At 58.4% G+C, this 57,197-nt stretch carries 51 protein-coding genes and 1 pseudogene (1 of these 52 cut by a window edge); 29 read left to right on the top strand and 23 right to left on the bottom strand.

What is annotated here, in order from left to right:
* Both ACR0ID_RS01130 and ACR0ID_RS01135 read right to left on the bottom strand, forming a co-directional pair.
* On the bottom strand, positions 1 to 47 hold the 5' end (the start) of the coding sequence (locus tag ACR0ID_RS01130) for a ferritin-like domain-containing protein (RefSeq protein WP_480476777.1). The gene continues 772 nt to the left of window position 1, outside the view; 47 of the gene's 819 nt are visible here — the first part of the coding sequence; the start codon lies at positions 45 to 47; its stop codon lies beyond the left edge, outside the window.
* Positions 48 to 136: 89 nt separating this feature from the next.
* Positions 137 to 598 (bottom strand): peroxiredoxin, encoded by a 462-nt coding sequence (locus ACR0ID_RS01135; RefSeq protein WP_480473352.1) that lies wholly within the window; start codon positions 596 to 598, stop codon positions 137 to 139.
* Between the two features lie 80 nt (positions 599 to 678).
* On the opposite strand from ACR0ID_RS01135, the gene ACR0ID_RS01140 reads away from it, so the two are divergent.
* The 4 genes from ACR0ID_RS01140 (at position 679) to ACR0ID_RS01155 (ending at position 7,213) form a co-directional block, all read left to right on the top strand.
* Positions 679 to 4,050, top strand: coding sequence for a YhdP family protein (locus ACR0ID_RS01140; protein ID WP_480603277.1), 3,372 nt, complete (start codon positions 679 to 681; stop codon positions 4,048 to 4,050).
* Between the two features lie 42 nt (positions 4,051 to 4,092).
* The gene (gene queA, locus ACR0ID_RS01145; protein WP_480603279.1) at positions 4,093 to 5,142 is read left to right on the top strand and encodes a tRNA preQ1(34) S-adenosylmethionine ribosyltransferase-isomerase QueA; all 1,050 of its coding nucleotides are present in this window, start codon (positions 4,093 to 4,095) and stop codon (positions 5,140 to 5,142) included.
* A gap of 108 nt (positions 5,143 to 5,250) precedes the next feature.
* On the top strand, positions 5,251 to 6,528 hold the full coding sequence (locus ACR0ID_RS01150; RefSeq protein ID WP_480485322.1) for an MFS transporter: 1,278 nt from the start codon (positions 5,251 to 5,253) through the stop codon (positions 6,526 to 6,528).
* 109 nt (positions 6,529 to 6,637) lie between these two features.
* Positions 6,638 to 7,213 carry a DUF924 family protein gene (locus ACR0ID_RS01155; RefSeq protein WP_480476775.1) on the top strand — a complete coding sequence of 192 codons (576 nt, stop codon included), beginning with the start codon at positions 6,638 to 6,640 and terminating at the stop codon, positions 7,211 to 7,213.
* A 38-nt stretch (positions 7,214 to 7,251) separates the two neighbouring features.
* Here the strand turns inward: ACR0ID_RS01155 and ACR0ID_RS01160 are convergent, their stop codons facing one another.
* A complete protein-coding gene (locus tag ACR0ID_RS01160; protein WP_480603281.1) occupies positions 7,252 to 7,686 on the bottom strand; it encodes a hypothetical protein in 435 nt (144 codons plus the stop codon).
* Positions 7,687 to 7,901: 215 nt separating this feature from the next.
* On the opposite strand from ACR0ID_RS01160, the gene lpdA reads away from it, so the two are divergent.
* Complete coding sequence (gene lpdA / locus ACR0ID_RS01165) at positions 7,902 to 9,296, top strand: dihydrolipoyl dehydrogenase (protein ID WP_480603282.1); 1,395 nt, start codon at positions 7,902 to 7,904, stop codon at positions 9,294 to 9,296.
* 153 nt (positions 9,297 to 9,449) lie between these two features.
* On the opposite strand, the gene ACR0ID_RS01170 is transcribed toward lpdA, so the two are convergent.
* A complete protein-coding gene (locus ACR0ID_RS01170) occupies positions 9,450 to 10,835 on the bottom strand; it encodes a M20/M25/M40 family metallo-hydrolase (RefSeq protein WP_480473343.1) in 1,386 nt (461 codons plus the stop codon).
* 327 nt (positions 10,836 to 11,162) lie between these two features.
* Here ACR0ID_RS01170 and hemA point away from each other — a divergent pair, with 327 nt between their 5' ends.
* The 4 genes from hemA to ACR0ID_RS01190 all read left to right on the top strand — a co-directional run bounded on the left by hemA (position 11,163) and on the right by ACR0ID_RS01190 (position 15,899).
* Complete coding sequence (hemA, locus tag ACR0ID_RS01175) at positions 11,163 to 12,386, top strand: 5-aminolevulinate synthase (protein WP_480603284.1); 1,224 nt, start codon at positions 11,163 to 11,165, stop codon at positions 12,384 to 12,386.
* Between the two features lie 129 nt (positions 12,387 to 12,515).
* Entirely contained in the window at positions 12,516 to 13,721 is a 1,206-nt protein-coding gene (locus ACR0ID_RS01180; RefSeq protein ID WP_480603286.1) for a helix-turn-helix domain-containing protein, read from the top strand.
* Positions 13,722 to 13,792: 71 nt separating this feature from the next.
* Complete coding sequence (ispG, locus tag ACR0ID_RS01185) at positions 13,793 to 14,914, top strand: flavodoxin-dependent (E)-4-hydroxy-3-methylbut-2-enyl-diphosphate synthase (RefSeq protein ID WP_480473338.1); 1,122 nt, start codon at positions 13,793 to 13,795, stop codon at positions 14,912 to 14,914.
* 166 nt (positions 14,915 to 15,080) lie between these two features.
* Positions 15,081 to 15,899, top strand: coding sequence for a DUF2189 domain-containing protein (locus ACR0ID_RS01190; protein WP_480603288.1), 819 nt, complete (start codon positions 15,081 to 15,083; stop codon positions 15,897 to 15,899).
* 57 nt (positions 15,900 to 15,956) lie between these two features.
* On the opposite strand, the gene ACR0ID_RS01195 is transcribed toward ACR0ID_RS01190, so the two are convergent.
* Together ACR0ID_RS01195 and ACR0ID_RS01200 are read right to left on the bottom strand one after the other, a co-directional pair.
* Complete coding sequence (locus ACR0ID_RS01195) at positions 15,957 to 16,715, bottom strand: DsbA family protein (RefSeq protein ID WP_480517414.1); 759 nt, start codon at positions 16,713 to 16,715, stop codon at positions 15,957 to 15,959.
* Positions 16,712 to 18,094 (bottom strand): M48 family metalloprotease, encoded by a 1,383-nt coding sequence (locus ACR0ID_RS01200; protein WP_480553758.1) that lies wholly within the window; start codon positions 18,092 to 18,094, stop codon positions 16,712 to 16,714. The genes ACR0ID_RS01195 and ACR0ID_RS01200 overlap by 4 nt, the downstream gene beginning before the upstream one ends.
* On the opposite strand from ACR0ID_RS01200, the gene ACR0ID_RS01205 reads away from it, so the two are divergent.
* The 8 genes and pseudogenes from ACR0ID_RS01205 to ACR0ID_RS01240 all read left to right on the top strand — a co-directional run bounded on the left by ACR0ID_RS01205 (position 18,093) and on the right by ACR0ID_RS01240 (position 27,773).
* The gene (locus tag ACR0ID_RS01205; protein WP_480603290.1) at positions 18,093 to 19,256 is read left to right on the top strand and encodes a pyridoxal phosphate-dependent aminotransferase; all 1,164 of its coding nucleotides are present in this window, start codon (positions 18,093 to 18,095) and stop codon (positions 19,254 to 19,256) included. The genes ACR0ID_RS01200 and ACR0ID_RS01205 overlap by 2 nt on opposite strands.
* A gap of 66 nt (positions 19,257 to 19,322) precedes the next feature.
* Positions 19,323 to 20,543: an N-acetylmuramoyl-L-alanine amidase gene (locus ACR0ID_RS01210; protein ID WP_480517408.1), complete on the top strand. Its 1,221-nt coding sequence runs from the start codon at positions 19,323 to 19,325 to the stop codon at positions 20,541 to 20,543.
* A 94-nt stretch (positions 20,544 to 20,637) separates the two neighbouring features.
* Positions 20,638 to 23,127: a penicillin-binding protein 1A gene (locus ACR0ID_RS01215; RefSeq protein ID WP_480603292.1), complete on the top strand. Its 2,490-nt coding sequence runs from the start codon at positions 20,638 to 20,640 to the stop codon at positions 23,125 to 23,127.
* A gap of 15 nt (positions 23,128 to 23,142) precedes the next feature.
* Positions 23,143 to 23,535 (top strand): RidA family protein, encoded by a 393-nt coding sequence (locus ACR0ID_RS01220; RefSeq protein WP_480603294.1) that lies wholly within the window; start codon positions 23,143 to 23,145, stop codon positions 23,533 to 23,535.
* 94 nt (positions 23,536 to 23,629) lie between these two features.
* Positions 23,630 to 24,757 (top strand): peptide chain release factor 2, encoded by a 1,128-nt coding sequence (gene prfB / locus ACR0ID_RS01225; protein WP_480517404.1) that lies wholly within the window; start codon positions 23,630 to 23,632, stop codon positions 24,755 to 24,757.
* A gap of 1 nt (position 24,758) precedes the next feature.
* Positions 24,759 to 25,463: pseudogene (locus ACR0ID_RS01230) on the top strand (M50 family metallopeptidase).
* Positions 25,464 to 25,564: 101 nt separating this feature from the next.
* The gene (locus tag ACR0ID_RS01235; protein ID WP_480603296.1) at positions 25,565 to 26,965 is read left to right on the top strand and encodes an amidase; all 1,401 of its coding nucleotides are present in this window, start codon (positions 25,565 to 25,567) and stop codon (positions 26,963 to 26,965) included.
* Positions 26,966 to 26,987: 22 nt separating this feature from the next.
* Positions 26,988 to 27,773, top strand: a complete 786-nt coding sequence (locus ACR0ID_RS01240) for a DUF2189 domain-containing protein (protein ID WP_480603298.1) — start codon at positions 26,988 to 26,990, stop codon at positions 27,771 to 27,773.
* Positions 27,774 to 27,782: 9 nt separating this feature from the next.
* On the opposite strand, the gene ACR0ID_RS01245 is transcribed toward ACR0ID_RS01240, so the two are convergent.
* The 3 genes from ACR0ID_RS01245 to ACR0ID_RS01255 form a co-directional block, all read right to left on the bottom strand.
* Positions 27,783 to 28,502, bottom strand: coding sequence for a helix-turn-helix domain-containing protein (locus ACR0ID_RS01245; protein WP_480603300.1), 720 nt, complete (start codon positions 28,500 to 28,502; stop codon positions 27,783 to 27,785).
* A gap of 313 nt (positions 28,503 to 28,815) precedes the next feature.
* The gene (gene ilvN / locus ACR0ID_RS01250) at positions 28,816 to 29,376 is read right to left on the bottom strand and encodes an acetolactate synthase small subunit (protein WP_209503637.1); all 561 of its coding nucleotides are present in this window, start codon (positions 29,374 to 29,376) and stop codon (positions 28,816 to 28,818) included.
* Positions 29,377 to 29,444: 68 nt separating this feature from the next.
* A complete protein-coding gene (locus ACR0ID_RS01255; RefSeq protein ID WP_480473311.1) occupies positions 29,445 to 31,196 on the bottom strand; it encodes an acetolactate synthase 3 large subunit in 1,752 nt (583 codons plus the stop codon).
* 69 nt (positions 31,197 to 31,265) lie between these two features.
* Here ACR0ID_RS01255 and ACR0ID_RS01260 point away from each other — a divergent pair, with 69 nt between their 5' ends.
* Together ACR0ID_RS01260 and ACR0ID_RS01265 are read left to right on the top strand one after the other, a co-directional pair.
* Complete coding sequence (locus tag ACR0ID_RS01260; RefSeq protein ID WP_480473309.1) at positions 31,266 to 31,502, top strand: hypothetical protein; 237 nt, start codon at positions 31,266 to 31,268, stop codon at positions 31,500 to 31,502.
* A gap of 114 nt (positions 31,503 to 31,616) precedes the next feature.
* A complete protein-coding gene (locus tag ACR0ID_RS01265; protein ID WP_480493005.1) occupies positions 31,617 to 32,462 on the top strand; it encodes a HalD/BesD family halogenase in 846 nt (281 codons plus the stop codon).
* Between the two features lie 104 nt (positions 32,463 to 32,566).
* On the opposite strand, the gene ACR0ID_RS01270 is transcribed toward ACR0ID_RS01265, so the two are convergent.
* Together ACR0ID_RS01270 and ACR0ID_RS01275 are read right to left on the bottom strand one after the other, a co-directional pair.
* The gene (locus ACR0ID_RS01270; protein ID WP_267363844.1) at positions 32,567 to 33,214 is read right to left on the bottom strand and encodes a response regulator transcription factor; all 648 of its coding nucleotides are present in this window, start codon (positions 33,212 to 33,214) and stop codon (positions 32,567 to 32,569) included.
* On the bottom strand, positions 33,211 to 34,644 hold the full coding sequence (locus ACR0ID_RS01275) for a cache domain-containing protein (RefSeq protein WP_480473303.1): 1,434 nt from the start codon (positions 34,642 to 34,644) through the stop codon (positions 33,211 to 33,213). Before ACR0ID_RS01275 ends, ACR0ID_RS01270 begins: the two co-directional genes overlap by 4 nt.
* Positions 34,645 to 34,889: 245 nt before the next feature.
* Between ACR0ID_RS01275 and ACR0ID_RS01280 the strand changes: the two genes are divergently transcribed.
* The 3 genes from ACR0ID_RS01280 (at position 34,890) to ACR0ID_RS01290 (ending at position 39,393) form a co-directional block, all read left to right on the top strand.
* Positions 34,890 to 35,972, top strand: coding sequence for a TRAP transporter substrate-binding protein (locus ACR0ID_RS01280; protein ID WP_480473301.1), 1,083 nt, complete (start codon positions 34,890 to 34,892; stop codon positions 35,970 to 35,972).
* 122 nt (positions 35,973 to 36,094) lie between these two features.
* The gene (locus tag ACR0ID_RS01285) at positions 36,095 to 37,021 is read left to right on the top strand and encodes a TRAP transporter small permease subunit (RefSeq protein WP_480553749.1); all 927 of its coding nucleotides are present in this window, start codon (positions 36,095 to 36,097) and stop codon (positions 37,019 to 37,021) included.
* Positions 37,022 to 37,038: 17 nt separating this feature from the next.
* Positions 37,039 to 39,393, top strand: a complete 2,355-nt coding sequence (locus ACR0ID_RS01290; RefSeq protein ID WP_480493007.1) for a TRAP transporter large permease — start codon at positions 37,039 to 37,041, stop codon at positions 39,391 to 39,393.
* A 134-nt stretch (positions 39,394 to 39,527) separates the two neighbouring features.
* Here the strand turns inward: ACR0ID_RS01290 and ACR0ID_RS01295 are convergent, their stop codons facing one another.
* From ACR0ID_RS01295 to ACR0ID_RS01310, 4 genes are all read right to left on the bottom strand, one after another.
* On the bottom strand, positions 39,528 to 39,917 hold the full coding sequence (locus tag ACR0ID_RS01295; RefSeq protein ID WP_480603303.1) for a VOC family protein: 390 nt from the start codon (positions 39,915 to 39,917) through the stop codon (positions 39,528 to 39,530).
* A 7-nt stretch (positions 39,918 to 39,924) separates the two neighbouring features.
* On the bottom strand, positions 39,925 to 40,749 hold the full coding sequence (locus ACR0ID_RS01300; RefSeq protein WP_480603305.1) for an arginyltransferase: 825 nt from the start codon (positions 40,747 to 40,749) through the stop codon (positions 39,925 to 39,927).
* A gap of 75 nt (positions 40,750 to 40,824) precedes the next feature.
* Complete coding sequence (locus ACR0ID_RS01305) at positions 40,825 to 41,256, bottom strand: RDD family protein (protein ID WP_480603308.1); 432 nt, start codon at positions 41,254 to 41,256, stop codon at positions 40,825 to 40,827.
* Positions 41,257 to 41,322: 66 nt separating this feature from the next.
* Positions 41,323 to 41,745 carry a DUF2852 domain-containing protein gene (locus ACR0ID_RS01310; protein ID WP_480603311.1) on the bottom strand — a complete coding sequence of 141 codons (423 nt, stop codon included), beginning with the start codon at positions 41,743 to 41,745 and terminating at the stop codon, positions 41,323 to 41,325.
* A gap of 148 nt (positions 41,746 to 41,893) precedes the next feature.
* Here ACR0ID_RS01310 and ACR0ID_RS01315 point away from each other — a divergent pair, with 148 nt between their 5' ends.
* From ACR0ID_RS01315 to ACR0ID_RS01335, 5 genes are read left to right on the top strand one after another with little or no spacing between them, the layout of a single operon-like run.
* The gene (locus ACR0ID_RS01315; protein WP_480517391.1) at positions 41,894 to 42,277 is read left to right on the top strand and encodes a DUF4440 domain-containing protein; all 384 of its coding nucleotides are present in this window, start codon (positions 41,894 to 41,896) and stop codon (positions 42,275 to 42,277) included.
* Positions 42,278 to 42,326: 49 nt separating this feature from the next.
* On the top strand, positions 42,327 to 45,122 hold the full coding sequence (locus ACR0ID_RS01320; protein ID WP_480517389.1) for a [protein-PII] uridylyltransferase family protein: 2,796 nt from the start codon (positions 42,327 to 42,329) through the stop codon (positions 45,120 to 45,122).
* Positions 45,106 to 45,378: a hypothetical protein gene (locus ACR0ID_RS01325; RefSeq protein ID WP_480517387.1), complete on the top strand. Its 273-nt coding sequence runs from the start codon at positions 45,106 to 45,108 to the stop codon at positions 45,376 to 45,378. The genes ACR0ID_RS01320 and ACR0ID_RS01325 overlap by 17 nt, the downstream gene beginning before the upstream one ends.
* A 38-nt stretch (positions 45,379 to 45,416) precedes the next feature.
* Positions 45,417 to 46,619, top strand: coding sequence for an RSP_2647 family RNA methyltransferase (locus ACR0ID_RS01330; RefSeq protein WP_480603313.1), 1,203 nt, complete (start codon positions 45,417 to 45,419; stop codon positions 46,617 to 46,619).
* Entirely contained in the window at positions 46,616 to 47,158 is a 543-nt protein-coding gene (locus tag ACR0ID_RS01335) for an RSP_2648 family PIN domain-containing protein (protein WP_480473279.1), read from the top strand. Before ACR0ID_RS01330 ends, ACR0ID_RS01335 begins: the two co-directional genes overlap by 4 nt.
* A 71-nt stretch (positions 47,159 to 47,229) precedes the next feature.
* Here the strand turns inward: ACR0ID_RS01335 and ACR0ID_RS01340 are convergent, their stop codons facing one another.
* The 7 genes from ACR0ID_RS01340 to ACR0ID_RS01370 form a co-directional block, all read right to left on the bottom strand.
* Positions 47,230 to 47,916 (bottom strand): M48 family metallopeptidase, encoded by a 687-nt coding sequence (locus ACR0ID_RS01340; protein ID WP_480473277.1) that lies wholly within the window; start codon positions 47,914 to 47,916, stop codon positions 47,230 to 47,232.
* A gap of 199 nt (positions 47,917 to 48,115) precedes the next feature.
* Positions 48,116 to 49,933 carry a caspase family protein gene (locus tag ACR0ID_RS01345; RefSeq protein WP_480603316.1) on the bottom strand — a complete coding sequence of 606 codons (1,818 nt, stop codon included), beginning with the start codon at positions 49,931 to 49,933 and terminating at the stop codon, positions 48,116 to 48,118.
* Between the two features lie 85 nt (positions 49,934 to 50,018).
* The gene (locus ACR0ID_RS01350; protein ID WP_480517381.1) at positions 50,019 to 51,203 is read right to left on the bottom strand and encodes a vWA domain-containing protein; all 1,185 of its coding nucleotides are present in this window, start codon (positions 51,201 to 51,203) and stop codon (positions 50,019 to 50,021) included.
* Between the two features lie 4 nt (positions 51,204 to 51,207).
* The gene (locus tag ACR0ID_RS01355; RefSeq protein WP_209503658.1) at positions 51,208 to 51,378 is read right to left on the bottom strand and encodes a hypothetical protein; all 171 of its coding nucleotides are present in this window, start codon (positions 51,376 to 51,378) and stop codon (positions 51,208 to 51,210) included.
* Positions 51,379 to 51,385: 7 nt separating this feature from the next.
* Entirely contained in the window at positions 51,386 to 52,753 is a 1,368-nt protein-coding gene (locus ACR0ID_RS01360; RefSeq protein ID WP_480603319.1) for a DUF2927 domain-containing protein, read from the bottom strand.
* On the bottom strand, positions 52,750 to 53,199 hold the full coding sequence (locus ACR0ID_RS01365) for an N-acetyltransferase family protein (RefSeq protein ID WP_480603321.1): 450 nt from the start codon (positions 53,197 to 53,199) through the stop codon (positions 52,750 to 52,752). The genes ACR0ID_RS01360 and ACR0ID_RS01365 overlap by 4 nt, the downstream gene beginning before the upstream one ends.
* 109 nt (positions 53,200 to 53,308) lie before the next feature.
* The gene (locus ACR0ID_RS01370) at positions 53,309 to 54,154 is read right to left on the bottom strand and encodes an AAA family ATPase (protein ID WP_480473265.1); all 846 of its coding nucleotides are present in this window, start codon (positions 54,152 to 54,154) and stop codon (positions 53,309 to 53,311) included.
* Between the two features lie 381 nt (positions 54,155 to 54,535).
* On the opposite strand from ACR0ID_RS01370, the gene dksA reads away from it, so the two are divergent.
* Positions 54,536 to 54,958: an RNA polymerase-binding protein DksA gene (gene dksA, locus ACR0ID_RS01375; RefSeq protein ID WP_209504868.1), complete on the top strand. Its 423-nt coding sequence runs from the start codon at positions 54,536 to 54,538 to the stop codon at positions 54,956 to 54,958.
* Between the two features lie 71 nt (positions 54,959 to 55,029).
* Positions 55,030 to 56,178 (top strand): FAD-dependent monooxygenase, encoded by a 1,149-nt coding sequence (locus tag ACR0ID_RS01380; protein ID WP_480603324.1) that lies wholly within the window; start codon positions 55,030 to 55,032, stop codon positions 56,176 to 56,178.
* Positions 56,179 to 56,182: 4 nt separating this feature from the next.
* On the opposite strand, the gene xth is transcribed toward ACR0ID_RS01380, so the two are convergent.
* Complete coding sequence (gene xth, locus ACR0ID_RS01385) at positions 56,183 to 56,962, bottom strand: exodeoxyribonuclease III (protein WP_480603326.1); 780 nt, start codon at positions 56,960 to 56,962, stop codon at positions 56,183 to 56,185.
* Between the last annotated feature and the right edge of the window lie 235 nt (positions 56,963 to 57,197).

A 57,197-nucleotide genomic window follows, 5' to 3' on the forward strand; every position in this document is an offset into this window, starting at 1 on the left:
GCGGTTTTGGCCCGCCCGTCCGCTGTTGTCAGAACCTCTGTCGCCATCTGTGTCAGTGTTTTGGGCACCGGGTTGCTCCGCCTTTGGCATGTCAGCGCGGGTGATAGACCGGATGGCGCGGCAGGTCGAGGGGGGCTTAGAGCGCCTTCACCGCTTCCAGCACCTCATCCACGTGGCCGGGCACCTTGACCTTGCGCCAGACCTTGGCAATGCGGCCCTCGCTATCAATGACAAAGGTCGATCGCTCAATCCCCATTGATTTCCGGCCATACATGTTCTTTTCAACCCATACGCCATAGTCCTCGCAGACGGTCGAGCCTTCGTCCGACAAGAGCGGAGTGGTCAGCCCGTGTTTGGCGACAAACTTGTCATGCTTAGCGACGCTGTCCCGCGAAATGCCGAAAACGTGAGCCCCTGCCTCGGTAAACGCCTGAAGCTGCTCTGAGAAACCGATGGATTCCTTGGTGCAGCCCGGCGTATCATCACGGGGATAGAAGAACAAAACCACGGTGCCACCGCGCAACGCCGAAAGCGTCACCTCGCCACCGCCGTCGCGCGGCAAAGTGAAGTCGGGGGCGATGTCTGAAACGTCGGGCATTGGAAACTCCGCTAAAGGTTTTTAAAGGCTGCCCGTCATCATAGGGCAACGCGTGCGGGTTGGAAGGCGTGGATAGCAAATTGAAGCAGCACGAAGACGACGAAGCAAAGCCGGGCAAGCCTGTGCGCCGTCGGTCGCGCCGCCGCACCGCTGGTCTGTGGGCCATGCGTGGGGCCATCGTGCTGGTGCTTCTGGCGATGTTCACTGGTTTCATGGTCGTGGGGCAGAGGATGCACGCGCCGGTCTGGCTGCGCGACAGGGTCGAAGCCCGGCTGGAACGGGCGCTGGGCGGGCTGCAAATCCGGTTTGGAGACGTCAGTTTCATCATCCACGAAGGCTGGCGCCCCCGTCTGCGGCTGACCGATGTTGCCATCAGTGATGCCGCAGGCCAGCAGATTGCGCAGGTATCCGACATGCGCGCCAGCCTGGCCATGCGCCCCTTGCTGCGCGGTCAGGTCCGGCCCAAGCGCATCATTCTGAGTGGCGCGCAGATCGCCATGACCCGCGATCAGGACGGGGCGCTGACCCTGACCGTGGGATCGGGCAGCGCGCCGGTGCAGGAAGCGCCGGACCTTGCACAGCTGATCGAGGGATCGGACGAGGTCTTTCAATCTCCGATCCTGTCGGCGCTGACTTCGGTCGAACTTGATGCGATTACGCTGGATTACCGCGACCTGCGGCAGGGGCGGTCGTGGGTTCTGGACGGTGGGCATATTCAGGCGAACCGCAGTGATAACGAAGTGCGGCTTGCAACCGGGTTTTCGGTTCTGTCGGGGCGTGACTATGTCAGCAGTATCGAGGCCAACTATACCAGCGTACTGGGCACGCCTGCCGCCAGCTTTGGCATCTCGGTCACCGATCTTCCGGCCGAGGATATAGCAGGTCAAAGCCCGGCCCTTGCCTGGTTGCAGGTTCTGCGCGCACCGATTTCAGGGGCTTTGCGGGGCAGTGTCGATGAAAACGGGGCAACAGGAACCGTGTTCGCAACCCTCAATCTGGGGGCCGGGGCGGTGCAGCCCAACCCGGAAACACGCCCTGTCCCGTTCGAATCTGCCCGTACATATTTCACCTATGACCCGAACGCCCAGATGCTGGACTTCAATGAGGTGTCGGTGGTGTCGGCCTGGGGCACAGTTCAGGCCGATGGAAAGGCGTTTCTGCAAGGGGCTGAAGATGGTGTGCTGGACAGTCTGGAGACACAGTTGCGCTTGTCCGGGATCAATGTGAACCCGGCGAACCTGTTCCCGGAGCCGATTCAGCTGTCGCGCGCCAGCCTGGATTTCAAGATGGCGTTCAACCCGTTCCAGTTGCGCCTTGGCCAGATGACCATCGAGGATCCGGGCCACACCGTGCGCGCCTTTGGTGTTTTGCACGGACGTGCAGATGGCTGGGCTGTGGCGCTGGATGCCCATCTGGATCAGATGAGCTCGGACAATGTTCTGAGCTACTGGCCGGAGCGTCTGGCACCCAAGCCACGGGAATGGGTGACGGAAAACCTCTATCAGGGGGTTTTGTCGGACATGGATTTTGCCCTGCGTCTGGAACCCGGTTCCAAACCGGATCTGTATCTTGATTTTGGGTTCGAGCAGGCCAAAGTTCGCTTTGCCAAGACGCTGCCGCCGATCGAAGATGCACAGGGTCAGGCCAGTCTGATCGACAGCCGGTTTACGGTCACCGCGCAGCAGGGGCTGGTGTTCGCCGATGACGGGGGGAGTGTGGATGCCGCGGGGACGTCCTTCATCATACCTGACACGGATATCAAGAAATCCGCACCCGGCATCGCCCGTATTCAGGCAAAGGGCAGCGTGACTTCTGCGTTGTCGCTGCTGGACCGGCCGCCGCTGGAATTGCTGAGCAAGGCCGGTTTGCCCGTTGACGTTGCCAAAGGCACGGTTGCGTTGACCGGAACGCTGTCCTTGCCGTTGATAAAAGAGCTGAAGTTTCAGGATACCGAATTTCACTTCAACGGAACGCTGGCCAATCTTTCCAGTGACCGTCTGGTGCCGGGATTTTCCATAAGTGCCCCGATGCTGGATATTTCCGGCAATCAGTCGGGTGTTCAGATTCAGGGACTGGGTCAGTTCGGCGATGTTCCGCTTGAGGCGCTTTGGCAGCAGCCCATTGACGGCGAAACCGAACAGCGCAGCACCTTCACCGGCCAGATCGAATTGTCCCCGCGTCTGATGGATGAGATCAAGGCTGGCCTGCCGCCGGGGATGCTGACGGGCAAAGGGGTTGCTGATATTACGCTGGGTCTGGGCGCTGGGGCGCCTCCGAAACTGTCTGTTGTTTCGGACCTTCAGGGCGTGGCGCTAGCCATCCCTGAACTCGGTTGGCGCAAAGAGGTAAACACCACAGGATCACTGACTGCGGACGCGACGTTGGGCGCGCAGCTGAAAGTGGACGACCTGCGGATCAATGCAGCGGGACTGCGCACAACCGCATCCATTTCCTTTCACGAAAACGGTGAATATGACCGTGTCCAGTTCAGCTCGTTCGATCTGGGGGACTGGCTTGCGGTTCCGGCGGAACTGATCGGGCGGGGAGCCGCTGTCCCGGATATCCGCGTCCTTGGCGGTGTGCTGAACATGGGGTCTGCAAACTTCGGGGAAAGCGGCGGATCGGGCGGCGGCGGTGCCCCGGGGCCGAAACTGGACGTGGCACTGGACCGTCTTCAGGTTACCGAAACTGTTGCACTGACAGGTTTCCGGGGGGCGTTCCAGACAACCGGCGGCGTAAATGGCACCTTCACAGCGCGGGTGAACGGCGGTGCGGCTGTTGCCGGTCAAGTGACCCCACGGGGAAATCGAAGCGCCGTTGACCTGACGTCGAAAGACGCGGGGGCCGTTTTGCGATCGGCCGGGGTTCTGACACAGGCGCGTGGCGGTGATCTGGACCTCAAGCTTGAACCGGTGGCTGAGCCCGGCAGTTACGACGTCATCCTGAAAATCGTTAATACCCGGATCACCGATGCCCCGGCCATGGCCGCGATCCTGAACGCGATCAGCCTTGTTGGTCTGCTGGACGAGATGGCCGGGCAGGGGATCTTCTTTTCGGCGATTGACAGCCGCATGAGGATATCGCCCACCGACATCAAAGTGCTGAGTGGCAGCGCTGTTGGCCCGTCAATGGGGCTTTCGTTTGATGGAACAATCGACACCGTGAACAGCCTGCTGAACCTGCGGGGGGCGATTTCACCGATTTACCTTCTCAATGCCGTTGGCAGCGTGTTTACCCGCAAGGGCGAAGGTGTCATCGGATTCAACTACACGCTGACCGGGCCGATATCCTCGCCCAAAGTCGCGGTGAACCCTCTGTCCGGTCTGGCGCCCTTGTTTTTGCGTGATCTGTTGCGTCAGCCTGCGCCAAAGGTCTCGGACGGCCCCAATGCTGCGCCGGTGGAACCTGACGAGCCGAAACCGACATTTGGCTCTCCTCCCAGTGACCGCTGACGGGATATGGCCGAATCTTTTGCGGGGTTGTAAGGCGCGGTCATGAAGCTCAGCGATTTTGATTTCGACCTGCCCGACGACCTGATTGCCACGCGGCCTGCCAGCCCGCGATCCTCTGCGCGCCTTCTTGTGGTGCGGGGGGGTGCCACAGTGGACAGCCACGTGTTCGACCTGCCCGATTTCCTGCGGCCGGGCGACCGGCTGGTGCTGAACGACACGCGCGTTATCCCGGCGCGCCTGAACGGGCGGCGCCACAGAGACAGCGCGCAAGGCCCGGTTTCCGCCGGGGTCGAGGCCACTCTGCTGGACCCGCAGGCCGATGGCACCTGGTCTGCGCTGATCAAGCCATTGAAGAAAGTGAAGCCGGGGGAAGAGATCGTGTTTTCGGCCGATCTGAGCGCGACGCTGGATCGGGTGGAAGACGGGCAGGCCTACTTGCGCTTCAATCTCAGTGGTCAGGATTTCGACAAGGCGCTGGATCAGGCCGGTGCGATGCCGCTGCCGCCCTATATCGCCGCCAAACGTCCGGCGGACGAGCAGGACAAGACGGATTATCAGACCATCTGGGCCCGCAGGTCCGGTGCGGTGGCAGCCCCGACCGCCTCGTTGCATTTTGACGATGCCCTGATGCAGGCTTTGTCGAAACGGGGTGTCGCCGTCACACATGTGACCCTGCATGTTGGCGCCGGAACCTTCCTGCCGGTCAAGGTCGAGGATGTGACAACCCACAAGATGCACGCCGAATGGGGGCAGGTCAGCGCCGAGGCTGTTGCCGAGATACAGGCGACAAAAGCTGCGGGCGGGCGTGTCATCCCGGTGGGCACCACCGCCTTGCGCCTGATCGAAAGTGCTGCGCGTTCGGGCACGATCGAACCGTGGGAAGGTGACACCGATATCTTCATCTATCCCGGTTTCCGGTTTCACGTGACCGATGCGCTGATGACAAATTTTCATCTGCCGAAATCCACGTTGTTGATGCTGGTTTCGGCGTTGATGGGTCAGGACCGGATGCGCGAGGTTTACGCCCATGCCATCGCGCAGAAATACCGTTTCTTTTCTTATGGCGATGCGTCGCTTTTGATCCCCGGATAGGCGCGCATACGGCATCACCGACAGGGAATGTCGTAGACAAGCGCGATGGAAGCGGTCTTTGATCGCAGAACAAAACTCAAACCAGCTTGGCACCTATCGGAGGCCCAAATGATTCAGGTTCTGTCCAGCGCATGGGCATTGTTGCTCGGCATGGGGTTGCTGATGGTCGGAAACGGCCTTCAGGGCACGATCCTGGGTGTTCGCGGACAACTCGAGGGGTTTTCGACCCTTGAGATGTCTTTTGTAATGTCAGCATATTTTGTTGGTTTTCTGGGTGGTTCACGGCTTGCGCCCGAGATGATCCGGCGTGTTGGTCATGTGCGGGTCTTTGCGGCGCTGGCGTCTTTCATTTCTGCCGTGATGATCATGTACCCGATGCTGGCAGACCCGATCGCCTGGGTTCTGGGACGCGTAGTGATCGGGTTCTGTTTTTCGGGCGTTTACGTCACTGCGGAAAGCTGGCTCAACAACGCAGCCAATAATGAAAACCGCGGTCAGGCCCTGTCGCTTTACATGATCGTTCAGATGTTGGGTATCATCGGCGCGCAGGGCCTTTTCCTGTTGGGCGACCCTGCCGGATACGAAACATTCGTGATCGCCTCGATCCTTGTTTCGGTATCTTTCGCACCGATTTTGCTGTCAATTTCGCCAACGCCTGCATTCGATACTACCAAGCCGATGACGTTGCGGGAATTGATGAAAAGCTCTCCGCTGGGGTGTGTCGGCATGTTCCTGCTAGGCGGCGTGTTCTCGGCGCAATTCGGGATGTCTGCGGTTTACGGGGCCCAGGCCGGTCTGTCCTTGGTTGAGATCTCGGCATTTGTGGCGGCGTTCTATGTTGGGGCAATTGTCCTGCAATACCCGCTGGGCTGGTTTTCCGACCGGATGGACAGGCGTTTCCTGATCCTGTTGGTCGCGGCAACCGGGGCAGTTGGCGCCGTCAGTGGTATGCTTTATGGCTTTTCCTTCGAAATCCTCCTGGCGTCTGCTTTTGTGATCGGCGGAATGACCAACCCTTTGTATTCATTGCTGATTGCGCACACCAACGATTTTCTGGAATACGAGGATATGGCCGCGGCATCCGGTGGTCTGATCTTCATCAACGGCCTTGGGGCAATTACCGGACCCGTTATCACAGGCTGGCTGATGGGTGACGCAGTCTTTGGCCCGCCGGGCTTTTTCCTGATCATTGCCGTGTTGCTTGTCGCATTGGCCGCCTATTCGGTTTACCGGATGACCCAGCGTGCAGCAGTTCCTGTTGATGAAACCGGCACCATGTCGACGCTTTATCCCACTGCATCGCCCGTTGCATTCGAGGTTGCACAGGAAGTTGCCATTGAGGCGGCAGAAGCAGAGTTCGAAGAAGGTGCGCGCGAAACCGCTTGAGACACGAAATTATGTCGGTTGTGTTGCAATATGTTACTGTAACAGTTCTGTAAAAGGGACTTAAATGACGTTACGTCTGGGGCGCGGGCAATTGACGGAGTTTGAGGCAATGGTAACGCCTGAAGAAGTATTGAGTTTTTGGTTAGATGAAGTTGGCCCTAAGGGCTGGTATATTGAAAATGAGGCGCTGGACGCAGACATTCGGGCGCGGTTTCAGTCAACTTGGGAAGCAGCGGCAGCGGGTCGGTTTTCGCTCTGGCTGACTTATCCCAGCGGGGCGCTGGCCTATATCATCCTGACAGATCAGTTCCCGCGTAACATGTTCCGAGGTGAGGCGCGTGCCTTCTCGACCGATCGTGCGGCATTGGCGGCGGCGAAATGCGCAGTCGACAAAGGCTGGGACAAGAAGATCGACGAACCAGCCAGACAGTTCTTTTACCTGCCGATGATGCACTCGGAAAACCTGTGCGATCAGGAACGCTGTGTGCGTCTGATCTGCCAAAACATGAGCAGCGACGCAAGCAACCTGCTGCACGCCAGAGCGCATCGCGAGGTGATCCGCAAGTTCGGTCGTTTCCCGTATCGGAACGCGGCGCTGTCCCGCAGCTCGACTCCGCATGAAACTGCCTATGTCGATATGGGCGGGTACGGCACGACCGTGCGCGAACTACAAGCTACGGGCTGAACGCGAAGCCGCAACCGCTCTTTGGTCACGGCTGCGCTTTATGACTCAGGTGTGCATCCCCGCAATGCCAAAACGCGTTCCGCTGCGATATCGGCGCCGGTTTGGATCGCCTGCGCAATCAGCATTTCTGGCGTGTCAGCCAGTTCCGAAATCCGCTCCTGAACCGTTTGCAGCTTCTGTTCTGCTGCATTCAGGCGCCCCAGCGTTGCCCGGAGGTTTTGCGCGGCTTGGCTGTCTGCAAACGTGTCTTGCTGTGCAAGCGCCGCCAAATCAGTCCGCAACGCCGCAAGCTCGTCCCGAATGCCCTTCGCCTCATCCCGGATGGGGGCCAAGGCCTGAACCGTTTGCGAGACTTCAGCAGTGATGTTTTCGGCTTTGGACGCCAGTTTCCAGCCCAGAAACAGGCACAGCGCAACAAGTATCAATGTGGCATTGAGCAGGGCAAGCAGCAGATCTTTCAGAGTTTTGGCCATGGTCAGCCCCTTGAATGGGTTGAGAAAAGAATAGGTCCGACCGGTGTCGGCGTTTCTTTTCTAGCCATTGCATGGCCCGGGGTATAGGCTGAAATCCGCAAGTTCAGGCATCGCTTACCCTGCGTCCTATTTGTCGCGGGAACGGTGTGTTGATGCGTTCCGAATAATAGTTTAATGGTAAACTAAATTTTCAACTCCTGCGCCGAGAGGAACACATGGCTGCACAATCCTATGATCTGATCGTAATCGGGGCTGGCCCCGGCGGCTATGTCGCTGCAATCCGCGCAGCCCAGCTGGGCCTGAAAACCGCAGTGGTCGAGCGCGAGCATTTGGGGGGGATCTGCCTGAACTGGGGCTGTATTCCGACCAAGGCGCTGTTGCGGTCGTCCGAAGTGTTCCATCTGATGGAGCGCGCCAAGGATTTCGGTCTGAAAGCCGAAAAGATCGGATATGATCTGGAGGCGGTGGTCAAACGATCCCGTGGCGTGGCCGCGCAGCTGTCAGGAGGCATTGGCCATCTGTTGAAGAAGAACAAGGTTGCCGTCGTGATGGGTCAGGCCACGATCCCTGCAAAGGGCAAGGTCAGCGTCAAGACCGACAAAGGCACCGAGGAACTGACCGCCAAGAACATCATTCTCGCAACCGGGGCACGGGCACGGGAACTGCCGGGCCTTGAAGCTGACGGCGATCTGGTCTGGACGTACAAGCACGCGCTGCAACCGCCGCGGATGCCGAAAAAACTGCTCGTCATCGGGTCTGGTGCGATCGGCATCGAGTTTGCCAGCTTCTACAATACGCTGGGCGCAGACACCACAGTTGTCGAGGTGATGGACCGGGTGTTGCCGGTCGAAGACGCCGAAATCAGCGCATTGGCCAAGAAGGCGTTCACCAAACAGGGCATGACCATCATGGAAAAAGCCATGGTCAAGCAGCTGGACCGTGGCAAGGGGAAAGTGACCGCGCATATCGAGGTAAAGGGCAAGGTCGAGAAACAAGAGTTCGACACAGTGATCTCGGCTGTCGGGATCGTTGGCAATATCGAAAACCTTGGTCTGGAAGCTCTGGGCGTCAAGATCGACCGGACACATGTGGTTACGGACGAGTATTGCCGCACCGGCGTTGAGGGCCTTTATGCGATCGGTGACATCGCAGGCGCGCCCTGGCTTGCACATAAAGCAAGCCACGAGGGTGTCATGGTCGCGGACCTCATTGCGGGTCAACATGCGCACCCGGTCAAACCCGAAAGCATCGCGGGATGCACCTATTGCCAGCCTCAGGTTGCCTCAGTTGGATATACCGAAGCAAAGGCCAAAGAGCTGGGTTACGACATCAAAGTCGGCCGCTTTCCCTTTATCGGCAATGGCAAGGCCATAGCCTTGGGTGAGCCGGACGGGCTGATCAAAACCGTGTTTGATGCGAAAACAGGCGAGTTGCTGGGCGCCCACATGATCGGTGCCGAAGTTACCGAACTGATTCAGGGTTACGTGGTCGGTCGCCAGCTGGAGACAACGGAAGAAGACCTGATGAACACCGTCTTCCCGCACCCGACACTGTCAGAGATGATGCACGAAAGTGTGCTGGATGCCTATGGTCGCGTGATCCATATGTAAGATCGGCGTAGTTCCCCGTCAGGGTTGGGGGCTCTGCCCCCGCCGCGCGTGCCGCGCGCCTCCCCCGGGATATTTTAGGCCAGATGAAGCAGGGATCCTTTATTCATCTGGCTGCAAATGTCCCGGAGCGCGAGGCAGAGCCTCGCATAAGACCTATTTGTTCAAAGCATCCAGAATGCGCGCCCATGACCGGATGCCCTTGTGGAAGCTTTTCACGTCATATTTCTCGTTCGGCGAATGGATGGCATCATCTTCGTTTGCATAGCCAACCAGCATCGAGTCGAGCCCCAGAACGGTGTTGAAATAGCCGACAACAGGGATTGATCCCCCCATTCCAGTGAACACTGCCTCGCGGTCCCATTCATCCGACAATGCACCGCGCGCGGCTTCGAATTCGGGGCGGGTGATATTCATGACCGAAGCGGGAGACCCTTCCATATCGTTATCCCAGACCACTTTGGCGTCCGGGGATAGCTGATCCTCGACATGTTTGCGAATTTTGGCGCGCAGCGCGTCCGGGTCCATGTCACCAACAAGACGGCAGGTGATTTTGCAATGGGCCTTGGACGGAATAACGGTTTTGGAGCCTGCACCGTTATAACCACCCCACAGCCCGTTCACTTCGAGCGTTGGTCGTGCCCATTGTTGTTCCAAGGTGGAGTAACCCTTTTCGCCATGCGGCTGGGTGTAGCCGACCGAATTCAGATAATCCGCTTCGTCGAAGCCGCAATTCTGCCATTGGCGCAACTGGTCTTCGGGTACTTCATGCACGCCTTCGTAGAACCCGTCGACAGCGATCCGCCCGGTTTCGTCGTCATAAAAAGAGGTCACGATTTTCGACAGTTCGCGCAGCGGGTTCAGGCCCGGGCCGCCATAGTGGCCGGAATGCAGATCGATGCGCGGCCCCACAATGGTAAACTCGTCCTTCAGCATGCCCCTCAACTGCGCCGCAATCGACGGAACGCCGCGTGACACCATGGATGTATCGCAGACCAGCGCCAGATCCGCTTTGAGTTCGGCGGCATTTTCCTTGAGGAAAGGAACCAGTGAAGGCGAGCCTGATTCTTCTTCGCCCTCGAAAAAGAAAGTGATGCGGCAGGGCAAGGACCCGTGTACGGCCTTCCAGGCGCGGCAGGCTTCGACAAAAGTCATCAGCTGGCCTTTGTCGTCTGACGCTCCGCGACCGCGGATGACCGGTCCGGTTTCGGTGTCCTCAATGGCGGGATCGAACGGATCCCGGTTCCACAGGTTCAACGGATCGACCGGCTGCACATCGTAGTGGCCATAAAACAGGAAATGCGGCGCAGTCGCGTCCTCACCCACGTGGCCAACAACCATCGGGTGGCCCGGTGTTTCCCGTTTCTCTGCCGCAATCCCGATGCTGTTCAGATCGGCGACCAGCCAGTCCGCGGCGCGGCTGACCTCGGCCTTGTATGCGGGGTCGGTCGAGATCGACGGGATGCGCAGCAGTTCCATCAGGCGGTCGATCGAGGTTTGCAGATCTTCGTCAATCCGGTTCAACACGGCGTCTAGCGACATGGGGGGCTCCTGCCTGTTTTTTGTTCCCGCGAACCCTAGCAGCGTTGTCGGCGCCGTCCAGAGTTGTTGACACGAATTGCGGCCCGGCAGCGTAAGCTTTGGGTAGGGAGGCGAGACCTGCGTCGTTTCCACGCGTTCGATGGCCGTAACTTTACTTGTCTGATGGGGTGCAAACTTATATTTGATGCAAATCAAAGTTGGGTTCACCTTTTCGGCTGTAACCAGCTGAATAAGGGAACACAAAGCCACCGAAACAGGGTAAGCTGTGGGAGGTGGCGAAAATATCGCCCAATGGGAAACCGGATACGGGCGTTCAAGGAGGGTCCTTTGGACTATACTGCTCAGCTCGATTCAGCGATTGCCAGGCTGCATGATGAAGGTCGTTACCGGACCTTCATCGATATCGAACGTCGCAATGGGCATTTTCCCCATGCGGTGCGCACACGTCCGGAAGGGTCACAGCAGAACATCACCGTATGGTGCGGCAACGATTATCTGGGCATGGGGCAAAACCCGGTCGTTCTGAATGCAATGCACGAAGCTGTTGATGCAGCCGGTGCAGGTTCAGGCGGTACGCGCAATATCTCGGGCACCACGGTTTATCATAAAAGGCTTGAGGCTGAACTGGCCGATCTTCACGGCAAGGAAGCTGCGCTGCTTTTTACCAGCGCCTATATCGCTAATGACGCAACGCTCAGCACGCTGCCCAAACTGTTCCCGGGCCTGATCATCTACTCTGACGCGCTGAACCATGCCTCGATGATCGAAGGCGTGCGCCGGAATGGCGGGGCCAAGCGCATCTTCCGGCACAACGATGTGCCGCATCTGCGCGAACTGCTTGAGGCGGACGATCCGGTCGCACCCAAACTGATCGTATTTGAGTCGGTTTATTCTATGGACGGCGATTTTGGTCCGATCGAAGAGATCTGCGATCTGGCAGATGAATTCGGCGCACTGACTTATATCGACGAAGTGCACGCGGTAGGCATGTATGGCCCGCGCGGCGGCGGTGTGACCGAGCGCGATAACCTTGCCCACCGGATCGACATCATCAATGGCACGCTGGCAAAAGCCTATGGCGTGATGGGCGGCTATATCGCGGCCAGCGCCAAGATGTGCGACGCCGTGCGGTCATATGCGCCGGGCTTTATCTTTACCACGTCCCTGCCACCTGCGGTTGCGGCCGGGGCTGCTGCATCTGTTGCCTACCTGAAAACCGCACCCGAACTGCGCGAGCAGCATCAGACGCAGGCCAAAATCCTCAAGCTGCGGTTGAAGGGGATGGGGCTACCGCTGATCGACCACGGTAGCCATATCGTGCCCGTGATCGTCGGAAACCCGGTCCATACCAAGAAGCTCAGCGATATGCTGTTGGATGATTACGGCATTTATGTGCAACCGATCAATTTCCCGACCGTTCCGCGCGGAACCGAGCGTCTGCGCTTTACCCCTTCTCCGGTGCATGGGCCTGACGAAATGAACCGTCTGGTACAGGCGATGGACGAACTTTGGTCACATTGTGCGCTAAATCGCGCCGAACTTGCCGGTTAACCTCACGCCAAAGTGTGCAACGTATTTGCCGCGTGTTAAGCTTACGCTAACAAAATCGGCGGACGAATCGTTTTGGGGATGATTCGCCGCTAACGCGAAACACGCGACAGGCAGAATGGGGCAGCAGGAATGATTGGGCGCAGATCACAGCGCGAATCTGATGAGGATGTAGATGTCAGACCGAAAGGGTTTGACGACTACGAGGTACGCCTTGGTGACAAGATGCGCGGCGAACGCGCAACCATGGGCAAATCCCTGTTGGATGTTCAGCGCGAGCTGAGGATCAAAGCCAACTACATTGCTGCCATCGAAAACGCAGATCCTGATGCCTTTGACACGCCCGGCTTTATCGCCGGGTATGTGCGTTCTTACGCGCGTTATCTGGGGATGAACCCGGATGAAACCTTCTCGACTTTCTGCGCGGAAAGCGGTTTTTCGGTCGCGCATGGCATGTCGGCCGAGGCTTCGGTGGTGCGAAAGCCGACCGGCGCGCTTCCGGCGCGTGGGCCAATGGGGCGCGATCCCTTCATCTCGCCCAATACGCCGTACATTCCGGGCAAGGAATCTCTGGTCAGTCAGATTGAACCGCGCGCCATCGGATCGTCGCTGGTGCTTTTGGCGGTTATTGGTGGCATCGGCTATGGCGGGTGGGCGGTTCTGAACAAGATCCAGCAGGTACAGGTCAGCCCGGTTGAACAAGCGCCTGTGGTGCTTTCCGACCTTGATCCGCTGGATGCCGTGCGCGGTGGCGTTGTCGATGATGCGGTTGCTGCGGCGAACACCGAGGCACTGGACCGCCTCTATCGTCCGCAGGCCTTGGATGTTCCGGTTCTGGTTGCCCGCGATGCGCCAATTTCGACCCTTGATCCACGCGATGTCGGAACCTTCCGCCCGCCAAGCCTGCCGCAGTTCGAAGTCGCCGAAGTGCACACGGTTGAACGACCATCCTTGCCGCAGGTCGTGGAACAGATTGATACCATGCTGAAAATCGTTGCTGTCGATCCTTCTTGGATGCGGGTGACGGCGGCGGATGGCAGTGTTATTTTCGAAGGGACCCTTGGAACGGTCGAGCAAGGCAGTGTCTTTGAGATTCCGCTAACGGAAGAACCACCGCTGTTGCGGGCAGGGGCGTCGGGATCGGTTTATTTCTCAATGAACGGCGAGCACTATGGCCCGGCAGGGGCACCCGGCACGGTTGCCAAAGGGGTGATCCTTTCGAAAGACGCGGTGTCTGAAGTTTATGCCGTTGCCGATCTTGAGGCGGAACAGAACAGCGCTCTCAAGCAATTGGTGGCTGAACTGCAAACCGAGGCGACAGAAGCGCCCGCCGAGTGATCTAGCCATTGCGGTAACCCCTTTGCCGGACTATCTACAGTCGCAACTCAGGCAGACGCGGATCCGTCCTTATGTCCCTTAATCACGTGCGCCCCTGGCGCGACATATATCGTCGTAAATCCCGTCAAATCATGGTCGGTAACGTTCCCGTCGGGGGGGATGCCCCGATCGCCGTTCAGACCATGACCAACACCCTGACCACCGATGTGGCGGCAACGGTGGCGCAAGTTCAGGCCGCAGCCGAGGCTGGCGCGGATATCGTGCGCGTTTCAGTCCCAGATGAGGCGTCGGCTAAGGCATTGAAAGAAATCGTGCGCGAAAGCCCGGTGCCTATCGTTGCGGACATCCATTTTCACTATCGCCGTGGAATCGAAGCGGCCGAGGCGGGCGCTGCCTGTCTGCGTATCAATCCCGGCAACATCGGCGATGAAAGTCGGGTGAAAGAAGTCATTCAGGCCGCGCGCGACCACAATTGCTCGATCCGCATCGGCGTAAATGCAGGCAGCCTGGAAAAGCACCTGCTTGAGAAATATGGCGAACCGTGCCCCGAGGCGATGGTCGAAAGCGGGTTGGAACATATCCGCATCCTTCAGGACAATGATTTTCACGAGTTCAAGATCAGTGTGAAGGCCAGCGACGTATTCCTGTCCGCCGCCGCGTATCAGGGCATAGCCGAAGCCACTGATGCGCCCATCCATCTGGGTATCACCGAGGCGGGCGGACTGGTGTCCGGCACCATCAAATCCGCCATCGGGTTGGGCAACCTGCTGTGGATGGGGATCGGCGACACGATCCGCGTCAGCCTGTCTGCCGATCCGGTGGAAGAGGTGAAGGTCGGCTTTGAAATCCTCAAATCCCTTGGTCTGCGCCACCGTGGCGTCAACATCATCTCATGCCCGTCCTGCGCGCGGCAGGGGTTTGACGTTATCAAGACCGTCGAGGCGCTGGAACGTCGTCTGGAACACATCAAGACACCGATGAGCCTGTCAATCATCGGCTGCGTGGTCAACGGACCGGGCGAGGCGCTGATGACCGATGTCGGGTTTACCGGTGGCGGGGCAGGGTCCGGGATGGTCTATCTGGCGGGCAAGGCCAGCCATAAGATGTCCAACGATCAGATGATCGACCACATCGTGGAGCAGGTCGAAAAGAAAGCCGCGGAACTGGACGCGGCTGCGGAAGCGGCGGAGTAGTGTGGGGTCGGCTGTGTCGGTAAGGCAGACATAGCGACCTTACTCATCCCTTGCCCTGATGCCTGAGCTGTTGCAAACTTGTTTCGTGACCGAACGATGCCTGTTTCGTCGCTGGTTCCGTCGTTAAACAGAACAGCGCGGACCCATGCTTTGGGAGGAGTGTGTCATGACATCCAAGACCGCAGGCCCTACGCCACCTGAGAACCTGACGCCACACCAGCAGGCCATGCCCAAGGTCAATCGGGTTACTTCGGATGATATAAAGGCGTCGCTGAAAGCTGGGTTTTCCGATTTTCTGGCGCGCCCCTTCATGAGCGGTTTCTTCGGGCTTTTCTATGCGGCTTTCGGCATCCTGATGGTCTGGAGCTTGGTCTGGCTTGGCAAGATCTGGATGATCATCCCAGCGATTGTCGGGTTTCCTCTGGTCGCGCCTTTCGCCGCTGCAGGACTTTATGAGATGTCCCGGCGGTTACAGAAGGGAGAGAAATTTGGCTGGTATGAAATCCTCACAGTCATGGCCGATCAACGCAAGCGCGAAATGGGCTGGATGGCCTTTGTCACACTGTTCATTTTCTGGGTTTGGGTTTACCAGGTCCGGCTTTGGCTTGCGATCATCCTGCAGAATTCATCCTTTTCGGATTTTGACGGATTCTTGAACATCATCTTGTTCACTCCGCAGGGTTGGACTTTCCTTGCAATCGGCACCTGTGTCGGGGCATTTCTGTCGGCCGTCCTGTTTTCGGTCACTGTCGTCGCCATGCCCATGCTTCTGGACCGGGAAACAAATTTCGTTTCAGCCATGTTGACGTCTTTACGCGTCGTCTCGGAAAGCCCTGTGGTCATGCTCGGCTGGGCAGCGATCATCTCGGTGACAATGTTGTTGTCGATGGTTCCGGCGTTTATGGGCTTGATTTTCACCTTGCCGATCCTTGGCCATACCACGTGGCATCTCTATCAACGGGCCGTGGAACCGGCAGACGGCTGAGATCAGCGATCAGTCCGTCTTTTTTGTCTGGGGGCAGCTGTGCCGCCCCAAGACCTATCAACCCTGTTCCGCGCGAACGCCATCTGCAATCTGCTGCATCTGATCAGCGGGGAGATAGCCGCGCAGCAACTCGGTTCCCAGCACGAATGAGGGCGTGCCCGAAATCTGCATCCGTTGCGCCAGGGCGCGGGTGCGGCTGATCTCATCCGTGACGGTGTCGCTGTCCATCGCGGCTATGATCGCATCGCTGTCCAGGCCCAGCCCGTCAGAGATGCGGCGCAGGGTGACCTCGGACGGTTCGCCATTGAATTCCATCAGCGCATCGTGAACCTGTTTATAGGCGTCACCACCAGCGACGTGCTTGGTGGCCACAGCAAAGCGCGAGGACAAAACAGAGGCGTCGCCCAGAATTGGCAGTTCTTTGATCACAAACCGGATATTGCCATCACTGGCCAACAGGTTTGCCACTTCGGGTACAGCGCGACGGCAATAGCCGCAGCGGTAGTCCATAAACTCGACCAGTGTGATATCGCCATCCGGGTTGCCCCCAACCCAGCTAAAGCCATCGTCGAACAGTTCGGCCGCATTGGCGGCAACCAGTTCCTTGTCTGCGGCCGCTTCGGCCACTGCGTTTCGCTGTTCGAGGATATTGATTGCCTCGATAATGACTTCGGGGTTTTCCAGCAGGTATTCGCGTACCTGAGCGCCAAACTCTGCCTTTTCGGCATCATTCATCGCGTTCAGGTCCAGCGCCTGCGCTGAGGTCGCCGCCATGGAAAGCCCCAGAAGGGCAGGTGCAGCATGTCTGAGGATCATTTCCGTTTCCTTTTATCTTTCTTGAGTCGTTCTGAGGCAATCAACACGTCTTGTGCCCTTTGCCAACCCGGAGAGCCTTCCGGCAATTGCGCCACGGCCCGTTTCGCGTGAATTCCGGCATCCTCCATCCGACCCTGCAGGGCATAGCGCTCTGCCGTCACGGTCGAAGCCATGCCGTTATTTCCGACCTGCGCGTAAGCCACACCCAGGTCCTGCATCAGGCGTGCATTACGAAAGTCGCGCGCACGCGCCTGTTCCAGTGCATTCAATGCCTGTTTTGTTTCCCCTTGCGCCAACAGTGCGCGCCCATAGCCCGCAAGGATCAACGCATTGTTAGGTGCCATTTCAACAGCGCTTGCATAGGCTTTAACAGCCTCGCTTACCCTTCTGTTTTCCAACAGGATTTGCCCTTTCAGGTCGTAATAGAACGGGTCATCAGGACGCTCGGCAAGCGCCGAGTCTATCGCGGCACGAGCGCGGGACAGATCGCGATTCTGATGATAGGCCGAAGCCTCTCGCATCAGGCGGATGTCGCGGTAGGGTTCTTCGCCGGCGCGCCGCAAGGTCCAACTGGGCGACCGCAGAAAGGCCGACAGCTTGCCTTTAACCCGCGCAAACCAGTAATCCGCATTGGGGTTTGGAACGGCTCGGTCGCCAAACTCATCCAGGAAAGCCTCAGCGGCGCGCAGACGGTCACGGCTTGTCGGGTGTGATCGCATATAGGGGTCCTGATTGGCGACACTCAGCAGTTCCTGACCGGCGAACTTTCGGTGCAACTCCACCATCCCGCTGGGCGAGATTTCGGCCCATCGCAGGTAACTTGCGGCGCTGCGGTCGGCGGATGCCTCTTCCGCGCGGGTGTGACCCAGAAAACCGCGGATTGCCGCGCCTTGGGTGCCAGCAGCGATCCCGATGGCGGCCTCGCCCCCACCCGCCGCTGCAGCCAGCAGGGCCAAAGCCGTGCCGAGGCTGGCGTTGCGCTGCGCGGCTTTCAGGTTCTCAGCCCGTCGCGCCAGATGACCATTCGAGATATGGGCGGCCTCGTGGGCGATGACAGCCTGCAACATCTCAGGGCTTTCGACGGTCAGAATCAGCCCGTAGTTCACATAAATCGCGTTGTAGTCGATGACGAATGCGTTGAACGTGTTGTCGTTTACGACCAGAATCTGAACCCGGTTCGTGTTCAGCCCCGCAGCCCGCAACACCGGAAAGGCCAGTTCACGCAGGCCATGTTCGATATCAGGGTCGCGGATCAGGCTCTGCGCGTGCGATTGCATCGCTGCCGCCAGCCAGACGACAACGGCAACCATCAGGGCCGGGATTGACGCCAACCGGGATACGCGCTCAAAAGCCATGACTGCAACATGGGAGATGGGCATGAGAAACTCAACCCGGTCCGGGGTCGATCCCTTCATCGTGATGGATGTGATGGAGGCGGCACGCAAGGCCGAAGAGGCGGGTCGCCACGTGATCCACATGGAAGTCGGCCAACCCGGAACCGGCGCGCCAAAGGGCGCGACCGAGGCTTTGGCCGCGGCGATGGAGCAAGGCCCGCTGGGCTATACGGTTGCCCTGGGTCTGCCCGCCCTGAGGCAGCGGATCGCCCGGCTTTACGGGGATTGGTACAATGTCGATCTGAACCCAGAGCGGGTGGTGATCACACCTGGCTCGTCCGGCGGATTCCTGCTGACCTTTACCGCATTGTTCGACAGCGGTGACCGTGTCGGTATCGGGGCGCCCGGCTATCCGTCCTATCGCCAGATCCTGAAGGCGCTAGGGCTGGTCCCGGTCGACCTGCCGACCGCGCCGGAAAACAGGTTGCAGCCCGTGGCGGCGGATATTCAGGGGATGGACCTGAAAGGGCTGATGGTGGCCTCGCCCGCAAATCCGACCGGTACGATGCTGGACCGTGCCGCCATGAGCGCCCTGATCCAGGCGGCGCACGGGCAAGGCGCGTCGTTCATCAGTGATGAGATTTACCACGGGCTGGAATACGAAGCCAAAGCCGTGACGGCGCTGGAGCTGACTGATGAATGCTATGTGATCAACTCGTTCTCGAAATACTTTTCGATGACCGGATGGCGCGTAGGCTGGATGGTGGTGCCCGAGGATCAGGTGCGCGTGGTCGAACGGATTGCTCAGAACATGTTCATCTGCGCCCCTCATGCCAGCCAGGTCGCAGCGCTGGCTGCGATGGATTGCGACGACGAATTGCAAGCCAATCTGGATGTGTACCGCCGCAATCGCGCGCTGATGCTGGACGGGCTGCCCAAGGCCGGGTTTTCGAACATAGCGCCGCCCGACGGGGCGTTTTATGTTTATGCAGATGTATCCGACCTGACCGACGACAGCCGCACATTTGCGGCCGAGATTCTGGAACTGGCCGGTGTGGCCGTGACGCCAGGGCTGGATTTCGACCCGCAGCGCGGCCATACCGCATTGCGTTTTTCCTATGCGCGCGCGACGGATGACATTCAGGAAGGGCTTGAGCGTTTGCGTCAGTTTATGACCCGGCGCGGTGCTGTCAGGGAAAGGGCCTGAACCGTTCACAAACCGCCGCTTGTGGTATAGGGTGCCCGACAAACGATCTCGGGAAAACTTGAGGCCATGAGCAGGATCTTCTTTAGCATTGCGCTGTTCTGGGCGTTGGCTGGTGGTGCCATTGCGCAGGATTTCAGCGCGTTGGCGCGTGTCCAGCCTGACCAGAGCCGTATTACGGATGTCGGGCGTACCGGTGTTCGGGTGGACATCGCCCTCAGTCAGGGCGTTCCCTACAGGATTTTCACCTTGCAGGATCCCTACCGTATGGTTCTGGACTTCAACGAAGTGGACTGGGCCGGGCTGACCCGCGAAGATTTTCTGCAATCTGATCGCATTAGCGCTGTGCAGTTCGGTGCGTATGTTCCGGGATGGTCACGACTGGTGCTGGAGTTGGGTGCTCCGATGGCAGTGGCGACGGCAGAATTGTCGGTGGCAGAGGATTCGGGGGCCGCTTTGCTTTCGCTCGACCTTAAGGGGACGGATTTCGATGCCTTCAACGCCTCGGCGGGCGCGCCGCGAAACCCGGGCTGGGACCTGCCGGAACCGGCGAATGTGCCGCAAGCCGCGGTGCGCAGTGCCGACAAACCCTTGCGTGTCATGCTGGATCCGGGCCACGGAGGCATTGATCCGGGGGCCGAGACTGACGCGATTGATGAAAAGACCCTTATGCTGACTTTCGCGCGTGAGCTGCGCGAAGTTCTTCTAAGATCAGGCGGATACGAGGTGGTTCTGACGCGGGTCGACGATCAGTTCGTCTCGCTGGAGCGTCGAATTGCGCTGGCGCACCGGGCCGGTGCGGACCTGTTCATCTCGCTTCATGCCGATTCCCTGTCCGAGGGGCGGGCGCATGGCGCGGTGGTTTATACCCTGTCTAACGATGCCTCGGATGTGGCCAGTGCGAAGCTGGCGGAACGGCACGACCGCGGGGATTTGATTTCCGGTATCGATCTGAACGGGGCGGATGATCAGGTCACCGATGTTCTGCTGGACATGGCCCGTCAGGAAACGATGCCACGCACAAGCGCGCTGGCCAAGGCCATCGCAAACGGCCTGGCACAACAAGGCGGGCCGATGAACGGCAAACCCTTGCGTACCGCATCTTTTTCAGTACTCAAGGCGGCGGACATCCCGTCGGTTCTGGTCGAGCTTGGATTTCTGTCCAGTCCCAGAGACCTGAAGAACCTCAAAGATCCTGATTGGCGGGCAAGAATGGCGCTGGGAATTCATCGGGGGCTTGAGGATTGGCGCCAGCAGGATGTGATCCGCAAATCCCTTATTGGTCAGTGACCTTGCGGCGTAAAACGGCTAGAATACGCTCGGTGTTTTGACCCTTGGGCGGCGCATCACTATATATGCGGCACCGCGAAAAAAAGGCAGTAACGTGATCCGGTTCATTCTTTCGATTTTCGGGGCGATTTTCAGCCTCGTGACATTGGGTATTTTCATGGCCGCGCTGGTGATCGGCGCGGTGTTCTGGATGTATGGGCGCGACCTGCCCAGCCACGAGTCACTGGCACAGTACAAACCACCCACGATCAGCCGGATCTATTCGGGTGAAGGCAAGCTGATTGATGAATTCGCGCAGGAACGCCGCCTGTTTACGCCATCCGAGGAAATCCCGGATCTGGTGAAGCAGGCGTTTATTTCGGCAGAAGACAAGAATTTCTACAACCATCAGGGCTATGACCCGCGCGGCATCATTGCCGCCGGGGTCGAGGCAGTGCGGACCAAGGGCGAAACCGTACGCGGCGCATCAACCATCACGCAGCAGGTCATGAAGAACTTTCTGCTGTCCGGTGACCGCCGGGCCGAGCGTAAGATCAAGGAAATCATTCTTGCGACACGGCTTGAGGATACATTGGACAAGGAACAGATCCTCGAACTTTATATGAACGAGATCTTTCTGGGCCAGAACTCGTACGGTGTGACTGCCGCCGCGCAGACCTATTTCAACAAGACTCTGCAGGAACTGGCCCCGCATGAGGCCGCCATGCTGGCTGCCATGCCCAAAGCGCCGTCAGATTACCACCCCGTTTGGGAAAAAGAACGCCTTCTGGCCCGGCGCAACTACGTGTTACGTGAGATGCGGCAGAACGGTTACATTGATCAGGCGACCTATGAGGCCGAGGTCGAGCTGCCTCTGCGCTCGGTCCAGAATGGAGATTTTGAAAGCTTCCGTACGGCCCTGCCGCCCCGCGACTATTTCACCGACGAAATCCGCCGCCAGCTGAGCGAAGATTTTGGTGAGGGCGAGTTCTTTACCGGGGGCTTCACCGTGCGTGCATCGGTGGACGAGGAAATGCAGGTTGAGGCCGCACGGGCCTTGCGCGAGGCGCTCGAGAAATACGACCGGTCCCGTGGCAAATGGCGCGGAACAGGTGACGTGATCCCGGAAGAAAAACTGGCGGATGAGGCGCAATGGCGCGAGGCGCTGGCGACCATGGAAATTCCGCGCGACGTTATTCTGCCAACCCGTTGGTATCCCGCCGTGGTTCTGGGCGTGACCGACCAGCAACTGACCGTTGGTGTCGAAGAAGGTCCTGCCGATGGGATTATCCCGCGCGCGGACATCAAGTGGATGCAGGGTGATTTTGCGGCCAACTTCAAGCGTGGTGATGTCATTTTTGTCGTTGCGGGTGAAGATGGGCAATGGTCGGCGCGCCAGGTGCCCGAGGTACAAGGCGGCTTTGTCGCGATGGATGTGAACTCGGGTCGTGTTCTGGCGATGCAGGGCGGGTTCTCGTATCAGGATACCGTGTTCAACCGGGCCACACAGGCACAACGCCAGCCGGGATCGTCGTTCAAGCCGTTTGTCTATGCTGCCGCGCTGGACAGCGGATACAGCCCCGCGACCATCGTTGTCGATGCGCCAATCGAAGTGAACACGCCGCAGGGTCTGTGGCGCCCCAAGAACTCCTCCAACAAGTTCTACGGCCCTACACCTTTGCGAACAGGGATCGAACAGTCGCGGAACCTGATGACCATCCGTCTGGCGCAGGAAGTTACAATGCCCGTTGTTGCCGGCTATGCGGAACGGTTCGGTGTCTATGACCGGATGGGCGCGTTTTTGGCCAACTCGCTGGGGGCCGAGGAAACCACGCTTTACAAGATGGTCGCGGCCTATGCGATGTTCGCCAATGGCGGCCAACGTGTGGAACCGACTCTAGTCGACCGCATTCAGGACCGGTTCGGAAAAACCATCTATCGCCACGATGACCGTCAGTGTCTGGACTGTAACTCGACCTGGCTGGAACCAGATGAATCGCCGACCCTTGTCACGGATCGCGCGCAGGTCATGGATGCGATCACCGCCTATCAGCTGACATCGATGATGAAGGGCGTGGTGGATCGCGGGACAGCATCCGGCGTAGTGAATCTGCCGGTGCCAACAGCAGGCAAAACCGGAACCACCAACGACTCCAAGGATGCGTGGTTCATCGGCTTTACGTCGAACATCGTGGCGGGTTGCTACATCGGCTATGATCGACCGCGTCCGATGGGACGTGGGGCCTATGGTGGCACGTTGTGCGGCCCGGTCTTCCAGAGCTTCATGGAAAAAGCGGTCGAGAAATATGGCGGCGGTCCGTTTGAAGTGCCCGAAGGCGGCCATTTCATCAAGATCGACCGTTTCAGCGGGGCCCGCCTGCCAGATGATGCCACCGGTGAGTATGTCGTGGCTGAATTCTTCCGCGACGGTGTCGATGGATTCATCGACCGTGTCTATGATGGTGGTTTTGCCATCGGATCGGATCTGCCATTGTTTGAAGAAGTGCAGCGCGCGGGGGTTCAGGTTCAGACGTCAACGGGCGAGACCGTGACCGTTGGACCGAAAGCTTCCCAAGGGGACCTGAGCACCGGCGGGCTTTACTGACAAGGTGCGTTCCAATTGGCTAAGATCCCGCTGATTCCGCACTCTTTGCTGGGGGCACCCGGACAGTTGAGCATTTCTCCGGGCGTCCTCTCGGGCCAGCACGTGTTTCTAACCGGCATGACCGGAAACGCGGCGGACGGCTCCATGCCAAGCGATCCGGAAGAACAATTCCGAAACGCCTTTGCAAAGATTGCAGAGGTTTTGAAGGAAGCCGGCCTTGGATTGGATGCGGTCGTCGAGATGACGACATACCACGTTGAAATGCGGGATCATTTCGACCTGTTTGATCGCGTGCGCCTTGAGGTACTGACCGCGCCGTACCCGGCCTGGACCGCAGTTGAAGTTGCGGGATTGCGACGGGAAGGGGCGCTGGTGGAAATTCGGGCGATTGCGCATCTTTCGGATTGAAAGCACGATAGCTGTTTCAGCATCCAGCCTGTCTTGTGGTGTCTCGCACCTCTTGCTATCACGCAGGCCTGATTGAGCAAGTTGGGACAAGACCATGCGCGCCGAAACCCAGAACATCGTGGCGGATATCAAAAAGTCGCTGGAGCTGCTGGCGCAGCGTATGGACTATGAAACTGCGCCGCATCGCCTTGAGGAATTCAACGCGCGCGTCGAAGACCCCAACCTTTGGGATAACCCTGAAAACGCGCAGAAACTGATGCGCGAGCGGCAGATGCTGGTCGATGCAATCGAGACGTATGAATCCATCAAGACCGATCTCAGCGACAATATCGAACTGATTGAGTTGGGCGAGATGGAGGAAGACCAAGAAGTCGTTCAGGATGCCGAAGCCGCGATCAAGACGCTGAAAACCAAGGCTGCAAAAAAAGAGCTTGAGGCGCTGCTGGACGGTGAGGCCGACAGCAATGATACCTTCCTCGAAATCAACTCGGGCGCGGGGGGAACCGAAAGCTGCGACTGGGCGTCGATGCTGGCGCGCATGTATGTGCGCTGGGCCGAGAAAAAGGGTTACACAGTCGAGCTGCAATCCGAGACACCGGGCGAAGAAGCTGGGATCAAATCCGCAGCCTACAAGATTTCTGGTCACAACGCCTATGGCTGGCTGAAATCGGAAAGCGGCGTGCATCGGCTGGTGCGGATTTCGCCCTACGACTCGGCGGCCAAGCGCCACACGTCGTTCAGCTCGGTCTGGGTCTATCCGGTGGTCGACGACAATATCGAGATCGAGGTGAACCCGGCCGATATCCGCATCGACACCTACCGGTCTTCGGGGGCTGGTGGCCAGCACGTGAACACCACCGACTCGGCCGTCCGGATTACACACATCCCGACCGGGATTGTTGTGACCAGCTCGGAAAAGTCGCAGCACCAGAACCGCGATATTGCCATGAAGGCCCTGAAGTCGCGTCTGTACCAGCAGGAACTGGATCGCCGCAACGCGGATATCAACGCCGCGCACGAGGCCAAGGGCGACGCAGGCTGGGGCAACCAGATCCGGTCTTACGTGTTGCAGCCCTATCAGATGGTAAAGGACCTGCGAACCAATCACGAAACCTCGGATACCAAAGGCGTTCTGGACGGCGATCTGGACGGATTCATGGCGGCAACCTTGGCCCTGAACGTGGCAGGCAAAAGCCGATCCGAGGCGCAGGGCGACAGCTAAGGTGACACGCCAGCGTTCCTTTTTGGACCTGCTGAAAGGGCACTGGCAGCTTATCCTGATCACCGGTCTGGTCTTTGCGCTCTCGAATACGCCGGTTGTTGTTCCGCTTAAAATTCTGGTCGTCTTTCTGCATGAGCTGTCTCATGCCGGGACAATCCTACTGACTGGCGGCTCGGTCGAGAGTTTCACGATTTCACCCCAGCAAGGCGGAATGGTGATCGGCCGGGGCGGCAGCAGGTTTCTCAGCCTGTCCGCCGGGTATCTCGGCTCGCTTGTGTTTGGCATTGCGCTTTTGATCATCGCCTTGCGGACAAATGCTGACCGAGCTGTTCTGGCTGTTTTCGGCGCAATCATGTGTCTGATCGCACTGCTGTACATACGCGATGCTTTCGCCTTGCTGTTTTGCGCAGGGGGCGGGACGGCAATGATTGCGACAGCATGGTTTATGAGCCACTAGGTCAGTGATCTGGTGCTGCGCGTCATCGGGCTGACCAGCATGATCTACGTGCCGTTTGATATCTTTGATGACACCATCCGACGATCCGGTGCGCGCTCGGACGCGTTCCTGCTGGCCGAGGAATTCGGCGGCACCGCGATGCTGTGGGGTGGCGTCTGGCTGGTGTTGAGCAGCGCCGCCATTGCGCTTTGTCTACGGTATTGGTTGGGCCGGGACAGCAACCTGCCATTGCGCCGCAAAGCGCTGTGATGCTGTTGTTAGTAAGACAAGAAAATATACATCTAAACAGTGGGTTTAAATGAGGTGAACCGCTCGCTAGGCTGCTGAAGACAACAATAGACTGGCGTGTTATGGACCTGACCCGGATATCTGCCACAGAGCTTCTGAACCAACTGGCTACACGACAGGTTTTGGCCACGGAAGTCATGCAGGCCACGCTGGATCGCATTGCCAAGGTCAACGGTGACGTGAACGCCATCGTGGCGCTGCGGGACAAGAGTGAACTGATGGCCGAAGCACAGGCCCGCGACAGCGGCCCCGTCACTGGCCCGCTGCACGGCTTGCCAATTGCGGTCAAGGATTTGGTCAATGTAGCAGGTATTGTCTCTTCGCATGGATCGCCTGTTTTCAGGGATGTCGTCCCTGACAGGGATGATCTGATTGCCGCTAGGATGCGGGCCGCAGGCGCCATCCTGATCGGCAAGACCAATACGCCGGAGTTCGGGCTGGGTTCGCACACGTTCAACCCGGTCTATGGTGCGACGCGCAACCCGTATGATGCCAGTTTCACCTGCGGTGGCTCATCCGGTGGGGCAGCAGTGGCTTTGGCGACGGGTATGGTGGCATTGGCCGACGGGTCCGACATGATGGGCAGCCTGCGCAACCCGGCGGCATGGAACAACATCTATGGCTTTCGGCCTAGTTGGGGCAGGGTGCCGTCTGATCCTGTGGGTGACAGTTTCCTGCATCAACTGTCCACGCTGGGCCCGATGGCGCGCAGTCCCGAAGATTTGGGTCTCCTGCTCGATGTGATCTCGGGGCCTGATCCACGCCTGCCGCTGGCCAGAGATTGTACGCCGGTGTCGCCGGTGGTCGCAGCAGATCTGAGCGGGCTGCGCATTGGCTGGCTGGGCGATTGGGGCGGGGCCTTTCCAACAGAGGTCGGAATTCTCGAGCTGTGCCAAGATGCGATGAAGGTGTTCGAAATGCTCGGCGCGCGCGTTGAACATGTCGCCCCGCCTTTTGATGCCGAACGGTTATGGACCAGTTGGATCACCCTGCGGTCCTGGAGCGTTGCCGCAGGGCTTGAACCCTTGGCTGAACGACGGGACCACCTGAAAGACACAGCCCAGTGGGAGCTGGACCGGGGTCTGACGATGAGTGCCATGGATGTGCATCACGCCAGTGTTATCCGGTCAGACTGGTTCCGGCGCGCGGCTGAACTGTTTGAGCAGTTTGATGCCCTTGTCCTGCCAGCCGCACAGGTTTGGCCGTTTGGGATTGAAACACCATACCCCACACGGATCGCGGACTGCGCAATGGATACATATCATCGCTGGATGCATGTCACGGTACCGGTCAGCCTGATCGGCTTGCCTTGTCTGGCCGCGCCCGCCGGATTTGGTGTGCAGGGCTTGCCCATGGGCTTTCAACTGTTTGGACCAAAAGGATCGGATCAGAAATTGCTGTCGGTCGGGGCGGCCTATCACGCCGAAACCGACTGGCCCAACAAGAGGCCGGCGATGTCATAACGCCGATCAGGGAGGAGACTTAATGGAAAAGCCATTTGGCGTTCCGGACATGCGTCCGGTAGATACTGCCATGCTACGCGCCGCGTTGGGGCGCGCCTGGGCCGACTTTCGGTGTGCGCCGCAGTTCGGGTTGATCTTTGCCGGTTTCTACGTGCTTGCGGGATGGACGATGGCATGGGTCACCATCCAGACTGGTACAACCTTCTGGCTGGTTCTGGCAGCAATTGGCTTTCCGTTGATTGGCCCGTTTGCCGCTGTTGGCCTTTACGAGGTGTCGCACCGGCTGGAACAGGGTGAACCGCTGGATCTTGGCGCAATCTTTGGTGTCGTGCTGCAACAAAGCCGTAGGCAATTGCCGTCGATCTGCGCCATCATCGTCGTGGTGTTTCTGTTCTGGTTTTTTCTGGGGCACATGATCTTTGCCCTGTTCCTTGGGCTGGCCACGATGACAAACGTGTCATCCTCGCTTGAGGTCTTTCTGACGGCGAATGGCCTGACAATGCTGGCTGTGGGCACGGTGGTCGGGGCGGTTTTCGCAACCGTTCTGTATATGATCACCGTTTTGTCGATCCCACTGCTGCTGGATCGCGAGTTGGATTTTGTCACGGCAATGATTGCAAGCTTTACCTATGTGTCCGGGAACTTTCCGGTGATGCTTGCCTGGGGGGTGATCATCGCTGTTTTGACGTTTCTGGCCATGGTGCCCTGGTTTTTGGGCCTTCTGGTGGTCCTGCCACTGTTGGGCCACGCCAGTTGGCACCTGTATAGGCAAATCACCCAAGTCGAAGGCGAGGGCACATCGTCCTGAGAAAACCGGTCAGGGATACTGTGCCGGATTGTTGGTCGACAACCGTGCAGCGGCGAAAATCGCCGTTGCATCGTGCCCGAGATATTTCAGAACCACGGGTTCCGGTGTCGAAGGGTTGGCCGGGCTTATGACCGTGCCGCGCCACTGAACTGCTGTTCCCGTCGGATCGGGTGCAATCATATAAACACGACTGTTCTGACCCGCTCGCTGAGAGGTCAGCATATAGACGGAACTGCCGGTGCAGGCGACGATCCCCTGTATTTCGCGCGCCTGTGGTGTTGCTTCGGGCATCGCGGCGCGCGACACATATCCGCGTATCAACGTGCATTGGGCCAGTGGTCGGGCGTGCAGCAAGGTCATACGGTGCGAGGCCGAGACGCTTTCGATCACGGCATAAAACCCCGGAGAAAACGCAGTTCTGGCGATCATGTCCACACCTGATCCCAGGAACTCGGTCAAGGCCGCCGCTGCGGGGTGGTCCTCGATCTTTTCAATTTCGTCCAGCGGCTTCAGGAGAATGCGCGCATCCACGTCGAAAAACCGGCAGATGCGATCCAGAACATCCGGCCGTGGAACACTTTCGCCCGAAAGATACCTGTTGAATTGCGTCCGATTCACGCCAAGCTTGCGGCACAGTGCCGAGACTGACCGATACCTTCGTGCCAGTTGCCGCAGGTTCGCACCAAACATCGCGCGAAGTTCAGCCGGGCTGCGAATGTCGTCGGTCATGGATGCCCACGCCTTGCTGAGTTTCCCGAAAAACCATCGCAACACCGGGCCAAACCCTGGCGCGCATTCAAAAATCGTACAGATTGACCCCAAGCAACGTATCCCCACGTCGCGTTGCGGCATCGAGGCTAATGCCATTAAGCGCAATGGCAATAGGCTTTATGTGAAAATACCTGATCCTTATTCGGAAAAGCCGGCCCTATGGCAAATTTAGCGCATAGAAGGGCGCGTGGGTTGGTTTTAAAAATGCCCACCAACCTCAAATAGTGTTCCCGCCTTGGGTGCAAGAAAAGTCCCAAGGCGGGTATGTTGTTCAGTCGCCGCGCAGTAGGGCCGCCACGCCGGTGCGGGCGATTTCCATCAGGCCCAGCGGGCGCATCAGGTCAGCAAAAGCGTCGATCTTGTCCGGCGCGCCGGTGATCTCGAATATGAAAGAGTTCAAGGTGCTGTCGACCACATTGGCGCGGAAGATGTCAGCCAGGCGCAGCGCCTCGACGCGTTTGTCGCCTTCACCTACGACTTTGATGATGGCCAGTTCGCGTTCAACCGACGGGCCTTCGACCGTCAGGTCATGCACGTCATGGACAGTCACGATCCGGCCCAGCTGAGCCTTGATCTGCTCGATCACCTGCGGCGTGCCGGTGGTGACAATGGTGATGCGGCTCAGGTGTCCTGTGTGATCCACCTCGGCCACGGTAAGGCTTTCGATGTTATATCCACGCCCCGAGAACAGTCCGATCACGCGGGCCAGGACACCGGGTTCGTTTTCGACCAGCACGGCAATGGTGTGGCGTTCCTGCACGTCCGAAAAAGTAGGCCGTAGGTTATAGGCCGAATGACGGTTGGAGCCTTTTTTGATATGTAGGGCAGACATTTATGTCCCTTTCATCATCCTGTGTTTTCCGGGCGCAATGGTCGCCCGGCGGTAATCCTCGGACGGTATCAGACCAGAACCGAACCTTTGCTGTCGATCACGCCCTGCGTTTCGGCCTCACCCAGAAGCATCTCGTTATGCGCTTTGCCGGACGGGATCATCGGGAAGCAATTCTCGTGCTTTTCAACCAGACAGTCGAAGATTACCGGACCGTCGTAGTTGATCATTTCCATGATTGCGTCGTCCAGATCGGCGGGGTCGGAACACTGGATGCCTTTGGCGCCGAACGCTTCAGCGAGTTTTACGAAATCGGGCAGGGCTTCGGACCAGGAATGCGAATACCGCTCGCCATGCAGTAGCTCTTGCCACTGGCGGACCATGCCGAGGCGTTCGTTGTTCAGGATGAACTGCTTGACCGGAAGACGGTACTGAACGGCCGTTCCCATCTCCTGCATGTTCATCAGCCACGAGGCTTCACCGGCGACGTTGATCACTAGCGCGTCCGGATGTGCCATCTGCACACCGATCGAAGCGGGGAAGCCGTAGCCCATAGTGCCCAACCCGCCTGAGGTCATCCAGCGGTTGGGGTCTTCGAACCCAAGATACTGTGCTGCCCACATCTGGTGCTGGCCGACCTCGGTGGTGATATAGCGGTCATACTTTTTCGTCAGTTCTTCAAGCCGTTGCAGCGCATATTGCGGTTTGATCGACTTTTCGCTGTTGGTGTAGGACAGACAGTTGATCTTACGCCACTCAGAGATCTGTGCCTGCCATTTCTTGACAGCCGCTGCATCGGTCTTGCGCCCGCGTGACTTCCACACCTTCAGAATGTCTTCCAGAACATGCGCCACGTCGCCGACAATTGGAATATCCACACGGATGACCTTGTTGATCGAAGACGGATCAATGTCGATATGGGCTTTCTTCGACTTTGGAGAGAACGCGTCAATGCGCCCGGTGATCCGGTCGTCGAACCGTGCACCGATGTTGATCATCAGGTCACAGCCGTGCATCGCAAGGTTCGCCTCGTAGAGGCCGTGCATCCCCAGCATACCCAACCAGTTTTCGCCTGAGGCGGGGTAAGCGCCCAGACCCATCAGGGTTGAGGTGATCGGGAAGCCCGTGGAATCCACCAGTTCGCGCAACAACTGGCTGGCTGCGGGGCCAGAGTTGATGACACCACCGCCCGTATAGAAAACCGGCTTCTTGGCTTTCTCAATGGCTGCAACAAGCTCGTTGATTTCCTCCAGATCGCCTTTCAGCACAGGCTGGTAGTGCGAGGTCGAAGGTTTCGGACTGTTGTATTCACCCGTGGCAAACTGCACATCCTTGGGAATGTCGATCAGAACCGGGCCGGGACGACCCGATTTGGCCACATGGAAAGCCTCGTGCAGCGTCTCGGCCAGCGAATTCGTGTCCTTTACCAGCCAGTTATGTTTGGTGCAGGGGCGCGTGATGCCAACGGTGTCGGCCTCCTGAAAGGCATCCGATCCGATCATGAAGGTCGGGACTTGTCCGGTCAGAACCACAATCGGGATCGAATCCAGCAACGCATCGGTCAGGCCGGTAACTGCGTTTGTGGCACCGGGACCAGAGGTTACAAGCGCGACACCTGGCTTGCCGGTCGACCGCGCATAGCCTTCGGCGGCGTGGATTGCACCCTGTTCGTGACGCACCAGAATGTGACGAATGTCGTTTTGCAGAAAGATCTCGTCATAGATCGGTAGGACGGCGCCACCGGGGTATCCGAATACCGTGTCCACGCCCTGATCCTTAAGGGCCTGAACTACCATCTTTGCGCCGGTCATCTCACGTGTCATCTGCTTTGCTCCGTTCGCGACATGTGTCTTGCGTTTGACAAAAAAAAGCCCCCGAAATTTCGGAGGCGCATGGGTTCGATTATGGTTTACCGTTACCGGCCCATGCGCGTGGTTCCTACGATTACGACTAGCGTTCTCATCGCCAGAGGCTCCTTTTTGCTTGGAGGGGACATTATGGTCGGTGGGGAGGAGCGTCAACAGGCAAATCCACCAATTTTCTATCTCAATGGCGGTATTTTGCGAAATTTTGTTGCGCAGATTGCCGCATGCTGGGAATTTCCGGGAAAAGGGCAGTCGTTTTCCTGAGGGCGGGACAGGTATGAAGGTCTGAATGCGTCAGGCCGATGTCTGAAACTGGCATGATCCGGTGATTTGTCTGGGTCACGCTGACCCTGTGGTCGCAAACGAGGGAGGCGGAGCATGTTACAGGACCTGGTAGATCTGGGACGATATCCGATTGATCGCCCGGATTCGCCAGCTTACAGGCGATTGATCGGGGATTTGCGGCGCGAGTTGGAACAGGACGGCTGTGCGGTTCTGCCGGGTTTCGCACATGCGCAAGGGATCGAGCTGTTGGTGCAGGAGGCCGACGAGGTGGCGCCCAATGCACACCGGTCTTTCAATCGCACAAATGCCTATTTCACCAAAGACGACCCACGGTTCGACGCCGCCCATCCGATCAGACGGTTCTATGACCGGTCGAACGCGTTTGTTCCTGCTGACAATTTTGCGCATTCCGGTCCTTTGCGCAGGATTTACGAGTTTAGCGGATTTCTTCCCTTCATTCGGGATGCGCTGGATGAGCCTGAGGACCGCTTCTTTCGTTACGATGACCCTCTGGCAGATGTGATCATCAATGTCGTGGAAGAGGGGCAGGGCTTTCCCTGGCATTTCGACACCAACAACTACACCGTGACACTGGCGATCCAGAATGGCGAGCAGGGCGGTGCATTCGAATACGCACCCAATCTGCGCACAGCCGAGGATGAGAATTTCGATCAGGTCGCGTCGGTTCTGGACGGAAACAATGAGCGCGTTCATCGGTTGGAGCTGCGACCTGGGGACTTGCAGATATTCAAAGGCCGCTACTCCCTGCACAGGGTCGCCCCTGTCAAGGGCACGCGGCGGCGGTATGTGGGTATCTTTTCATTTGTCGAGGCCGAAGGCATGTGTGGTGGGATCGAACGGACGCAGCAGCTCTATGGACGCGTGTTGCCACACCATTATGAGCGTGCGGGTTTGCGAAAAGATCAGTTGCTGGATTGAAGGGGCACTACCGGAGGTCAAGGCTCCCGCCCGTCGTCAACGCGCCTGTGGCGCGTCTTATCTGCTTGGGCCGGGCAGCGCTGCGCGCTGCGGTTGCGCAAAGATCAGAAGCCGACCCCCGTGCCTTGCAGCATGCCATGTTCCAGCGCATAGCGGGTCAGCCCGGCGGTCGAGGATATTCCCAGTTTGCGCTTGATGTTCTTGCGATGCGTTTCAACCGTTCGCACCGAGATATCCAGCTTTTGCGCAACTTCTTTGTTTGATTTGCCCTGAGCCAGTTCCAGCAGAATTGTTTGCTCGCGCCCAGTCAGCGCCTCGCGTGCGTTGTCGCCTTTGGGTTTCAGGGACCCACTTGCACCTGTGCACAGATACTGCTCACCCCGCATGACCGCATCGATGGCCTGCTTGATCTCTTCTGTTGGGACATCTTTGAGAACATAGCCTTTTGCGCCGTGGCTGAGCGCGGTCGAAATGTATTCGGGGCTGTCATGCATCGACAGGATCAGGATGCGCGTATCGGGCAGACGTTCCAGAATGATCTCCGTGGCGCTGAGTCCGCCGAGGCCAGGCATGTTCAGGTCCATCAGGATGACATCCGGGGCGAGGCCAACCGCCTGATCCACCGCGGCCTGACCGCTGCCGAGAGTTCCAACCACTTCGATATCGTCGTAGCTTTCAAGGATCGACTGAATGCCCTCGGCCACCATGGGATGATCGTCGACAATAAGAACTCGGATGTTTTTGGCGCTCATGTACCGGCCTTTCGGTTCGGAGTTGCGTCTTCCTGCGGAGGCAACAGGTGGCTCAGCGGCAGGCTGGCCTCGATTACCGTACCGCCGCGCGGTCCGCGTGATGACAGAATACGCAGCGATCCGTCAAGTTGCTCAATTCGCTCCTGCATGTTGCGCAGACCGATGCCGGTGGTTGGGGTTCCGGATTCTGCGCGCAACCCACGGCCATTGTCGGTGATCCGCATGGTTGCGCCTTTCTTGTGGCCGCGCAGGTCAATCGTCACATAAGAGGCATCCGCGTGGCGTTCGATATTTGTCAGCGCCTCTTGTGCGATGCGGTAGAGTGCGATCTTGCTGTCCTGATCCAGCCGGTTGCGGAATACGACGGTGGAAAACTCGGTCTCGATCCCGGTTCGTTCGCGAAAATCGTCGGTCAGAGCCTTCAACGCAGGTCCAAGGCCAAGGTCATCCAGCACGCCGGGGCGCAGGTCGCGGCTGATGCGGCGCACCTCGGTGATAGCGGTGCGAAGATGGTCAATGCCTTTGTCCAGCGGATCGCGCGCGCCTGCATCATCGCCGCGCAACAGCCGGCGGCGCGCATTGTCCAGCGCATAGCGCACACCCACAAGGATCTGGCTTATGCCATCATGCAGTTCGCGGGCAACCCGGCCGCGTTCCTCTTCCTGCGCGTCGAAGACACGCTGCGTCAGTTCTTTCAACTTGGCATCCGCCAACCGTCTCTCGCGAATGTTCAGCAACATGCCCGAAGCAAAAACAATCAGAACCGCAGCAACAACAATGGCGCCGATATACATGAAGGTGCGCTGCACGCGGGTCTCAACCTCGGCCCTTGCGTTGGCGACCGTGGCGACAATGTCGTCAATGAAGACCCCGGTACCCACGACCCAGCGCCAGTCCTGCAACCCGACGACATAGGCGATCATCTGCGCCTCATCCCCGGTCGAGGGTTTTTCCCACATGAAGCTGTGCCACCCGGCTCCCTGACGGGCGAGGCGAATGAACTCGTCAACGATAGGTGTGCCATCGCTGTCGGTCAGACCTTCCCAGTTGCGGTTGATGAATTGTGTCTGACGGGGGCTGACCAGATTGTTGCCATCATAATCGTAAACGAAAAAGAACCCGTCCTGCCCATAGATCATTGCCGAAAGTATCTGCGAGACAAGGTTCTTCGACACCTCATCGTCCGGTTCAGCGCGGCCATAGATATAGGCAAAACCATTGCGCGCCTGCGTCACGTAGTTGCGCAGTTCTTCTTTCTTGGCCTCGATCAGGCTGCGCTCCAGGGCTTCGATCTCGCGCTCAGCGGTCGCACGCGCCTCATATGCGACAAGCACAGCGATTGCTGCCACGGCCACAACCAGCGGGATTGCGGCCACCAGCGACAGTTTCTGCGCATAGGTCAGCGAAATCAGATGTCGGAGTCTTTGCATGGACGAATCGATACGCAAGCGGCGGCAAAAATGCAAAAAGATTGGCGTTGGTCGGTGAAATTCCGGTATTTGGGCCGTATTTGTTGGAGTTTTCATTCGGAAATTTCACCGCATCCCCCAAAGAAATCGATTCTCTACGCAGTAGTAGGTATTCCCTTTCGCTTCGCTCACATTAGGCTGACGCGCACTGAATGCGACAGGTCCGGTTCTGCCGGATCGTGACTATGAAGGGGAGGAACACTCATATGGATCGTCGTTCATTTCTGAAAAAATCCGCGCTGGGCGGTTCGGCAGCCGCAGCAACCGCTCTGGCGGCTCCGGCCTATGCACAGGGACAGCGCACACTGACCATGGTGACCTCGTGGGGCCGTGGTCTGGCTGGCGTGTTTGACAGCGCGCAGCGTTGTGCCGACAGCATCAACGCCATGTCGGATGGCAGCCTGAATGTTGAGATCAAGGCGGCAGGCGAACTGGTTGGCGCGTTCGAGGTGTTTGACGCGGTGTCGTCCGGCCAGGCCGACATGTATCACGCCGCTGACTATTACTTTGTCGGTCAGCACCCGGGCTATGCGTTCTTTACGGCAGTGCCTTTCGGCATGACCGCACAGGAACTTGTGAACTGGTACTATCATGACGGCGGTATGGAGCTGCATGATGAGCTGGGCGAAATCTTTGGCCTGAAGTCATTCCTGGCCGGTAACACCGGTGCGCAGGCGGGCGGCTGGTTCTCGAAAGAGATCAACAGCCCCGAAGACTTCAATGGTCTGAAGTTCCGTATGCCCGGTCTGGGCGGTAAAGCTCTGGGCAAACTGGGCGCGTCCGTTCAGAACATCCCCGGTTCCGAAGTGTATCAGGCGCTGTCGTCCGGCGCAATTGACGGAACCGAGTGGATCGGACCCTGGGCCGACGAAAAGGCAGGCTTCCAGGAAATCACCAAGACCTACTACACCGCGGGCTTCCACGAGCCGGGCGCAGGTCTGTCGCTGGCAACCAACCGCGACGTGTTCAATGAACTGACCCCGGCCCAGCAGAAGATCATCGAGATCGCTGCCGCCGAAGCGCACCAGTGGAACCTGGCGCAGTTCCTGGCCAACAACGGTGCCGCCCTGCAGCGCCTGCAGGCCGGTGGCGTCAAGGTTTTGGAATTCCCCGACAGTGTCTGGGATGCGTTCGGCAAGGCCAGCCAGGAGGTTCTGGACGAGAACATGGGCGACGAGCTGTTCAAGAAGATCTACGACAGCGCAATGCCGTCGATGGCGGCTTCGTCGGCCTGGAACAACCTGTCGTCGGGTGTCTACACCGCACAGCGTGACCGTGTTCGCGGCTAAATCTTCCTGACCAAAGGAAAAACGGTTTCCCCGCGCCTTGCGGGGAAACCTTTCCCGTTGCGCGAAAGGACTTGGGCAAGCCACAATAGGCCTGCGCGCAACTGAGACGACCTGGGGACAACATGCAGGACGAAAACGGTATCTCGTTCTTCGGCGCCCTGTGGAATGGACTGGTTTGGTTCATTCAGAACATTGCCGAAGCCTTCTATAATTTCGGATATGCGATCACGCATCCGCAGCTCTGGCTGGACTGGTCTGACAAGGCGTCGATCATGCGCTTTGTCTATTACGGCGGTTCGGTCGAATTCTTCTTTGTGGTGTTCACCTTCTTTCTGGTTCTGACAGCCGTCGGGTTGTATTACAGAAACTTTATGTGGGCCATCGTGCGTGGCCTGGAAGGGTTTGCAAACACCACAGGGCGGTTCTTTGCCTGGGCGGGTCTGCTGATGGTAATCCAGCAGATTGTCATCGTATTCATGCAACGGGTCTTTACCCGTCCTGATATGTCCTTCGGTCTGGGAATTCCGTTCCAGATGGATATCAGCTGGTTCGCGGAAGAGCTGAAACTGTATAACGCCATGGTCGTCTGTCTGTGCTGTACATACACATTTGTGCAGGGCGGGCATGTGCGCGTTGATCTGATCTATGCCGGTATCAGCCACCGCGCCAAGCGCGTGGTCGATATGTGCGGTGCGCTGCTGTTCATGATGCCAATGGCGGTGCTGACCTGGATGTACGGCTGGTTCTTCCTGTGGCGTCACCTGATCGTGCCGAACCCTTCGGCCAGTGACGCGCTGGACCGTCTGGTGGCCAAGTCCCGTGCCTTGCGCTGGAACGTGGAAACCATCGGGTTCAGCCCTAACGGGTTCAATGCCTACTTCCTGTTCAAGATCCTTCTGGTGGCTTTTGCGGCCATGGTGTTCCTGCACGCCATCGCGTTTTTGTACCGGTCGTATCTGGAATACGTGGAAGGGCCGGACAGCATCGGAAAATACCTCGACAAGGACAGCCTTGGTGAGGGCGAAGAAGCCTATGAAGGCGCGCATTAAGGGCGGAGACAAAGACAATGCTATTCGGACTTGATGGCGTCGAGATAGGCCTCATTATCGTATTCTTTTGCCTTTTCGGGGGCATTCTTTCCGGCTTTCCGGTGGCTTTTGCCATCGGCGGGGCGGGGATCATATCCTTTGGCATCATCGCCGCGCTGGACAGTGCGGGGTTGCTGATCCACCAGGCGATTGATGTCGGATCGCAAAGTTATCGGGACCTTGTGAATTCCGGGATCAAGCCGGACACCATATCGGTGTTCCGATACCCGGATTTGCCAAGGCTTGCCGAACCGGTTTTTGCCTCGGGCTGGGAAACCGCGCTGGACCGCAACGTTTCGTTCATCGTGAACCGCATGAACGAACGGGTTCTGGCCGGACAATCGATCGAGACCCTTCTGGCCGTGCTCATGTTTGTTCTGATGGGCATCACGCTGGAACGTTCGAAGATTGCCAATGATCTGCTGACGACGATGGCACGTGTTTTTGGCCCGCTTCCGGGTGGTCTGGCCGTGTCAATTGTGGTTGTGGGGGCGTTTCTGGCGGCTTCGACCGGTATCGTTGGCGCGACCGTTGTGACGATGGGCCTGCTGGCGCTTCCAACCATGTTGCGCAACAACTATTCGCCGGAACTGGCGACCGGTGTGATCGCGGCATCGGGCACCTTGGGGCAGATCATTCCGCCGTCGATCGTGATCGTCCTACTGGGCACATTGGCAGGAGATCTGTATTCGACAGCCCAGGAAACCCGGGCTGTTGAGGCCGGTTGCACCGACGCGCTGACCTATCTGGGTGAGCCTGCGGTTGTCTCGGTCGGGACATTGTTCCAGGCTGCGCTGTTGCCAGGGATCATGCTGGCGCTGCTCTATGCGCTCTATGCCTTTGGTTATGCATTGCTGAATCCACACAAAGCGCCCGCTGTGGCTGTGTCCGGTGGTTCCGGGGAACCCATTACGCGGTCAGAAGGCCTGACATGGTTGCTGGGTGCGCCTGTAGCCCTGATCGTCGGCGCGGTCCTTTTGGGCAATGTCGGTGTGATCGGAAGCCAGAACATCTCGGTCTCGGCCTTCTCGGATATCGGCGAGGGTGCGTCGCTGCGGACCAACGTATCGGAAGAATGCAAGGCGTCAATGATCGACCTGCATGGGCAGGCTGCATGGGATCAGGCGGTTTCCGAGCAGGAAGCCATTGATGCCGCGGGCGGCACAACCCAAGCGCATCGCCTGACAGAAGAGGAACTGGCTGCTGAACAGCAAAAAAGGATTGCCGATGCGGCACCGATCGGCACCGGAGTGGCGGTTACCCTCGTCCTGCTGGGTCTGACCCTGGTTCTGGGCCGAGGGATCGCACCGTCGCGGTCACCGCAACCGCTGATACTTGGCGCAATCGGGCTGCTGCTGATGGCGTTGGTCGATATCCTGATAATATCGCCTACCACATCCTCTGGCGTGACTTTCGTGCTGCTCGCCCTGCCGTTCGCGCTGGCCATGTATGGTTGCAAAGAGGCTGCGGCCCGCTGTGCCACAAACGATCTGATCCGCGTGGTCTTCCCGCCGCTTGTTCTGATCATCGCGGTGCTGGGCTCGATTCTGGGAGGTGTCACCAATCCGACACCGGCGGCTGCGCTGGGCGCGGGTGGCGCGATCATGCTGGCCGCCTATCGCAAGCTGCAGGATCAGGGCCGTTCGGGCAAAGTGGTCATCTGGTCGACCTTCGCCGTTGTCATTGCACTGCTGATGGGGGTCAACTTTGACCTGCGTATCAATCAAGGCAGTGTGACCGTGGAAACCTGGATCGCCTTCATCATTGCTTATGCGGCCTACCTGTACGCCCTGTTCGGGCTGCTGTACGGATGCTGGGTCCTCTATTCCAGCGGTGTTTTGACCCCGGTGGTGCGTGAGACAGCCAAAGTGACCTCGATGGTGTTCACCATCCTGATCGGATCGCAGTTGCTGAACCTCGTGGTGATTTCATTCGGAGGGGAGCATTATATCCAGCAATTCCTGAAGAGCTTTGACAACGAGTTCACGGTTTTCCTGATCGTGATGCTGGTGCTGTTCATTCTGGGGTTCGTGCTGGATTTCCTCGAGATCATCTACATCGTGATCCCCATCGTGGGCCCGGTGATCTATGGCGGCTCGTTCGATCCGAAATGGGTCACGATCATGGTGGCGGTGAACCTTCAGACGTCGTTCCTGACGCCACCTTTCGGGTTTGCGTTGTTCTACCTTCGAGGGGTTGCGCCGAAAGAGGTCACAACAGGTCATATTTATCGCGGGATCGTTCCGTTTGTTCTGATCCAGGTGATGGGGATCGCGATCTTGTGGTTCTTCCCGACGATTGTCACGATCGTTCCGGACCTGATGCCAAACTGATCCGATCCGGAAGAGAATATTGCAAAGGGGGCCGATTGGCCCCCTTTTCTGTTTGTTTCGGGCAAGGGGCCAGCCCCTTCTTGGCCTGCGGCCAATTCATCCCCGGGATATTTATAGCCAGATGAAGATGCGGATCAGGTGAACTGGATCAGGTCCCAGCGATTGCCGAAGGGATCACGCCAGACAGCGACGATGCCATAGGGTTCGTGGCGTGGGTCTTCTTCGAAGTGGACATCCCCAGCGCGCATATCTGCGTGGTCACGATAAAAGTCATCGGTTTGCAGGAAGAACCCAACGCGCCTGCCGGTCTGGTTGCCTATGGCGGCGGTTTGTTCAGGTCCGTCAGCCTTTGCCAATAGAAGGCATCCGCTGTCCGAACCTGGAGGCGCGATCAGAACCCAGCGCTTGCCATGGCCGAGGTCGATGTCCTTGATGAGTTGGAAGCTGAGTGTCTTTGTATAAAACAAGATGGCGTCGTCATAATCCGGCACCACAAGGGTGACGGCATGCAGGCTTTGTTTCATCGCGCGGTCAGCCTTTGGTCGGATGCCGGTCAGGGAGCTGGATATTGGCGACCTGTTCGGCGATTGGCGGCGCCGACAAGGGGTGATGCGATGTGCCGGAATAAGCGTCCGGATCACTGATCTTTTGCCACACCCCCTGAATATACGCCTCAAGCCCTGAAAACTTGGCTTTGTAGCCCATCTTGGGACTGCCGGGGACCCAGTACCCCAGATAGATATAGGGCAGGCCCGCCTCACGTGCGATGTCGATATGGTCGAGGATCATGTAGGTGCCGAGTGAGTTCTGCGGCTGTTCCGGGTCGTAGAAGGAATAGACCATGCTTAGCCCGTCATCGAGCACATCGGTCAGGCTGACGGCGATCAACTCGCCCGTTTCAGAATCGGCATATTCCACAACGCGGCTGCGGATCGGTGTTTCCTCGATCATCGCGGCGAATTCGAAAACGTCCATGTCAGCCATGCCACCATCGGCGTGCCGGGTGTCAAGATAGCGGCGAAACAGCTCGTATTGCTCATCCGTGGCCCATGGCGAGGTTGCGCGGCGTTCCAGATACCCGTTCCGCTTTGCCGTGCGCTTCTGGCTTTTGGTCGGACGGAAGGCTGAAACATCGATCCGGGCCGACAGGCAGGCTGCGCAATCCGTGCACGAAGGCCGGTAGAGTACATTCTGCGACCGGCGAAATCCTTGTTGAGACAGGGAATTGTTCAGCTGTTCAGCCCCTTCGCCTTGCAGGGCGGTGAACAGTTTGCGTTCCATCCTGCCGCCAAGATAAGGGCAGGGCTGCGGTGCCGTGACATAGAATTGTGGCGCAATTGGCAGCGTATGTCGCATGAAATCCCCATCCAGCCTCGGGAGGGATGATAGCAACCGTTCCCGAGACCGCCAAGTGTTTCACGCAACCTTGCGTCAGGCCCGTTGATTGATCATGACGGTGCCCAGAAAACTGTCGGTCAGACCCTGGCCACGGGCGCTGGTCATCATCATGATGACCGAGATGATCTGGACCACGGGAAAGGCCATGCTAACGAAATAGCCAGAAGTGTGGGCAAGCGCCTTGCCCAGATCCATTCGTTCTCCGAACGCATCGCGCAGCTCGATCCCCATAAAGCGCATTCCCAGCGTGGCTGAGCCGTTGGCAATTGTCACTACCCGGTAGACGAAGCTGACAACCGCGTAGATCAGGGCCAGAAAAAACAGACCCAGAAAGGCGGTTAAAAGGATTGCCACCGTGCAAAGCAGCGAAATGAAGGCGATATCGAACAGCCAGGCAACGAAGCGTTTGGTTGTCACCGAACGATAGAAATCAGGTTGGGTGTCCGGGTCGGGCAGATGGTTCATTCGATAGGTCCGTAAAACAGGGGTAGGGGGACCCTGTCCCGAAACACCGGGGCAGGGCAAGGTCAATCAGGCGGGCTCGCCCTGGCCGTCTTCGTCATGGCTTTCGCGGGCGCGTTCATCCATGAATTGATCGAATTCGGCTTTGTCCTTGGCGTCACGCAGGCGGCGCAAGAAGGCTTCGAAATCCTGTTGTTCGCGTTCCAGGCGGGCCAGGGTATCTGCTTTGTAGGCGTCAAAGGCGCTGTTGCCCGAGGGCTTCATTGCACTCATGTGGCTGTGCCAGGATTTGCGGCGGTTGCAGGATTTGCTGAACATGCGTTTGCTCCAGATCATATAGGCCAGCAGGGCAAGGCCAACGGGCCAGAAGAAGATGAAACCAAGAACCATGGCGGCGATCCAGGCCCCTTTGCCTTTGTCATCCAGCCAGGCTTCGGTTCGGTAAAGCCATCCCGGATTCGCGGGGACGGCGGGGTCGGACAATGCGGTCATTTGAGCTCTCCAGGGTTGATGTAAACTCTATTCACATTGCATAGATGGGGTATCGTTTGGTTGGGTGCAAGGGGTAATGTGAAAAAGATTTACATTAAGCAATCCGGTTGACGTTTCAGGATCTGGCTCGCAGGGTCTGGGTATGGATATGACGGACAACAAAGCCGCCCCTGCACTAAAGGACATTCTTGAACTGGAAACGCAGGTCTGGGTGGCGCTGGTTGAAGGCGACGCAAGCGCCGACCGCGCCTTGTTGAGCGCGGATTTTCTGGGTGTTTATCCCACGGGGTTTGCCAATCGGGACGATCACGTCGGGCAATTTGCAGATGCGCCAACGATGGCCGAGTTTGATCTGAGTGACGCTTGGTTACGTGTCCTGACTCCGGATATCGTGTTGCTGTCCTACCGTGCCGATTACCTGCGCCCGGGTGCAGATCGGCGCGAGGCGATGCTGATTTCATCTTTGTGGGAAAGAAGAAACGACGTCTGGGTCAACAGCTTCAGTCAGGACACGCCGGTTCAGGAAACCTGATCAGAATGCCCCATTGACGATTACGTCCTGCAATGCGCAGGGTGCGCGCATGACTGACGCTCTTGCCATTACCCGCCTTCCGCGTGCGTTTGATCCGTCCCTGGGCGATGAAACCCGCGCTCTGATACCTGATCTGTCGCAGGAGATGGGAGAGCTGGTGGCGGGAACCGCCGGGTCCAGCCCATATCTGAAAGGCCTGATAGAGCGTGAAAGGGAATGGCTGCCTGATGCCTTAGTGCGCCCGGACCAGGCGCTGTCTGAAGTCATGGCGGAAGCGCGTGAGCTGCCCCCGGATCAGCTGAAATCCGGCTTGCGGCAGGCAAAGCGGCGTGTGGCGCTGTTGACCGCGCTTGCCGACATCGCAGGTGCCTGGCCGCTTGAGAAAGTCACCGCGGCACTGACCGATTTCGGGGCACTGGCCGCAGATGTTGCGGCCAAGGCCGAGATTGCGACGTTGATCCGGCGCAACAAACTGCCGGGTATGACCGAGGACGATATCGAAACTGCCGCCGGGATGGTCATTCTGGCCATGGGCAAGATGGGCGCGCATGAGCTGAACTACAGCTCGGATATCGATCTGATTGTGCTGTTTGATGAGACACGGTTTGACCCCGACGACTTCTACGAGGCCCGGCAGGGTATGGTGCGGGCAACGCGGAACTTCTGCGCGACGCTTAGCGACAAGACTGCCGATGGCTATGTTTTCCGTACAGATCTGAGGCTGAGACCTGATCCCGCCGTAACACCGGTCTGCATGGCGATGGAGGCCGCTGAACGGTACTACGAAAGCCTTGGCCGCACGTGGGAGCGCGCAGCATATATTAAGGCCCGCCCCTGCGCCGGAGACTTGGCCGCGGGGCAGCGGTTTCTGGACACATTGCGCCCTTTTGTCTGGCGTCGCCATCTGGATTTTGCCGCCATTCAGGACGCGCATGATATGCGTCTTCGAATTCGCGAAAACAAGGGTACGGGCGGGGCCTTGTCGATCCCCGGCCACGACATGAAGCTGGGGCAGGGCGGTATTCGCGAGATCGAGTTCTTCACCCAGACCCGTCAGTTGATCGCAGGTGGCCGCGATCCGGATTTACGGGTGCGCGGAACGGTCCCGGGGTTGGCGGCGTTGGCGTCAAAAGGCTGGGTGCCGCAGGATGTCGCGGACAAACTGACCGATCATTATCGGGCGCATCGCGAAGTCGAACACCGCATTCAGATGGTTCATGATGCACAGACGCATAAGGTGCCGAAATCACCGGAAGGCATCGAACGCATCGCCTGTCTGATGGGGATCGGCAGCGACGAACTGAAACAGGACCTGAAAAACCGCCTGACGGAAGTACACGAACTGACCGAAGGTTTTTTTGCGCCCGGGCCCGGTCCTGCACCTGTGGCGGCGCAGGATGTGGAGTTTGACCAGAGTGTTCTGGCCCGGTGGACGACCTATCCGGCCTTAAGGTCCCAGCGCGGGTCGCGGATATTCGAACGGTTGCGGCCCGAGCTGCTGTCGCGTCTTGCCAAGACCGCCAAACCGGACGAGGCGTTGATGGCGCTGGACGGGTTTCTGTCAGGCCTTCCTGCCGGGGTGCAGCTGTTTTCATTGTTCGAGGCCAATCCGCAACTGATTGACCTACTGGTCGATATCGTTGGCACGTCTCATGCTCTGGCCTCGCATCTGTCGCACAATGCCTTGGTTTTCGATGCGGTGATCGGCGGCAGTTTCTTTGCCGATTGGCCGGGGCAGAAGGCTTTGCAAATCGAACTGGCCCGTGCGCTGGCGGAAGAGCCTGACTATGAAACCCGGCTCGACCTTGCGCGGCGCTGGTGTAAGGAATGGCATTTCCGGGTCGGTGTCCACCACTTGCGCGGTCTGATCGACGGGGCACAGGCAGGCCGGCAATATGCAGAGCTTGCACAATCGGTGATTGCCGCCATCCTGCCATATGTTGCCGAAAATTTCGCCCGCAAACACGGGCCCGCACCGGGGCGCGGAGCGGCGGTGTTGGGCATGGGGTCGCTGGGCGCAGGACGGATCAATTCGCAATCCGATCTGGACATGATTGTGATCTATGACCCGCAGGATCAGGACATGTCCGATGGTCCGCGCCCTCTGGCCACGCGCACCTATTATGCGCGGTTCACGCAGGCGCTGATCACAGCACTTTCAGCTCCGATGTCACAGGGGCGGCTGTATGAAGTTGACATGCGCCTGCGCCCGTCCGGCAATCAGGGGCCGGTCGCCACCAGTTGGGCCAGCTTTACCAATTATCAGCAGAACGAGGCCTGGGTGTGGGAACATCTGGCCCTGACCCGTGCTCATGTCGTTGCGGGTGATGCCGGTTTGGCAAATGATATCGAAGCGTTCCGCGCCGGGTTTCTGTCGCGCCCACGCGAGCGGGACAATGTCTTGCGCGAAGTCGCCGAGATGCGAACGCGCCTGGCCGCAGCCAAGGCACCTGCCGGGATTTGGGATGCCAAAAACGGGCCCGGCCGCCTGATGGACATCGAACTGATGGCCGAAACCGGTGCCTTGCTGGCAGGGACTACGGCACGCGATGTGTCCTCGGGCCTCGATGGAGCCGTCGCTGCCGGGTTGCTGGATGTCGCGCAGGCGCAATCCCTGAAAGACTGCTACAGCCTATGCTGGTCGGTGCAATGTGCGGCCCGGCTTCTATCGGGCAAAGTCATCGAGGCGGAGCAGATCGGTGAAGGAGGTGTGGATTTCCTGTGCCGTGCCACCGGGTTTGAACAGGTCGATGCACTGCAACGGGCATTGCAGGAGAGTTACACAACTGCGGCCGACCTGATCGGCAGCGTGATCCAAGAGGGCGAAGATGGCACGCAGCACTGATCCCAATGACCACAAAGGTCTGATCCAGGAAGCTTATCGCATCGAAGGCATCACCCTGCCGGAATGCCGCAGCATATTTCTGGACTGGGCGCTCAGCCTGCCCGAAGAGCGTGACCAGAACACGGCGCTGACCGAGTTGCATGCGGCATACGCGCTGCACAGCCCGGATCATCCCATGACTCAGGTTCTGTCCGAGGGCCTTCAGGCGGCCCAAACCCCGAAACGGCGCGGTGGCTGGCGTTCGCGAAGCCGCTAGGTCTTTTCCATCGGCACATTCGCGACTAAGAGGGCACCATGACCCAATCTGCCGACCGCCCCCGTATCCGCCTGAAACCCAAAGCCAACGCGCGCGGCCTGCGCCATGGCTTCCCTTGGGTCTATGCAAATGACATCGTCACCGACCGCCGTACGCGCAAGATCCCCGCAGGCGCTCTGGCGATTCTCGAGGATGACACTCGCGCAGCGCTTGCGCTGGTGGCGGTCAATCCTGAGTCAAAAATCATGTGCAGGGCGCTGGATCGTGATACCAACGCGCAGTTGGACAATACTTGGTTCGAAACCCGCCTCAGCCGCGCCCTTGCACTGCGTGAACGTCTGTTTGATGCGCCTTTCTACCGTCTGGTCCATGCCGAGGCCGATGGCTTTCCCGGTGTGATCATCGACAGGTTTGGCGATACCTGTGTCATCCAGCCCAACGCGGCCTGGGCCGAGGTGCATCTGGATACGCTCACCGAAGCGCTAATCAAGGTCGCAGGCGTGACGACGGTGCTGAAAAACGCCTCGGGCCGCACGCGCGGGCTGGAAGGGCTCGACGATGAGAACCTGACTTTGCACGGCACAGCACCAGACGCGCCCCTGCCTGTGCCAATGAATGGTGCCACGTATATGGCCGACCTGACCGGAGGTCAGAAAACCGGCCTGTTTTACGATCAACGCCCCAACCAAGCCTTTGCCTCACGGCTGGTACATCCCGGAGCGCAGGTGCTGGACGTGTTCAGTCATGTCGGCGGCTTTGGTCTGGCGATGCTGGCCGCAGGTGCCGGACGGGCCTTATCCGTCGATGGGTCTGCGGCCGCGCTGGAACTGGCCACCAAAGGTGCCGAGGCTTCGGGCCTTGCCGACAGGTTCCAGACCCGGCAGGGCGACGCGTTCGATGTACTGACTCAATTGGGGGACGAGGGTGCGGTTTTTGACGTGGTCATTTGTGACCCACCTGCCTTTGCCCCATCAAAACAAGCGCTGGATGCGGGTTTGCGCGCCTATGAACGTATCGCACGGCTTGCCGCACCTCTGGTCAAACCGGGCGGCTATCTGGGGCTGTGCTCGTGTTCTCATGCCGCCGATCTGGGACGGTTCCGCGATGCCTCCTCCCGCGGGATCGGCCGGGCGGGCCGACAGGCGCAACTGATCCACACCGGATTTGCCGGGCCGGATCATCCGCAACTGCCGCAACTGGCGGAAAGCGGCTACCTCAAGGCGGTGTTTTACCGCCTATGAAGGCTGTTCTCGACACTTGCGTCCTCTATCCCACGGTCATGCGCGAAATGCTATTGGGCGCCGCGCGATTGGGACACTTCACCCCGATCTGGTCCGCCCGCATCCTCGAAGAATGGGCCCGCGCCGCCCGCAAGCTGGGCCCGACGGGGGAGGCGCAGGCGCGTGCTGAAATCGCGCTGGTGCAAGGTGCCTGGCCGGATGCCGAACGTCCAGCGAACGAGGGTCTTCAAAACCGTCTGTGGCTGCCGGACGCCGCAGATATCCACGTGCTGGCCACAGCAATCGCGGCTTCCGCTGATCTGATTGTCACGGTAAATGCCAAGGATTTTCCCAGAAATATCCTGACTGATGAAGGGCTTGACCGGAAAGATCCCGACAGCCTGTTGTACAGCTTCTGGCAGTCAAACCCAGAAGGCATGAGCACACTTGCCACACAGGTCCTTGCCGAAGCCGATCGCCTCTCAGGCGAACAATGGACTCTCCGCGCGCTCATGAAAAAAGCCCGGCTTCCGCGATTGGGCAAAGCGCTCGCCATCTGAGCGGGATCCAGCTTCATCTGGCCAAAAATATCCCGGAGAGCGCGAGAGGCTGGCCTCTCGCAGCACAGGCATCACCCGCGTGCCCAACGCTGTTCAAGCTTTTCCAACGCCGCAACACGTTCATCTGTCTTGGGATGGCTCATCAGCCAGGCCGGGACCACCCCGGCGCGCTGCTGTGTCAACTCTTCCAGCTTGTGAAACAGTGATTTCTGTGGTCCGATTCCAATCCCGGCTTTTGTCAGCAAAGCGGCTGCGTATTCATCCGCCTCATACTCGTCCTGCCGCGACAGGCGCGAGGCGATCAGTGCGGTCAACGCATTGGCAATCATCGCCCCGACAAAGGGGATGAACCTGTTCAGAACCATGATCAGCGCCGTTCGCATCGCATTCTGCCCTGAAAAATCGATCATCCGCCGCCGTGCGTGACCCAGCGCCACGTGCCCCAACTCATGCGCGATTACACTGGCCATTTCCTCAGCCGAAACCTCTCCGTTGTGAAACTTGCGGTAAAATCCCCGCGTGATGAATATCCGCCCGTCCGGCGCGGCCAGCCCGTTCACCGGGTCGATCTCGTAGATATAGACCGGCACCCGTTCGATCCCGAGCGCCGCCGCCAGCCGGTCGGTCATGCGTTTCAGCGCCGGATCGGCAAGTTCCGTCGATTTCGCATCCAGTTCCCGATGGGTGCGCCAGACGGAAATCCGGTACATCACAATTCCATAGGCAATGGCCAGCAGGATCGGGGTCAGGCGAAGCATGGGCTAGATATGGTAGCACTGGGCTTTTAGAGCAAACGAAAAATTCAATGGACCATGCCGCCGTTCGCCGCATGGCAGTAATGTCGAATCTGTACTCCGGAAAAGGTGTCAGCAGTCCTAAAGCGGCACTTAAGGAAAAATCGAATTGGACCTCGACAGTAATGTCCGGCATAAAGACGAGTTTTCGCGTCCAGACGACCTACTCGATCTCGATCAATATGGCATTGCGGGCGACATGCCAGTTTCCCCAGCGCCAGTCAGAAGGAAGCGTGCCAGTCCTGCGTGGCCCGTGGACAAATTCGCCGAAAGGTCTAGGACGGTTGCTTCGAGGAAAACCCGGTTGCCAATTGCGGTAGCTCAATGGCTGGCCATCGGTCCACGCCCACACTCCGTTGTTAATTGTTAACCCGAAAGTAGGGCCGATCACGTCAAGATTGTCGTCTCCGGCAAACGGATAGGTGTCGCGGGCGTTTCGCTCGGTCCAGAATAGGTTATCGTAACGAAAAAGGTTCTTTACCATCTCCTCTTCGGACGCCGACCCAATGGACGCCAGATCACCTCCCGATTGCATTGTCAGCGTCTTAATTTGATCCCAAGACAAATGGCTTGTGCGGACTACTGCGTAGAGCCGTCCGTCGTAGAATCCATAGTTCATGACGCGCCCCGAAAAGGTACGTGCCAACCGGTGTGGGCGTGGATCGGATTCAAGGGCCCGAATCGCTTCGATATCGTAGCGATTGCCCAAGGTCGCAGCGATAGGGAACCAGCCGAACTCGGGTGGTTCGATCCCGAGCGCTGACAGCGTGGCCCTGTCAAGCACACCGTCCGCCGCCAGCCGTCGATCCCTCTGGAAATCCGAAACGGCGCCGAAACTCTGTGGCCCGAGAACTCCATCAATCACTCCAGGGTCATATCCGAAGCGCTGCAATGTCGACTGGATCACAAGCTGGTTCGCCCGCGAAAGTGTCAAATACTTTACAGCTTCGCCCCGCATCCAGTTCAGCGACTCAGCCGCCGCGAGATTTCTTCCGGCATGTCGCGCCTGCAGATTGTAGCGAAAAAGAGTCGCCTCAGCTTCAAGTGCTTCCGACTTCCGCGCGCCATTTGGAAATTTATCGAAAAAAAGCGACCAGGCACGAACCGAGCCCAGTTTGCGCGCAGCTTCGAAAGCGGCATCTTCTCCTGAAACGGGGTCGGACCCGGTAGCTTCGGCGACTGGCTCAGCGGCACGCAAGGGCGCTGCCGCTGGTGTCAGGTAGATTCCGTGTCCTGGTAGTGAACCGTATGTGAACGGTTGCTGATAACCATTCGTGAGCTTTGACACTGTGTCGCGCACTTTCCGAAAGAAAAAGCCCAACTCGAGCCCCGGTTCCGCGAGATGTGTTAGAAGAGCCTCAGCATACGGGCTATTTCGGCCGTCGCCGTCGAGCGCCAGTGTCCCGCCGCGAGCGGCAAAACCTACCAGAACTGCGCCCGGTTCAACCCCCGCCAGCCCCCGACCCACTGACCGAGTCGCTGACGACCGAAGCATAGAGGTAAGAAACGGATTATTGCGACAGGCATCAAGGAGTACGATCCGAATGCCTTGCGAAGTATCGAGCGCAGACAGAACGCTGTCGAGCCGGATTGCCTCAAACTCGATGTCGCGATCGCTTTTCAATTCTGCGTTGACCGGAATCAGGTAGTTGATATTGTCGATCTCTATGCCGTGGCCCGCGAAATAGACAACGGCCATCTCCGCGTCTTCCGCAGCTTGGGCGAAGTCCCGAAGCGCAAGCCGCATCTCTCGGTAGTCAAGATCCCGTCCTCGCGTTACCTCGAACCCGATCCGCTCCAAGGCCGATGCGATGTCTTCGGCGTCGTTCGCGGGGTTTTGTAGGCTCGAAACATGATCATAGTCCGAATTTCCGATAACGAGAGCCACGCGCCCGTCCGATGCGGAAACCGGACTTCCAAAGATCGCAAGAACTACCGCCAAAAACGTCACAGCAACAAAAGTATGTAACTTCATCAGCATGGCCCACTTTTACTCGTACGCGGCAACATAACACAGAAGGTGGCTCCTGTGGCAGGCGGCTTTGGACTCAAACAGCCACAAGGCTTTACCGCGTCAGCTCGCGCATTCCCTTTTCAAGACCAGCCAGTGTCATGGGCACCATGCGATCTTCAAAGATGTCGCGGATCATGCTGATGGAATGGGTATATTCCCAGTATTTCTCGGGCACCGGGTTGATCCACAGGTTTGACGCCCACTGTTCGCGCGCGCGTTGCAGCCAGACCTGACCAGCTTCCTGATTCCAATGTTCATTGGCACCGCCGGGATAGGCGATCTCATAGGGGCTCATCGAAGCGTCGCCGACAAAGATGCACTTGTAGTCGGACCCATAGGTGCGCAGCACTTCGTGGGTCGGGGTCTGTTGGTTCCAGCGGCGGCGGTTGTCCCGCCAGACCCCTTCATACAGGCAATTGTGAAAGTAGTAATATTCCAGATGCTTGAACTCGGTTCTTGCAGCGGAAAACAGCTCTTCAACCACCTTGATATGCGGGTCCATCGAGCCGCCGACATCCAGAAACAACAGTACTTTGACGGCGTTGTGGCGCTCGGGCCGGGTTTTGACATCCAGATAGCCATGCTCGGCCGTGGCGCGGATGGTGCCGTCCAGATCCAGCTCTTCGGCTGCTCCCTCCCGCGCCCAGCGGCGCAGGCGTTTCAGGGCGACCTTGATGTTGCGGGTGCCCAGTTCAACCGTATCGTCGAGGTTCCTGAATTCCCGTTTGTCCCAGACCTTGACCGCACGCTGGTGACGGCTTTCTTTCTGACCGATACGGACGCCTTCGGGGTTGTACCCATAGGCCCCGAACGGAGAGGTTCCTGCGGTGCCGATCCACTTGTTGCCGCCCTGATGACGGCCCTGTTGTTCCTTGAGCCGTTCGCGCAGTGTTTCCATCAGCTTGTCGAACCCGCCAAGCGCTTCGATCTCGGCTTTTTCCTCCTCCGACAGGTGTTTCTCGGCCATCTTGGCGAGCCAATCGGCAGGGATATCGACAGCTTCCAACACCTGATCGAAACTGATCTCGCCCAAGCCCTCAAAGCTGGCGGCAAAGGCACGGTCGAATTTGTCGATATTGCGCTCGTCCTTCACCATCGACACCCGGGCAAGGTAATAAAACGCTTCGACATCATAGGTGACCAGACCCTTTTTCATGCCTTCCAGAAAAGTCAGATACTCCCGGAGTGATACCGGGATGCCCGCTTTGCGGAGGTTTTTGAAAAAGGGCAGGAACATTGCGTCATGCCACCATGCGAAGCAGAACCAGCGAGATCACCAGCCCCACAAGCGCAAAAGCGATCCCATATCCGGCGGCATACTGTGCCATGTCAGCGCCGTTTCCATTGCGTTTTTTTGCGGTCAAAGCACCCAGGATTGCACCCAGTATCGCCATTCCCAGTACTAGCAACATATGCGTTTCATCCGTCTTTCGTGCTGTCAGCGGGGCGTCGGCCACTGTTTTGAACCAAAGACTGAGCCACCAAATCAGAACCGAACCCGTATCGCGCCCATCCAAGGCTGTCCAGTCTGACGGCACGTGCCTTTTGTAATTGACCGGCCTGTTTCAAGGCCTCGGATTTCAACAGCAGCAAGGTTGCCAGAAGCGAAGCGTTTTCCGCGCGGGTCATCACGTCGATGGCCTGATCCAGTTCGGGCAGGACCTCTGGCCCGCGATCCTGCGCAAGCGCAAAGGCTGCGGTTTGCGTTGAGACATAAGCCTGATGAACCTCGGTTCCGGGCGTTGCGCGAAGAAACTGTTGCGCGATCTTGAACTGCCGCTGGGCTTCCGCCGGGTCACGAAACTGCTCCATCCGACCCATCAGGTAGTGGGGATAGGCGCGGCGGTGATCCGTCCATCCCAATTGCTGCCCGATGCGGGCTGCCTTTTGCGCGGCGCGTATCTGCCGGGGGGAACCCGGCCCTGGTCCCAGTGATTTCTGGATCGCGTTGATCCACTCTCGGGGGGTATCCGTTGGCCGTTGCGCGGCTAATCGGTCACCGCGTGGATTCAGGCGGCTGAGAACATCGGGGATGACGGCGGCGACCTGATCCCGTGTCATACCGGTGTGCAGTTCGGGCGCATAGGCCGCGCGCAGAATCAGCATGTCGAACCCGGTCAAAACCGTATGAATATTGTCGTCGTTGAACACGGAATCCGGCAGGTGATAGAGGTCGTTCAGCGGACCAAGGGCTTGCGCCAGTTCTTCGTGCAGACAATCGCGCATTTCCTGCGGGCTGACATCGTAGGGGATGAATATCCCCAATCGTTCGCGCTGGCGCAGCTCAACCCAACTGCTTTTGGTCTTGCGGCGGTCGCGCCGATACTCAGCCAGGCTGGACGCGTTTGGCACCACGAAACAGGCCGCGTTTGGCAGAATTTGCAGAATTTCCTTCTGACTGACCGCTTCGATCGTGATATTGGCCTGACCGTCGTTGATTTGTCGGATGTTGATACCCGCCTCGCGCTTCAGGCGGTTCAGCAGGCGGGTCAAATCCTGCTGCATACTTTGTGTCGGCGATCCGGTCAGGCGAACGGTGATCGGCATTTCGAACCGGGTGAAAACGGGCAGGGCGGCCCCGCTTTCCAGTTCGAAATGCAGGGACAGGAAATCCGCCGCGATGTTCGTGTTGGACCGTGCCGGTGGCGAGGGACGCGGTGCCGCAAAAGACTTGGCTGGTGGCAACGCCACTTCGACATATGATACATCGTTCCCGAGTTCGATTGTCTCGACAGACGTGCAGCCAGCGATAACCAGCGCCAGAAAAAGGGCGCCCAAACGCATCATGGGCGGGCGTACTTGATGAACGGTGTCAGGGTGCCGATGCGATCATAAAGGTGGCGTGCCGTGTGGTTGAACTCTTGCGTCAGCCAGTAAACGGATGGGGCGCCCTGGCGATCCGCCTCTTCATAAACCGCCTGAATCAAGGCGTGACCGACGCCCGTTCCTCGGGTTTCAGGTCGGGCGAACAGGTCTTGCAGGTAACAGACCTTTTCCACTTTCCAAGCGTGGCGATGAAACAGGTAATGCGTCAGCCCGACCAAAACGCCATCCTGTTCCGCAACAAAACAGGAAAAATCCTGTGGGTCGTCGCCCAACAATCTGGAAAAGGTCGTTTCATACACGTTTTCAGGCAGGGTAGTTTCATAAAACGCCAGATAATCCCGCCACATTTCGGCCCACTGATCTTTGTCCTCGGCCCGCAGGGTCCGGATTGTCAGAGCGTTCGCCAAGTGATGACCCCAATACTGCTGCTTTGAAACGCGGTTGCGTCAGGTATTTCGATGCTGACACCCGGGATACGCAATGGCAAGCCGTGATCACTGATTGTTCACACGCAGGCTAGCGTTTGCCACGTGCCATGAAAGCAAGACGTTCGAACAGATGCACATCCTGTTCATTTTTCAGCAAAGCGCCATGCAGCTTCGGCAGCGCGCTGGCCCCGTCACGCCTGAGGTCTTCGGCCGTCAGGTCTTCGGCCAGCAACAGCTTCAGCCAGTCCAGCACCTCCGAGGTCGAGGGCTTTTTCTTGAGCCCTTGCGTCTCTCGGATCTCATAGAATTGCGTCAGCGCGGCGGTCAGAAGTGCGTCCTTGATGCCGGGATGATGCACATCAACGATCCGGCGCATCGTCGCCTCATCCGGAAAGCGTATATAGTGGAAAAAACAGCGGCGCAGGAAAGCGTCTGGCAGCTCTTTTTCGTTGTTCGAGGTTATGATGACGATAGGGCGGTGCTTGGCCCGGATCGTCTCGCCCGTTTCGTAGACGTGGAACTCCATCTTATCGAGCTCCTGCAACAGGTCATTGGGGAACTCGATATCCGCCTTGTCGATTTCATCGATCAGCAGAACAACCTTTTCGTCGGCGTCGAAGGCCTGCCACAGCTTGCCCTTGCGGATATAGTTCGACACATCATGGACACGCTCTTCGCCTAGTTGGCTGTCACGCAGGCGGCTGACGGCATCATATTCGTAAAGACCCTGCTGCGCGCGGGTGGTGGATTTCACATTCCACTCGATCATTTTCAGCCCCAGCGCACCGGCCACCTGTCTGGCCAACTCGGTCTTGCCGGTACCGGGTTCGCCCTTCACCAACAGGGGGCGCTCAAGCGTGACAGCGGCGTTCACGGCAATGGTCAGATCGTCGGTGGCGACATATTCGGCTGTACCTTGGAAACGTGCGGTCATGGGCCTCTCGTGCGTATATTGCGTTGGACGGGCAGGTTGTGGTTTCCGGGTTACAGAGCGGCAAGGTTTTTTACAACCCGCGTCCCTGCGTCGCCCGGCGGGAATTGTGCTGCAACTCCAAACCCTTTTGCTTGATTCCGATGTAGACCATTCCCGGACGTTGTAACTCTCGCCCCAAAAAAGCCTGTCAAATTTCATAGAAATACAAGGTTTTGTTGATGTTTGTCTCATAGTTAGACAAATCCGCGGGGGTGCACTGTTGCGCAACGTTTGTGTAGTGACATTCCACCGCCCGTCGGCTAAACGCTGCGCAGAAGGGAGAGCCAAATGTCAGCTGAAACAGCCTCGAACGACGTTACTGGCCATACCGAGGGAGCAAATATGAAGCAGGAAGTTTTTCTGCCGGAAGATTACCGTCCGGCCGAAGATGAGCCTTTCATGAATGATCGTCAGCTTGAGTATTTTCGCCGCAAGCTGCTGGATTGGAAGACAGAGTTACTGGCTGGTAGCCGCGACACCATCGAAGGGCTGCAAGACAACACCCGTAACATTCCGGACGTGGCGGACCGCGCCAGCGAAGAAACTGACCGTGCGCTGGAACTGCGGACCCGTGATCGTCAGCGAAAGCTGGTCGCAAAGATCGACTCGGCCCTGCGCCGGATTGATGATGGCGAATACGGGTATTGCGAAATGACGGGCGATCCGATCTCGTTAAAGCGTCTGGACGCACGACCGATTGCAACCATGACACTTGAGGCACAAGAGCGCCATGAGCGTCGCGAAAAGGTCCACCGCGACGATTAATCGCCGGGTATGTGTAAGAAATCCAAACGCCGGGGCCTGTGGCTCCGGCGTTTTTGCGTTATGCGGATGCCATGAAGATAGATGGATTGAAATTCTGTGTCATTGGCGGTGGAATCGGCGGCCTGGCCTCGGCTCTGGCACTGCAACACCGTGGGGCGCATGTCACGCTTCTGGAGCAAGCCCCGGCCCTGACCGAAGTCGGCGCTGGTTTGCAGATCAGCGAGAACGGGATGCGCGTTCTTCATGCACTTGGCGTCACAGGTCTTTCTGTCGGGCAGAAGTCCCATGGAACTGTCTTGCGCGATTACCGAAAAGGGCGCGTGGTCAGTCACCTGCCGGGCCCTGCAGCTGGTCCGACTTATTACTACCACCGTGCCGACCTTCTGAACCTTCTTCATGATGCGGCTTGTGACGCAGGCGTGAATATCCGCTTGGGTGCCAGAGTTTCGCATGTGCAAAAGCATCCCAACGAGGCCGAGGTGATCTTGGCGTCAGGCGAGCGAATTCGCGCCGAGTGCGCCATTGCGGCCGATGGCGGCCGCAGCATGCTCCGCCCGGCTCTGAACGGGGCAGAGATGCCGGAGTTCACGCATCAGGTGGCGTGGCGCGCCGCCATCCCCTGGCAGCCCGGTCATGACCCGGTTTCCGCATCCCTGACGATGGGGCCTGGGCGGCATGTGGTAACCTATCCGTTGCGTGACGAAAGCATGATGAACATTGTCGCGGTTGAAGAGCGTTCGGATTGGCGGGAAGAAGGATGGCGTCAGACGGGCGACCCTGAAGAGTTGCGCAAGCGCTTTGCAGATTTCGGTGGCCCCGTGTGCGACATTCTGTCGAAAGTCACGGATGTGCATCTGTGGGCATTGTTTCTGCGGCCTGTCGCGCAAAACTGGCAGAATGGCCGATTGGTTCTGGTAGGGGACGCGGCCCATCCGACATTGCCGTTCATGGCGCAAGGGGCGTGTCTAGCGCTCGAGGACGCTTGGGTTCTGGCGCGCGCGTTTGACGAACGATCGGGTATCACCAGCGCACTGGCAACCTATGAAACAACCCGGAAACCAAGGGCGCAGCGCGTTGTCGCGGCGGCCGGGTCAAATGCGCGGAACTTTCATCTGCGCGGTCCAGCCCGTATGGCTGCGCAATGTGTGCTGAGGGTCGTCGGTGCCCGGTTGTCACAACGCTATGAATGGATCTACAGTCACGACGTCACGGCTGCCTAGGGCCTCAAAGATCCAAGTCAATCCAGACGGGAACGTGATCGGATGGCTTTTCGTGCCCCCGAACAGCCGCATCAATCTGGCAATCCCGCATGAGGTCGGCCGCTTGTGGCGTCAGCAGGAAATGATCAATTCGAATTCCGTCATTCCGGTTCCACGCGCCAGCCTGATAATCCCAGAAAGAATAGTGATCGGGGCCCTGCGTTGTGGCGCGAAAGGCCTCGGCAAAGCCAAGGTTCAGGATCTTTCGAAAGGCGGCCCGGCTTTCCGGGCGGAACAACGCGTCTTCCCGCCAGGCATCGGGGCGTTTGGCATCCTCGGCCTGTGGGATGATGTTATAGTCTCCGGCCATCAGGGCAGGCTCCTCTGATTTCATCAGGGCCTGGGCGCGGTCGTAAAGCCGTTCCATCCAGGCCAGCTTGTAATCGTATTTCGGTCCGGGTGCCGGATTCCCGTTGGGCAGATACAGCCCACAGAGCCGCAGGGCCTTTTTGCCTACGACGGTGGCCTCGATCCAGCGCGCCTGTTCATCATTGTCATCGCCGGGAAGGCCGCGAGATACATCCTCCAGCGGAAGCTTCGACAGGATCGCGACACCATTAAAGCTTTTTTGCCCATGTGTTTCCACGTTGTACCCGCGATCTTCAAACATCTCGCGGGGGAAGTTCTCGTCGACGGATTTGATTTCCTGAAGAAGAACAACGTCGGGTTGGGCGTCGTCCAGCCAGCGGGGCAGCGCCTCGGTTCGTGCCTTGATGCCATTGATGTTGAACGTGGCGATTTTCATGCGCGATCCTCCGAAACCTTGTGGCAACCTATCGCTCAGAACGGGCCCAGCGGCAAGTCGGAGATCGGATTAGCGAGGCTCTGCCTCGCGCTCCGAGATATTTTTAGCCAGATGAAGAAACGAACCCTTAACCGTTTTTTCGATACTAGAAGGAGCGGTACAGGCGGGGACGCCGATGACCGCGCCAGGTGAAGCTCTCTGGTCGTTTTGGTCAGAGAGCGGATCCCTGCTTCAT

The organism is Ruegeria sp. AL2 (assembly GCF_056540845.1).

Coding starts and splice junctions, on each gene's coding strand:
- ACR0ID_RS01350 (WP_480517381.1), bottom strand. CDS start 51,203: ATGTTCCTGCCCTTTTTCAAAAACCTCCGCAAAGCGGGCATCCCGGTA.
- prfB (WP_480517404.1), top strand. CDS start 23,630: ATGCGCGCCGAAACCCAGAACATCGTGGCGGATATCAAAAAGTCGCTG.
- ACR0ID_RS01280 (WP_480473301.1), top strand. CDS start 34,890: ATGGATCGTCGTTCATTTCTGAAAAAATCCGCGCTGGGCGGTTCGGCA.
- ACR0ID_RS01135 (WP_480473352.1), bottom strand. CDS start 598: ATGCCCGACGTTTCAGACATCGCCCCCGACTTCACTTTGCCGCGCGAC.
- ispG (WP_480473338.1), top strand. CDS start 13,793: ATGTCCCTTAATCACGTGCGCCCCTGGCGCGACATATATCGTCGTAAA.
- ACR0ID_RS01300 (WP_480603305.1), bottom strand. CDS start 40,749: ATGCGACATACGCTGCCAATTGCGCCACAATTCTATGTCACGGCACCG.
- lpdA (WP_480603282.1), top strand. CDS start 7,902: ATGGCTGCACAATCCTATGATCTGATCGTAATCGGGGCTGGCCCCGGC.
- ACR0ID_RS01340 (WP_480473277.1), bottom strand. CDS start 47,916: ATGCTTCGCCTGACCCCGATCCTGCTGGCCATTGCCTATGGAATTGTG.
- ACR0ID_RS01360 (WP_480603319.1), bottom strand. CDS start 52,753: ATGATGCGTTTGGGCGCCCTTTTTCTGGCGCTGGTTATCGCTGGCTGC.
- ACR0ID_RS01180 (WP_480603286.1), top strand. CDS start 12,516: ATGATTGGGCGCAGATCACAGCGCGAATCTGATGAGGATGTAGATGTC.
- ACR0ID_RS01205 (WP_480603290.1), top strand. CDS start 18,093: ATGAGAAACTCAACCCGGTCCGGGGTCGATCCCTTCATCGTGATGGAT.
- ACR0ID_RS01270 (WP_267363844.1), bottom strand. CDS start 33,214: ATGAGCGCCAAAAACATCCGAGTTCTTATTGTCGACGATCATCCCATG.
- ACR0ID_RS01355 (WP_209503658.1), bottom strand. CDS start 51,378: ATGTTGCTAGTACTGGGAATGGCGATACTGGGTGCAATCCTGGGTGCT.
- xth (WP_480603326.1), bottom strand. CDS start 56,962: ATGAAAATCGCCACGTTCAACATCAATGGCATCAAGGCACGAACCGAG.
- ACR0ID_RS01245 (WP_480603300.1), bottom strand. CDS start 28,502: ATGACCGACGACATTCGCAGCCCGGCTGAACTTCGCGCGATGTTTGGT.
- ACR0ID_RS01235 (WP_480603296.1), top strand. CDS start 25,565: ATGGACCTGACCCGGATATCTGCCACAGAGCTTCTGAACCAACTGGCT.
- ACR0ID_RS01155 (WP_480476775.1), top strand. CDS start 6,638: ATGGTAACGCCTGAAGAAGTATTGAGTTTTTGGTTAGATGAAGTTGGC.
- ACR0ID_RS01325 (WP_480517387.1), top strand. CDS start 45,106: ATGGCACGCAGCACTGATCCCAATGACCACAAAGGTCTGATCCAGGAA.
- ACR0ID_RS01210 (WP_480517408.1), top strand. CDS start 19,323: ATGAGCAGGATCTTCTTTAGCATTGCGCTGTTCTGGGCGTTGGCTGGT.
- ACR0ID_RS01240 (WP_480603298.1), top strand. CDS start 26,988: ATGGAAAAGCCATTTGGCGTTCCGGACATGCGTCCGGTAGATACTGCC.
- ACR0ID_RS01190 (WP_480603288.1), top strand. CDS start 15,081: ATGACATCCAAGACCGCAGGCCCTACGCCACCTGAGAACCTGACGCCA.
- ACR0ID_RS01260 (WP_480473309.1), top strand. CDS start 31,266: ATGGGTTCGATTATGGTTTACCGTTACCGGCCCATGCGCGTGGTTCCT.
- queA (WP_480603279.1), top strand. CDS start 4,093: ATGAAGCTCAGCGATTTTGATTTCGACCTGCCCGACGACCTGATTGCC.
- ACR0ID_RS01370 (WP_480473265.1), bottom strand. CDS start 54,154: ATGACCGCACGTTTCCAAGGTACAGCCGAATATGTCGCCACCGACGAT.
- ACR0ID_RS01295 (WP_480603303.1), bottom strand. CDS start 39,917: ATGAAACAAAGCCTGCATGCCGTCACCCTTGTGGTGCCGGATTATGAC.
- dksA (WP_209504868.1), top strand. CDS start 54,536: ATGAAGCAGGAAGTTTTTCTGCCGGAAGATTACCGTCCGGCCGAAGAT.
- ACR0ID_RS01315 (WP_480517391.1), top strand. CDS start 41,894: ATGACGGACAACAAAGCCGCCCCTGCACTAAAGGACATTCTTGAACTG.
- ACR0ID_RS01320 (WP_480517389.1), top strand. CDS start 42,327: ATGACTGACGCTCTTGCCATTACCCGCCTTCCGCGTGCGTTTGATCCG.
- ACR0ID_RS01345 (WP_480603316.1), bottom strand. CDS start 49,933: ATGCTGATGAAGTTACATACTTTTGTTGCTGTGACGTTTTTGGCGGTA.
- ACR0ID_RS01150 (WP_480485322.1), top strand. CDS start 5,251: ATGATTCAGGTTCTGTCCAGCGCATGGGCATTGTTGCTCGGCATGGGG.
- ACR0ID_RS01265 (WP_480493005.1), top strand. CDS start 31,617: ATGTTACAGGACCTGGTAGATCTGGGACGATATCCGATTGATCGCCCG.
- ACR0ID_RS01255 (WP_480473311.1), bottom strand. CDS start 31,196: ATGACACGTGAGATGACCGGCGCAAAGATGGTAGTTCAGGCCCTTAAG.
- ACR0ID_RS01170 (WP_480473343.1), bottom strand. CDS start 10,835: ATGTCGCTAGACGCCGTGTTGAACCGGATTGACGAAGATCTGCAAACC.
- ACR0ID_RS01305 (WP_480603308.1), bottom strand. CDS start 41,256: ATGAACCATCTGCCCGACCCGGACACCCAACCTGATTTCTATCGTTCG.
- ACR0ID_RS01275 (WP_480473303.1), bottom strand. CDS start 34,644: ATGCAAAGACTCCGACATCTGATTTCGCTGACCTATGCGCAGAAACTG.
- ilvN (WP_209503637.1), bottom strand. CDS start 29,376: ATGTCTGCCCTACATATCAAAAAAGGCTCCAACCGTCATTCGGCCTAT.
- ACR0ID_RS01380 (WP_480603324.1), top strand. CDS start 55,030: ATGAAGATAGATGGATTGAAATTCTGTGTCATTGGCGGTGGAATCGGC.
- ACR0ID_RS01330 (WP_480603313.1), top strand. CDS start 45,417: ATGACCCAATCTGCCGACCGCCCCCGTATCCGCCTGAAACCCAAAGCC.
- ACR0ID_RS01310 (WP_480603311.1), bottom strand. CDS start 41,745: ATGACCGCATTGTCCGACCCCGCCGTCCCCGCGAATCCGGGATGGCTT.
- ACR0ID_RS01195 (WP_480517414.1), bottom strand. CDS start 16,715: ATGATCCTCAGACATGCTGCACCTGCCCTTCTGGGGCTTTCCATGGCG.
- ACR0ID_RS01285 (WP_480553749.1), top strand. CDS start 36,095: ATGCAGGACGAAAACGGTATCTCGTTCTTCGGCGCCCTGTGGAATGGA.
- ACR0ID_RS01160 (WP_480603281.1), bottom strand. CDS start 7,686: ATGGCCAAAACTCTGAAAGATCTGCTGCTTGCCCTGCTCAATGCCACA.
- ACR0ID_RS01290 (WP_480493007.1), top strand. CDS start 37,039: ATGCTATTCGGACTTGATGGCGTCGAGATAGGCCTCATTATCGTATTC.
- ACR0ID_RS01200 (WP_480553758.1), bottom strand. CDS start 18,094: ATGCCCATCTCCCATGTTGCAGTCATGGCTTTTGAGCGCGTATCCCGG.
- ACR0ID_RS01335 (WP_480473279.1), top strand. CDS start 46,616: ATGAAGGCTGTTCTCGACACTTGCGTCCTCTATCCCACGGTCATGCGC.